This is a genomic window from Ruegeria sp. AA6, from assembly GCF_056542865.1.
Window position 1 is genome coordinate 568,477 of the sequence record NZ_JBQGAN010000001.1, and the last position, 54,879, is coordinate 623,355.

60 protein-coding genes and 1 other RNA gene (2 of these 61 cut by a window edge) are annotated in these 54,879 nt (G+C 55.6%); 39 read left to right on the forward strand and 22 right to left on the reverse strand.

Translation table 11 applies throughout. From position 1 onward, the window contains the following. A protein-coding gene (locus ACR0LN_RS02635; RefSeq protein ID WP_480427596.1) for an enoyl-CoA hydratase-related protein crosses the window boundary here: on the forward strand, nucleotides 1-109 show its 3' portion. 668 nt of this gene lie to the left of the window's left edge; only the last 109 of its 777 coding nucleotides appear in the window; its start codon lies off the left edge, out of view; its stop codon occupies nucleotides 107-109. A gap of 5 nt (nucleotides 110-114) precedes the next feature. Here the strand turns inward: ACR0LN_RS02635 and bmt are convergent, their stop codons facing one another. Further along, nucleotides 115-1,131 carry a betaine--homocysteine S-methyltransferase gene (gene bmt / locus ACR0LN_RS02640; RefSeq protein WP_480427597.1) on the reverse strand — a complete coding sequence of 339 codons (1,017 nt, stop codon included), beginning with the start codon at nucleotides 1,129-1,131 and terminating at the stop codon, nucleotides 115-117. 122 nt (nucleotides 1,132-1,253) lie between these two features. Next, nucleotides 1,254-1,571 carry a DUF1476 domain-containing protein gene (locus ACR0LN_RS02645; RefSeq protein ID WP_480427598.1) on the reverse strand — a complete coding sequence of 106 codons (318 nt, stop codon included), beginning with the start codon at nucleotides 1,569-1,571 and terminating at the stop codon, nucleotides 1,254-1,256. Nucleotides 1,572-1,676: 105 nt separating this feature from the next. Between ACR0LN_RS02645 and ACR0LN_RS02650 the strand changes: the two genes are divergently transcribed. The 8 genes from ACR0LN_RS02650 (at nucleotide 1,677) to ACR0LN_RS02685 (ending at nucleotide 11,849) form a co-directional block, all read left to right on the forward strand. Continuing rightward, the gene (locus tag ACR0LN_RS02650; RefSeq protein ID WP_480427599.1) at nucleotides 1,677-2,180 is read left to right on the forward strand and encodes a tellurite resistance TerB family protein; all 504 of its coding nucleotides are present in this window, start codon (nucleotides 1,677-1,679) and stop codon (nucleotides 2,178-2,180) included. Further along, a complete protein-coding gene (locus ACR0LN_RS02655; RefSeq protein ID WP_480427600.1) occupies nucleotides 2,181-3,158 on the forward strand; it encodes a hypothetical protein in 978 nt (325 codons plus the stop codon). Nucleotides 3,159-3,243: 85 nt separating this feature from the next. Further along, nucleotides 3,244-3,999 (forward strand): phosphoribosylaminoimidazolesuccinocarboxamide synthase, encoded by a 756-nt coding sequence (gene purC, locus ACR0LN_RS02660; protein ID WP_480427602.1) that lies wholly within the window; start codon nucleotides 3,244-3,246, stop codon nucleotides 3,997-3,999. 365 nt (nucleotides 4,000-4,364) lie between these two features. After that, nucleotides 4,365-4,595, forward strand: a complete 231-nt coding sequence (gene purS / locus ACR0LN_RS02665; RefSeq protein ID WP_109311572.1) for a phosphoribosylformylglycinamidine synthase subunit PurS — start codon at nucleotides 4,365-4,367, stop codon at nucleotides 4,593-4,595. 23 nt (nucleotides 4,596-4,618) lie between these two features. After that, nucleotides 4,619-5,287, forward strand: a complete 669-nt coding sequence (gene purQ / locus ACR0LN_RS02670; RefSeq protein WP_480427603.1) for a phosphoribosylformylglycinamidine synthase subunit PurQ — start codon at nucleotides 4,619-4,621, stop codon at nucleotides 5,285-5,287. 123 nt (nucleotides 5,288-5,410) lie between these two features. After that, a complete protein-coding gene (locus tag ACR0LN_RS02675; protein WP_480427690.1) occupies nucleotides 5,411-7,102 on the forward strand; it encodes a sensor histidine kinase in 1,692 nt (563 codons plus the stop codon). A gap of 12 nt (nucleotides 7,103-7,114) precedes the next feature. Then, a complete protein-coding gene (locus ACR0LN_RS02680; protein ID WP_480427691.1) occupies nucleotides 7,115-8,449 on the forward strand; it encodes a sigma-54-dependent transcriptional regulator in 1,335 nt (444 codons plus the stop codon). A 514-nt stretch (nucleotides 8,450-8,963) separates the two neighbouring features. Next, on the forward strand, nucleotides 8,964-11,849 hold the full coding sequence (locus ACR0LN_RS02685; RefSeq protein WP_480427692.1) for an Rne/Rng family ribonuclease: 2,886 nt from the start codon (nucleotides 8,964-8,966) through the stop codon (nucleotides 11,847-11,849). A 57-nt stretch (nucleotides 11,850-11,906) separates the two neighbouring features. On the opposite strand, the gene ACR0LN_RS02690 is transcribed toward ACR0LN_RS02685, so the two are convergent. Beyond that, nucleotides 11,907-12,140 carry a sulfurtransferase TusA family protein gene (locus ACR0LN_RS02690; protein WP_480427604.1) on the reverse strand — a complete coding sequence of 78 codons (234 nt, stop codon included), beginning with the start codon at nucleotides 12,138-12,140 and terminating at the stop codon, nucleotides 11,907-11,909. Between the two features lie 105 nt (nucleotides 12,141-12,245). Between ACR0LN_RS02690 and ACR0LN_RS02695 the strand changes: the two genes are divergently transcribed. From ACR0LN_RS02695 to ACR0LN_RS02710, 4 genes are all read left to right on the forward strand, one after another. Beyond that, nucleotides 12,246-12,998 carry a cytochrome c biogenesis CcdA family protein gene (locus ACR0LN_RS02695; RefSeq protein WP_480427605.1) on the forward strand — a complete coding sequence of 251 codons (753 nt, stop codon included), beginning with the start codon at nucleotides 12,246-12,248 and terminating at the stop codon, nucleotides 12,996-12,998. A gap of 63 nt (nucleotides 12,999-13,061) precedes the next feature. Next, a complete protein-coding gene (locus ACR0LN_RS02700; protein ID WP_480427606.1) occupies nucleotides 13,062-14,276 on the forward strand; it encodes a hypothetical protein in 1,215 nt (404 codons plus the stop codon). Next, nucleotides 14,273-15,622, forward strand: a complete 1,350-nt coding sequence (locus ACR0LN_RS02705) for a cytochrome P450 (RefSeq protein WP_480427608.1) — start codon at nucleotides 14,273-14,275, stop codon at nucleotides 15,620-15,622. The genes ACR0LN_RS02700 and ACR0LN_RS02705 overlap by 4 nt, the downstream gene beginning before the upstream one ends. Nucleotides 15,623-15,695: 73 nt before the next feature. After that, the gene (locus ACR0LN_RS02710; RefSeq protein ID WP_480427609.1) at nucleotides 15,696-16,577 is read left to right on the forward strand and encodes a fructose bisphosphate aldolase; all 882 of its coding nucleotides are present in this window, start codon (nucleotides 15,696-15,698) and stop codon (nucleotides 16,575-16,577) included. A gap of 6 nt (nucleotides 16,578-16,583) precedes the next feature. On the opposite strand, the gene ACR0LN_RS02715 is transcribed toward ACR0LN_RS02710, so the two are convergent. The 4 genes from ACR0LN_RS02715 to fumC form a co-directional block, all read right to left on the reverse strand. Beyond that, on the reverse strand, nucleotides 16,584-17,186 hold the full coding sequence (locus ACR0LN_RS02715; protein ID WP_480427611.1) for a DNA-3-methyladenine glycosylase I: 603 nt from the start codon (nucleotides 17,184-17,186) through the stop codon (nucleotides 16,584-16,586). Between the two features lie 64 nt (nucleotides 17,187-17,250). Then, nucleotides 17,251-17,466 carry a ribbon-helix-helix domain-containing protein gene (locus ACR0LN_RS02720; protein ID WP_480427612.1) on the reverse strand — a complete coding sequence of 72 codons (216 nt, stop codon included), beginning with the start codon at nucleotides 17,464-17,466 and terminating at the stop codon, nucleotides 17,251-17,253. Then, entirely contained in the window at nucleotides 17,463-17,639 is a 177-nt protein-coding gene (locus ACR0LN_RS02725; RefSeq protein WP_480427613.1) for a DUF4169 family protein, read from the reverse strand. The genes ACR0LN_RS02720 and ACR0LN_RS02725 overlap by 4 nt, the downstream gene beginning before the upstream one ends. Beyond that, nucleotides 17,639-19,033 carry a class II fumarate hydratase gene (fumC, locus tag ACR0LN_RS02730; RefSeq protein ID WP_480427614.1) on the reverse strand — a complete coding sequence of 465 codons (1,395 nt, stop codon included), beginning with the start codon at nucleotides 19,031-19,033 and terminating at the stop codon, nucleotides 17,639-17,641. The genes ACR0LN_RS02725 and fumC overlap by 1 nt, the downstream gene beginning before the upstream one ends. 204 nt (nucleotides 19,034-19,237) lie before the next feature. On the opposite strand from fumC, the gene ACR0LN_RS02735 reads away from it, so the two are divergent. Continuing rightward, the gene (locus ACR0LN_RS02735) at nucleotides 19,238-19,792 is read left to right on the forward strand and encodes a hypothetical protein (RefSeq protein WP_480427615.1); all 555 of its coding nucleotides are present in this window, start codon (nucleotides 19,238-19,240) and stop codon (nucleotides 19,790-19,792) included. A gap of 21 nt (nucleotides 19,793-19,813) precedes the next feature. On the opposite strand, the gene ACR0LN_RS02740 is transcribed toward ACR0LN_RS02735, so the two are convergent. The 7 genes from ACR0LN_RS02740 to ACR0LN_RS02770 all read right to left on the reverse strand — a co-directional run bounded on the left by ACR0LN_RS02740 (nucleotide 19,814) and on the right by ACR0LN_RS02770 (nucleotide 24,559). Then, complete coding sequence (locus ACR0LN_RS02740) at nucleotides 19,814-20,269, reverse strand: SspB family protein (RefSeq protein ID WP_480427617.1); 456 nt, start codon at nucleotides 20,267-20,269, stop codon at nucleotides 19,814-19,816. A 76-nt stretch (nucleotides 20,270-20,345) separates the two neighbouring features. Next, nucleotides 20,346-21,599, reverse strand: a complete 1,254-nt coding sequence (gene chrA, locus ACR0LN_RS02745; protein WP_480427619.1) for a chromate efflux transporter — start codon at nucleotides 21,597-21,599, stop codon at nucleotides 20,346-20,348. Continuing rightward, nucleotides 21,596-22,411 (reverse strand): chromate resistance protein ChrB domain-containing protein, encoded by an 816-nt coding sequence (locus ACR0LN_RS02750; RefSeq protein WP_480427620.1) that lies wholly within the window; start codon nucleotides 22,409-22,411, stop codon nucleotides 21,596-21,598. The genes chrA and ACR0LN_RS02750 overlap by 4 nt, the downstream gene beginning before the upstream one ends. A gap of 128 nt (nucleotides 22,412-22,539) precedes the next feature. Beyond that, on the reverse strand, nucleotides 22,540-22,971 hold the full coding sequence (locus tag ACR0LN_RS02755; protein ID WP_480427621.1) for an ester cyclase: 432 nt from the start codon (nucleotides 22,969-22,971) through the stop codon (nucleotides 22,540-22,542). Nucleotides 22,972-23,070: 99 nt separating this feature from the next. Next, nucleotides 23,071-23,418, reverse strand: a transfer-messenger RNA (tmRNA) gene (ssrA, locus tag ACR0LN_RS02760). Nucleotides 23,419-23,454: 36 nt separating this feature from the next. Next, entirely contained in the window at nucleotides 23,455-23,817 is a 363-nt protein-coding gene (locus tag ACR0LN_RS02765; RefSeq protein ID WP_480427622.1) for a DUF4345 family protein, read from the reverse strand. 10 nt (nucleotides 23,818-23,827) lie between these two features. Beyond that, entirely contained in the window at nucleotides 23,828-24,559 is a 732-nt protein-coding gene (locus tag ACR0LN_RS02770) for a FadR/GntR family transcriptional regulator (protein WP_480427623.1), read from the reverse strand. A gap of 84 nt (nucleotides 24,560-24,643) precedes the next feature. Between ACR0LN_RS02770 and ACR0LN_RS02775 the strand changes: the two genes are divergently transcribed. The 17 genes from ACR0LN_RS02775 to ACR0LN_RS02855 all read left to right on the forward strand — a co-directional run bounded on the left by ACR0LN_RS02775 (nucleotide 24,644) and on the right by ACR0LN_RS02855 (nucleotide 40,408). Further along, complete coding sequence (locus ACR0LN_RS02775; RefSeq protein WP_480427624.1) at nucleotides 24,644-25,435, forward strand: DUF2182 domain-containing protein; 792 nt, start codon at nucleotides 24,644-24,646, stop codon at nucleotides 25,433-25,435. 4 nt (nucleotides 25,436-25,439) lie between these two features. Further along, nucleotides 25,440-26,144: a DUF1326 domain-containing protein gene (locus ACR0LN_RS02780; RefSeq protein ID WP_480427626.1), complete on the forward strand. Its 705-nt coding sequence runs from the start codon at nucleotides 25,440-25,442 to the stop codon at nucleotides 26,142-26,144. Nucleotides 26,145-26,246: 102 nt separating this feature from the next. After that, nucleotides 26,247-27,350 (forward strand): dimethylsulfoniopropionate demethylase, encoded by a 1,104-nt coding sequence (locus tag ACR0LN_RS02785; RefSeq protein ID WP_480427627.1) that lies wholly within the window; start codon nucleotides 26,247-26,249, stop codon nucleotides 27,348-27,350. Nucleotides 27,351-27,451: 101 nt separating this feature from the next. Then, the gene (acuI, locus tag ACR0LN_RS02790; RefSeq protein WP_480427628.1) at nucleotides 27,452-28,447 is read left to right on the forward strand and encodes an acryloyl-CoA reductase; all 996 of its coding nucleotides are present in this window, start codon (nucleotides 27,452-27,454) and stop codon (nucleotides 28,445-28,447) included. A 185-nt stretch (nucleotides 28,448-28,632) separates the two neighbouring features. Next, complete coding sequence (gene frr / locus ACR0LN_RS02795) at nucleotides 28,633-29,196, forward strand: ribosome recycling factor (protein WP_480427630.1); 564 nt, start codon at nucleotides 28,633-28,635, stop codon at nucleotides 29,194-29,196. A 9-nt stretch (nucleotides 29,197-29,205) separates the two neighbouring features. Then, entirely contained in the window at nucleotides 29,206-29,937 is a 732-nt protein-coding gene (locus ACR0LN_RS02800) for an isoprenyl transferase (protein WP_480427631.1), read from the forward strand. Continuing rightward, nucleotides 29,934-30,716, forward strand: a complete 783-nt coding sequence (locus tag ACR0LN_RS02805; protein WP_480427632.1) for a phosphatidate cytidylyltransferase — start codon at nucleotides 29,934-29,936, stop codon at nucleotides 30,714-30,716. Before ACR0LN_RS02800 ends, ACR0LN_RS02805 begins: the two co-directional genes overlap by 4 nt. After that, nucleotides 30,716-31,888 carry a 1-deoxy-D-xylulose-5-phosphate reductoisomerase gene (gene dxr / locus ACR0LN_RS02810; RefSeq protein WP_480427634.1) on the forward strand — a complete coding sequence of 391 codons (1,173 nt, stop codon included), beginning with the start codon at nucleotides 30,716-30,718 and terminating at the stop codon, nucleotides 31,886-31,888. Before ACR0LN_RS02805 ends, dxr begins: the two co-directional genes overlap by 1 nt. 4 nt (nucleotides 31,889-31,892) lie before the next feature. Continuing rightward, nucleotides 31,893-33,245 (forward strand): RIP metalloprotease RseP, encoded by a 1,353-nt coding sequence (rseP, locus tag ACR0LN_RS02815; protein ID WP_480427635.1) that lies wholly within the window; start codon nucleotides 31,893-31,895, stop codon nucleotides 33,243-33,245. An 89-nt stretch (nucleotides 33,246-33,334) separates the two neighbouring features. Further along, the gene (locus ACR0LN_RS02820) at nucleotides 33,335-33,463 is read left to right on the forward strand and encodes a hypothetical protein (RefSeq protein WP_480427636.1); all 129 of its coding nucleotides are present in this window, start codon (nucleotides 33,335-33,337) and stop codon (nucleotides 33,461-33,463) included. A 129-nt stretch (nucleotides 33,464-33,592) separates the two neighbouring features. Further along, nucleotides 33,593-35,953 (forward strand): outer membrane protein assembly factor BamA, encoded by a 2,361-nt coding sequence (gene bamA, locus ACR0LN_RS02825; RefSeq protein ID WP_480427637.1) that lies wholly within the window; start codon nucleotides 33,593-33,595, stop codon nucleotides 35,951-35,953. Between the two features lie 12 nt (nucleotides 35,954-35,965). Then, nucleotides 35,966-36,544, forward strand: coding sequence for an OmpH/Skp family outer membrane protein (locus tag ACR0LN_RS02830; protein ID WP_480427638.1), 579 nt, complete (start codon nucleotides 35,966-35,968; stop codon nucleotides 36,542-36,544). A gap of 71 nt (nucleotides 36,545-36,615) precedes the next feature. Then, entirely contained in the window at nucleotides 36,616-37,089 is a 474-nt protein-coding gene (gene fabZ / locus ACR0LN_RS02835; protein WP_480427639.1) for a 3-hydroxyacyl-ACP dehydratase FabZ, read from the forward strand. After that, nucleotides 37,086-37,871 carry an acyl-ACP--UDP-N-acetylglucosamine O-acyltransferase gene (gene lpxA, locus ACR0LN_RS02840; RefSeq protein ID WP_480427640.1) on the forward strand — a complete coding sequence of 262 codons (786 nt, stop codon included), beginning with the start codon at nucleotides 37,086-37,088 and terminating at the stop codon, nucleotides 37,869-37,871. The genes fabZ and lpxA overlap by 4 nt, the downstream gene beginning before the upstream one ends. Before the next feature lie 4 nt (nucleotides 37,872-37,875). Then, complete coding sequence (locus ACR0LN_RS02845; protein ID WP_480427641.1) at nucleotides 37,876-38,670, forward strand: LpxI family protein; 795 nt, start codon at nucleotides 37,876-37,878, stop codon at nucleotides 38,668-38,670. Then, a complete protein-coding gene (lpxB, locus tag ACR0LN_RS02850; protein ID WP_480427642.1) occupies nucleotides 38,670-39,827 on the forward strand; it encodes a lipid-A-disaccharide synthase in 1,158 nt (385 codons plus the stop codon). The genes ACR0LN_RS02845 and lpxB overlap by 1 nt, the downstream gene beginning before the upstream one ends. Further along, nucleotides 39,827-40,408, forward strand: coding sequence for a cadmium resistance transporter (locus ACR0LN_RS02855; protein ID WP_480427643.1), 582 nt, complete (start codon nucleotides 39,827-39,829; stop codon nucleotides 40,406-40,408). The genes lpxB and ACR0LN_RS02855 overlap by 1 nt, the downstream gene beginning before the upstream one ends. On the opposite strand, the gene mnmA is transcribed toward ACR0LN_RS02855, so the two are convergent. After that, complete coding sequence (mnmA, locus tag ACR0LN_RS02860; RefSeq protein WP_480427645.1) at nucleotides 40,405-41,550, reverse strand: tRNA 2-thiouridine(34) synthase MnmA; 1,146 nt, start codon at nucleotides 41,548-41,550, stop codon at nucleotides 40,405-40,407. The two genes, ACR0LN_RS02855 and mnmA, sit on opposite strands and share 4 nt — an antisense overlap. Nucleotides 41,551-41,679: 129 nt before the next feature. On the opposite strand from mnmA, the gene sciP reads away from it, so the two are divergent. The 5 genes from sciP to ACR0LN_RS02885 all read left to right on the forward strand — a co-directional run bounded on the left by sciP (nucleotide 41,680) and on the right by ACR0LN_RS02885 (nucleotide 47,340). Continuing rightward, complete coding sequence (gene sciP / locus ACR0LN_RS02865; RefSeq protein ID WP_480427646.1) at nucleotides 41,680-41,988, forward strand: CtrA inhibitor SciP; 309 nt, start codon at nucleotides 41,680-41,682, stop codon at nucleotides 41,986-41,988. Nucleotides 41,989-42,056: 68 nt separating this feature from the next. Beyond that, entirely contained in the window at nucleotides 42,057-42,773 is a 717-nt protein-coding gene (gene ctrA, locus ACR0LN_RS02870; RefSeq protein ID WP_480427647.1) for a response regulator transcription factor CtrA, read from the forward strand. A 119-nt stretch (nucleotides 42,774-42,892) separates the two neighbouring features. Further along, entirely contained in the window at nucleotides 42,893-45,019 is a 2,127-nt protein-coding gene (gene ligA / locus ACR0LN_RS02875) for an NAD-dependent DNA ligase LigA (RefSeq protein ID WP_480427648.1), read from the forward strand. Beyond that, on the forward strand, nucleotides 45,016-47,106 hold the full coding sequence (gene recG / locus ACR0LN_RS02880) for an ATP-dependent DNA helicase RecG (protein WP_480427649.1): 2,091 nt from the start codon (nucleotides 45,016-45,018) through the stop codon (nucleotides 47,104-47,106). The genes ligA and recG overlap by 4 nt, the downstream gene beginning before the upstream one ends. A 111-nt stretch (nucleotides 47,107-47,217) precedes the next feature. Next, complete coding sequence (locus ACR0LN_RS02885; RefSeq protein WP_480427651.1) at nucleotides 47,218-47,340, forward strand: hypothetical protein; 123 nt, start codon at nucleotides 47,218-47,220, stop codon at nucleotides 47,338-47,340. A 183-nt stretch (nucleotides 47,341-47,523) separates the two neighbouring features. Here ACR0LN_RS02885 and ACR0LN_RS02890 read toward each other — a convergent pair whose 3' ends face one another. Further along, nucleotides 47,524-48,162, reverse strand: a complete 639-nt coding sequence (locus tag ACR0LN_RS02890; protein WP_480427652.1) for a MarC family protein — start codon at nucleotides 48,160-48,162, stop codon at nucleotides 47,524-47,526. Between the two features lie 57 nt (nucleotides 48,163-48,219). Then, nucleotides 48,220-48,672: an iron-sulfur cluster assembly scaffold protein gene (locus ACR0LN_RS02895; RefSeq protein ID WP_480427654.1), complete on the reverse strand. Its 453-nt coding sequence runs from the start codon at nucleotides 48,670-48,672 to the stop codon at nucleotides 48,220-48,222. A gap of 48 nt (nucleotides 48,673-48,720) precedes the next feature. Between ACR0LN_RS02895 and hisI the strand changes: the two genes are divergently transcribed. Further along, nucleotides 48,721-49,110 (forward strand): phosphoribosyl-AMP cyclohydrolase, encoded by a 390-nt coding sequence (hisI, locus tag ACR0LN_RS02900; protein WP_480427655.1) that lies wholly within the window; start codon nucleotides 48,721-48,723, stop codon nucleotides 49,108-49,110. Nucleotides 49,111-49,115: 5 nt separating this feature from the next. Here hisI and gluQRS read toward each other — a convergent pair whose 3' ends face one another. From gluQRS to ACR0LN_RS02920, 4 genes are all read right to left on the reverse strand, one after another. Next, on the reverse strand, nucleotides 49,116-50,000 hold the full coding sequence (gene gluQRS, locus ACR0LN_RS02905; protein ID WP_480427656.1) for a tRNA glutamyl-Q(34) synthetase GluQRS: 885 nt from the start codon (nucleotides 49,998-50,000) through the stop codon (nucleotides 49,116-49,118). Then, nucleotides 49,997-50,611, reverse strand: a complete 615-nt coding sequence (locus ACR0LN_RS02910) for a class I SAM-dependent DNA methyltransferase (RefSeq protein ID WP_480427657.1) — start codon at nucleotides 50,609-50,611, stop codon at nucleotides 49,997-49,999. Before ACR0LN_RS02910 ends, gluQRS begins: the two co-directional genes overlap by 4 nt. Nucleotides 50,612-50,648: 37 nt before the next feature. Further along, entirely contained in the window at nucleotides 50,649-51,989 is a 1,341-nt protein-coding gene (gene trmFO / locus ACR0LN_RS02915; RefSeq protein ID WP_480427658.1) for a methylenetetrahydrofolate--tRNA-(uracil(54)-C(5))-methyltransferase (FADH(2)-oxidizing) TrmFO, read from the reverse strand. Between the two features lie 252 nt (nucleotides 51,990-52,241). Beyond that, entirely contained in the window at nucleotides 52,242-53,027 is a 786-nt protein-coding gene (locus ACR0LN_RS02920; RefSeq protein WP_480427659.1) for an enoyl-CoA hydratase, read from the reverse strand. Nucleotides 53,028-53,085: 58 nt separating this feature from the next. Between ACR0LN_RS02920 and ACR0LN_RS02925 the strand changes: the two genes are divergently transcribed. Further along, nucleotides 53,086-53,529, forward strand: coding sequence for a PaaI family thioesterase (locus ACR0LN_RS02925; protein WP_480427661.1), 444 nt, complete (start codon nucleotides 53,086-53,088; stop codon nucleotides 53,527-53,529). Nucleotides 53,530-53,585: 56 nt separating this feature from the next. On the opposite strand, the gene ACR0LN_RS02930 is transcribed toward ACR0LN_RS02925, so the two are convergent. After that, nucleotides 53,586-53,813: a DUF1127 domain-containing protein gene (locus tag ACR0LN_RS02930; protein WP_480427663.1), complete on the reverse strand. Its 228-nt coding sequence runs from the start codon at nucleotides 53,811-53,813 to the stop codon at nucleotides 53,586-53,588. 99 nt (nucleotides 53,814-53,912) lie between these two features. On the opposite strand from ACR0LN_RS02930, the gene ACR0LN_RS02935 reads away from it, so the two are divergent. Further along, on the forward strand, nucleotides 53,913-54,879 hold the 5' portion of the coding sequence (locus ACR0LN_RS02935; RefSeq protein ID WP_480427664.1) for an aminotransferase-like domain-containing protein. It continues 437 nt past the right edge of the window; the window shows 967 of its 1,404 coding nt (coding positions 1-967); its start codon is at nucleotides 53,913-53,915; its stop codon lies off the right edge, out of view.

A 54,879-nucleotide genomic window follows, 5' to 3' on the forward strand; every position in this document is an offset into this window, starting at 1 on the left:
ATTGGCGCTGGAAGCGCACCTACAGGGCGAATGCGGGCGCAGTCGCGACTTTGCCGAAGGCGTCGTGGCCTTCATGGAAAAACGCCCCCCGAAATTCGAGGGGCGCTGATAAACTTAGGCGCGGCGACGGCGACGTGTTCGCCGTTCGGGTGCCGCAGCATCGTCTTCAGTGCCGTCCGAGGCCGATGAGAATGGCCCAAGCGCATCGGTGATCTGATCCAACGTCGGGCGCGAGCCCTGTGGCACAGTGTCCAACGCCTTGCGCATTTCCCGCAAGTGGGCTGGCATGGTGCCGCAGCAGCCGCCGATGATGGTCGCACCTGCATCGCGCGCCATAGCGGCGTATTGTCCCATCAGTTCAGGCGTCCCGTCATAGTGAATATGTCCATCTACGTATTTCGGAATACCGGCATTCCCTTTTGAGATAACGGGACGTTCGGTTCCTTGTGCGGCAAAGCCCAGTATAGTGCGCAGAATGTCGGACGCCCCGGTGCCGCAGTTCGCGCCGAAAGCAACTGGTGGGTTGGGCAGGGTTTCCACCAACTGGGCCAGATCGGCCGAGGTGACGCCCATCATGGTACGTCCAGCAGTGTCAAAGCTCATGGTGCCACACCAGGGCATGTCGGCCAAAGCAAACGCTTCGGCCGCAGCGCGGAATTCTTCCGGGGCGCTGATGGTTTCCAGCCACAAAACATCGGCACCGCCTGCCTTAAGCGCATCAGCCTGTTCGTGGAACATTTCAACCGCAGCTGCGTGAGACAACGCGCCGACCGGCTCCATGATCTCACCTGTCGGGCCGACTGACCCTGCCACGACAACTATGCGTCCGGCTTTGTCTGCGACTTCGCGCCCAAGTTCTGCACCGATACGGTTCAGTTCTGCAACACGGTTTTGGGCGTCATGCAGCTTTAGCCGTGCAGAGGTGCCGCCAAAGGTGTTCGTCAGGAACAGGTCGCTGCCTGCATCGACCGAGCCTTGATACAGCGCACGTATCTTGTCTGGCGCATCCACGTTCCAAAGCTCGGGCGCATCACCCGACTGTAGGCCCATATTGAAAAGGTTTGTGCCCGTTGCCCCGTCGGCCAAGATGGCGTCCGTGGTTTCAAGAAGCTGGCTCAGTGCGTTTGTCATTGGGGTATTCCGGAAAAAGGCCCAACGGGCCTGACAATATCAGAGACGCCCCGTGTCTCACGACCGGGGCGTCAAATCAAATTCATAAATCTCATGAAGATCATGAGGCGGGCGCCAAGCCCTTAGTCAGTCTCGCTGAGTACCTGTTCTTTGGCCACAGGCAGAAGCTCGGCCATTTTGGCGCGGATCTCGTCATCAGATGAGAGCGATCCCAGATCGCCCGAAACCTTGCGCACGACGTCCTCGTGTCCGGCCTCTTCAAAATCTGCGATGACGACGGTTTTGGCGTATTCTTCTGCGTCTGCGCCCGACTTGCCAAGCTTTTCTGCCGCCCAAAGGCCCAGCAGCTTGTTGCAGCGTGCCTGTGCCTTGAATTGCATTTCTTCATCATGCGCAAACTTGGCTTCAAAAGCGTTTTCGCGTTCGTCAAACGTGGTCATAGGTTGGGGACCTCATATCTGGATTCTTGTTCAACAGATAAAAAAACAACACCAGAATGTATAGCGAAAACAGTCGTTGCGCGACCAAATGTACTGTGCAACCAAATGTTGCACGCGCTGCTTTTTGTGCACCGTTTAAGTATAGTATTTATGGAGAATATGATGGCTCTTTTTTCACGTCTGCGCGGAAACTCCTCACAAGATACGACCGTTGCTCGGGCTGTATTGGCTCCTGCGGTTTTGACGATGGCCGCAGATGGACGAATTGACGAAGCGGAAATTTTGCAGCTGAACAATATGTTGGCTTTCAGTCCCATATTTCTTCCGCTGGGCGGCAAGGCGACAGCCGATCTAATAAAAGCGGTGCTTGAAGACCTCAAAAAGAATGGCGCTGACAAAGTGATCACCGAAAGCGCCCAAGCAATGTCTCCGGGATTGCGAGAAACCTCGTTCTGCTTTGCAATGCGTGTGGCAATGGCTGACGGCGTATTGGAAGAAGCGGAAAAGAATGTGCTGGTCGGAATGGCTGATCGTCTTGAGCTGGGGCGAGAGTCGTTCGACAAAATCGTGGAAGTCGTCACGATGATGCAACGTTCGGCAGCTGCGTAAATGAACGATCAAGAAGACGAAAGAGATAGCGGAAGCTTCAGCGCCTATATCCTGTTGTCCGAGGCTATCCAGTTTAACTCGACAGAGATTGAACAAGCGTTGCTTGAGGATTATCCGGCGCTGGACCTGCAGACCGAGACGGCCATCAGCTTGGCTCAGGACTGTGATACGGATCAGTTCATTACTACGCCCATCCTCTTTGGCGCCAAAGGCCGCGATAGCGCGATCGCAACGCTGATACGGCTGCCCGGCTATGGGACATGGGATCCAGACAAGCTCACGCCTTCGCAGCAGTTGCAATATCCTGAAATCAAACAGGCTCTGGCGCGGAATGCGTCCTATATCTGTGTGACAGCGGGCAAAAACGATGAAGAGGGGACCAGCGAATTTCGCGCGGCACGACTGTGCTCTTGCTTAGCTGCAGTGTTTGCGAAATTGCCGGTTGCGTTGGCCGTGTATTGGGAAACGGCAGACCATTTCCTTAGCCCTGCGGATGTGGTGGAGATGGCAGATAAGGCAATGTCGGACGAGTTTCCGATTGATAAATGGGTCGGGGTGAATCTGAATCGTCTGAAAGATGGCGACAAAGAGTACTCCTCGGGTGTCACGCGCGGTTTGAAACAGTTCAAAGGGTGTGAAATCAGCATTGCCGCCGCTCCGCTGGATTTGGCGACAACGGCGACTACGTTGAGTACTGCGGCCGCTATGCTCACTTCTTACGGTCACGATTTCCGCGATGGTGACACAGTGGGCCATGAAGGTCAGTCACCCGAACGGTCCATGCGTATTCGCTTTGCGCCCATTGGAACGAACGGATCAACTTGCGATGCCTGGGTTCTTGTTCATCCCGACAGCCCTTTTGACCACGAAGATGCTTTGGGTGAAGTTCAAAGCGTTCCGCCGCCGGGGCAGGGGGTTCAGGTCAGGTCGAGGATGGGCTTTTTCAAACGGTTGATCCGGGGTGGGCGCGATGCCTGACAACTTGCGGGTTGCGGCGCTGTGCACTATGAGAACGCCAACGTGAGGGGACTCATTCCCTCTGATCAGAGTGGAAAGGTCGCTTATGGCGCGTCGCAAGAAAATCTACGAAGGCAAGGCCAAGATTCTGTATGAAGGCCCCGAGCCGGGCACGATCGTGCAGTATTTCAAGGATGACGCCACTGCGTTCAACGCCGAGAAAAAGGACGTAATCGACGGCAAGGGTGTTCTGAACAACCGTCTGAGCGAGTTCTTCATGAACGGTCTGACGCAGATCGGCGTCCCGACCCACTTTATTCGTCGTCTGAACATGCGCGAACAACTGGTCCGCAGCTGTGAAATCGTACCGTTGGAAGTGATCGTGCGTAATTATGCCGCCGGTTCGATGTCGAAACGCCTTGGTATTGCCGAGGGTACGCAGCTGCCGCGCCCGATCGTTGAGTATTGTTATAAGGACGACGCGCTGGGTGATCCACTGGTGACCGAGGAGCACATTGCCGCTTTTGGGTGGGCCAGCCAGCAGGACATGGATGATATCCTCAGCCTGGCTCTGCGCGTAAATGATTTCATGAGCGGCGTGATGCTGGCCGTGGGCATCCGTCTTGTGGACTTCAAGATTGAAATTGGTCGCGTATATGACGGCGACTACCAACGTCTGATCATTGCCGACGAGATCAGCCCAGACAGCTGCCGCCTATGGGATATCGAAACTGGTCAGAAGTTGGACAAGGACGTATTCCGCCGCGATCTGGGTAGCCTGACGGATGCATATTCCGAGGTTGCCCGGCGCTTGGGTGTTCTGCCTAAGAGTAATGTCAGCAAGCCGACGTTGATCAACTGATCCACCGGACGGTTTCAAGGCTTCCGCAAAAGCGCCGCGTCGAAAGATGGGGCGCTTTTTTTTTAATCAGTGGCGTGCCGGGTAGATTTTTGAGGGCCGAGCTCTCAGGTATTGGGTTGCTTCAAACAACGTTGTTACCCAAACTATCTGTGTCACCTCGCATTCCTAATATGTTGAGAAGAAATTTAACGATGCATTCGTATTTGATGGGCGCTGTACCAGTTGCAACTGTGACAGTTGTGGCTGGGACTTGTGCTTTTAGAGAAAACTGAGGTTCGACAAGGGTTGTCCAAAGACAACAACCACGTTATCCCCCGCGCAACGGAACGGGCCGGGAACCGAGCCCCTCAGCTGGAGTTGCAGGAATGAAAGCACGGGTGCATGTGATGCTGAAGAACGGGGTCCTCGACCCGCAGGGTGAGGCCGTGCGGCACGCATTGGGCGCCATGGGCTTTGACCAGGTCGAAGGCGTGCGCCAAGGCAAGGTGATCGACCTTGAACTGGCCGAAGGCGCGACCGAGGCAGACATCACCGAGATGTGCGAAAAGCTGTTGGCCAATACGGTCATCGAACGCTACGAAATCGAACTGGTCTGACCCTTATTCCCGGAGGCCCCGCCATGCGCGCAGCTGTCATCGTATTCCCAGGGTCCAATTGTGACCGGGATCTTGCCGTCGCCTTCGAACAGGCCGGTTTCAAGGTCGACATGGTCTGGCACAAGGATGCCGCGCTGCCCGAGGGTATCGACATTGTAGGTGTGCCCGGTGGGTTCTCGTATGGTGATTACCTACGTTGCGGTGCGATTGCCGCTCAGTCTCCGATCTGCAAAGCGGTTGTCGACCATACCAATCGCGGCGGTTACGCCGTTGGCATTTGTAATGGTTTCCAGATTCTGACCGAAACGAGCATCCTACCGGGCGCTCTGCTGCGCAACGCCGGTTTGAAATATATCTGCAAGACCGTCGGGCTGAAGGTGGAAACCAGCGACAGCGCATTTACTGAGGGCTATAACGCTGGTGATGTGATCGGTATTCCGATTGCGCACCACGACGGGAACTATTTTGCTGATGACAAAACGTTGTCCGCGCTTCACGATCAAGACCGGATCGCATTCACCTACACTGAAAATCCGAACGGCTCGGTTGGCGACATCGCCGGTATCCTGTCAGAAAACCGTAGGGTCCTTGGAATGATGCCGCACCCCGAGCGGGCGGCAGATGAAGGTCACGGTGGAACTGACGGAACGGCATTGTTCCGCGCATTGTCCGGTGTTCTCGCACCAGCGTGACTTGAGGTTGAACCAATCCCCGCGTAATTTCCGGGGATGAGTTCCGATGTTAATTCTGGCTGGTCCGTACTGACAAAACCATTCCGTGGCGCCCCCCTTGGGTGGCGCTTGCGTCTGGCCGTAATGGCTTTGCTGTTGGCCGCCGTAGCTACGGTCTGGGTCACGAACAGGCTACTGACGGACCGCTTTACTGAATCCACAAGAAACCGGGCCGAGTTGCGCCTGGCTTTATATTCCGGAAACCTGCTGAGCGAATTGCGCAGAAATGCAATTGTGCCGCAGCTTCTGTCGCGTGATCCCACGCTAATATCGGCGCTTCAGTCCAGCGATTATTCGCTGTCGACGCAGCGACTTATTTCCTTCGTCGAAGAGATTGGCGCTGCCTCCCTAATGCTATTGGACGGGGACGGACGAACGGTTGCATCCACTGACCGCAACCGATTGGGTGAAGCGCATCGAAGCTCACCATACTTCATTGATGCAGTTCGTTCGAACGCCACTATTTTTACGGTGATACCGAAGGAATCCGGTGGCTATAGCTTTGTCTACTCGCGTCGCATGGAGGCCAATGCAGAGATCCTTGGCGTGATTTTGGTTGAAGTCGACCTGCACAAGTTCGAATTGGCCTGGTCGGGTATTTCGGATGCTGTGATGGTGTCCGACAGTACCGGTACCATCATTTTGTCCACAGAACCGCAGTGGCGAGGGCTTGAGGAAAACGAGGCGATGCTGCGTCAGCCGCCCGAGGGTGCTATCCAGCGCGCGATCCGGGCCACGACCGATTGGACCGCTCTACCACCCGACGCCTACCTGCAGGGTGAGGCTGTGATGCGGTTGGATACACGTATTCCGTTCCGTGGCTGGAAGATGACGTCATTCACCACCTATGCCTCGATCCGAGAAAAGGTGAACAGCGTTCTCGCGCTTGAGATCATGGGGTTTGCGATTCTGTTGGCGCTGGCGTTTTACGCACTCAGCCGTCGCGCCACGCTGCGGATGACGTTGTTTCAACGTGAATCGGCAGAGCTTCGCGCATTGAACACAAGGCTCCAGCGGGAAATTGCTGAGCGAGAACGGGTTGAAAAGACACTGGAAGTTGCCGAGCAGACGCTGGCGCAAAGTTCGAAACTGGCGGCGCTGGGAGAGATGTCAGCCGCCGTCAGCCACGAATTGAATCAGCCGTTGGCTGCTATGAAAACGTATCTGGCGGGCGCACGTTTGCTACTGCGCAGAAACCGTCCCGAAGAGGCGCTGGCCAGCTTTGGCCGCATTGACGGTCTGATCGAACGGATGGGCGCGATCACCCGGCAGCTCAAATCCTATGCGCGCAAGGGCGCAGATGCGTTTTCCCCAGTAAATCTTGGGGAAGCACTGGCATCGTCCCTGTCTATGATGGAGCCACAACTGCGTCAGCGGCATGTTAAGATTACCCAGATTTTGCCCGAAGAACCTGTTATAGTGATGGGAGACCGAATGCGGATCGAACAGGTGATGGTGAACCTATTGCGGAATGCACTGGACGCCACCAAATCTGTAGCTGAGCCGGATGTCGAAATCATTCTGGCGGCAGGCGACACAGCGGTACTGACCGTGCGCGACAATGGTCACGGTATCGAGGATATCGAGAACTTGTTTGAGCCCTTCTATACCACCAAGCAACCCGGAGACGGGGTCGGTTTGGGGCTTGCTATCTCTTCGGGTATCGTAAACGACCATGGGGGACGGCTTACCGCGCGCAACAGCCAACAAGGTGGCGCGGTGTTCGAGATGCAATTGCCCATTTTGGGAAGCGACGGCCTCGAGGCCGCGGAATAACGAGGAATGACTATGGCACAGGCCATGAAAATTGCCATCGTGGATGACGAACAGGACATGCGCCAATCGATCAGCCAATGGCTGGCGCTGTCAGGATATGACACCGAAACTTTCGCGAGTGCTGAGGACGCGCTGAAAGTGTTGGGGCCGGATTATCCGGGCATTGTGATCTCGGATATCAAGATGCCGGGCATGGACGGCATTCAACTGCTGAAAAAGTTGATGGGGGCCGACAGCACTCTGCCGGTGATCATGATCACAGGTCACGGCGATGTTCCTATGGCGGTTGAGGCGATGCGCGTCGGGGCTTTTGATTTCCTAGAGAAGCCTTTTAATCCTGACCGTATGTCAGAGTTGGCAAAACGGGCCAGCAATGCTCGGCGTTTGACATTGGACAACCGGGCGCTGCGGCGTGAGTTGTCCGGTGGCGCTCAGATCATGAACAAACTGATTGGGGCCAGCCCGGTAATGGAACGTCTACGCGAGGACATTCTGGACCTGGGGCAGGCGGACGGTCATGTGTTGATCGACGGCGAGACCGGCACGGGCAAGACACTGGTGGCGCATGCTCTGCACGCCGTTGGAAGCCGGGCGGGCAAGAAATTTGTTTTGGTATCCTGCGCGGCTTTGGAAGAGGAGGCGCTTTCGAAACGATTGTTCGGCCCTATGCTGCCCGAAGATGCGCAACTGCCCGCCATTGAGGAGGCGCGAGGCGGGACGCTGGTGCTGGAAGATGTCGAGGCGCTTAGCGATACATTGCAAGCGCGGTTGCTGAGCGTCATGAACGATCAGGGTACTCCGGCCGAAACGCGGATCGTTGCAATTTCGAATTTGCAGGAAGCCGGTAAGACCAGCGAAGACGTGCTGCGCCCGGACCTTTTTTACCGTCTTGCGGCCCTGCGCATAACTATGCCGCCGTTGCGCCAGCGCGGAGAAGATATTCTGACGTTGTTCACCCGTCTCAGTGAACAGTTTGCAGAGGAGTATGGCTGTGACGCCCCGCAGGTTAGTGCTCAGGAAGCCGCGCAGTTGTTGCAGGCGCCGTGGCCGGGCAATGTGCGTCAACTGATCAACATCGCTGAGCGTGCGGTGCTTCAGTCGCGTCGTGGGTCCGGGACGATTGCGTCGCTTCTGATGTCAGATCATGAGGAAATGCAGCCCGTCATGACAACCGAGGGCAAACCGCTCAAGGAATATGTCGAAGCGTTTGAACGGATGCTGATCGACAACACGATGCGGCGTCACAAGGGCTCAATTGCGTCAGTTATGGAAGAATTGTGCCTGCCGCGACGCACGCTGAACGAAAAAATGGCCAAATATAGCTTGCAGCGTTCGGACTATTTGTAAGTAAGGGAGAGGGGGCCAGCCCCCTCTCTTGGCCTTTTGGGCCAATTCACTCCCCCGAGGTATTTTTAGCCAGATGAAGAGATCCCTGTGGCCGTGACGGGGCTACGATGCAGTTTGCCCATTGTCTTTTCCACAGGACTGCCTTTATGGTGACCACACGGGCCGGGCCATTTTGCGTCCATAAGCCCCGAACCTTTGAGTTTCGCTGCTCTGCTGCGGATGGTGATGATCCCCACGTGGTACGGCAGACCGATTATGCCCCTTTCGGGGCAGTTGAACGCCTGAGCCCGCCAAGGTGGGCGAAAGGAATAAATGGGCAGGTAGTGGCACTACGCACCTGTCGGAGAAGAACCGCGATGACGCGCGCGCAACGACTGAGTATACGGGCAGGGGGCCAATGCGCCAGACCCTGCCGCGCGCCGTCCGATATCGCCCTGACAAGACACCACCCCAAAAGCGCCTGTCCCCCCGGACGGGTAAGGACAACGCGTTTGGCGCGGTGCACCAAGGACACATGGCTAAGAAAATGCTTATCGATGCCACCCACGCGGAGGAAACCCGTGTCGTGGTGGTCGACGGAAACAAGGTCGAGGAGTTCGATTTTGAGTCCGAAAACAAACGTCAGCTTGCTGGCAACATCTATCTTGCAAAAGTAACACGGGTTGAGCCGTCTCTTCAGGCGGCTTTCGTTGATTATGGCGGGAACCGGCATGGGTTCTTGGCATTTTCGGAAATCCACCCGGACTACTACCAGATTCCGGTCGCCGACCGCGAAGCGCTGATGGAAGAAGAACGCGCTTATGCCGAGGCGATGAAAGCCCGGGATGAGGCGGAAGAGGCTAAGCCGAAAAAGCGACGCTCGCGGTCTCGGACCAAGGCAGCGGATGTGAAATCAGACGATGTGGTTGAATCCATTGAGGTCTCGACTGAGCCGACCGGAATGGAAACGATTGATCTGGATGAGGGTGAAGAAGGGGCCGATCTTTCGGTTCCAGAAGGCACCTCTCCGATGGATCATGTCGCAGAAACACCAGTTGAAGAGCCAACCGACGACGGTGAAACTTCGGAGGATGCTGAAGCGCCTACCGATAGCGTCGAAGAAACAGCGATAGTTGAAGAGAACGTCGTAGAATCTGCAGATGTGGAAGAAGCCGAGAAGCAGGCTTCTGCGGATGTTGAAGAGGCGGAAGGTGACGCGGTCGAGGGTGAGGCCGCCGCTGAAGACGCTGCTGATGATGCGGAGGACGCGTCGGCGGAAGAGGCAACTGCGGACGATGAGTCTGACAATGGTTCTGACGACAATGACGATGTGGAAGAAGGCGCCCGCTCGGACGCCACAGCCAAGGATGACAGCATCGAGTCGGTTGCAGATGAGGATGACAGCGAGGACATCCGCCCTCTGCGTAAGCCGCGTCCACGTCGTTACAAAATTCAGGAAGTCATCAAGGTGCGCCAGGTTTTGCTGGTGCAGGTGGTAAAGGAAGAACGTGGCAACAAGGGTGCTGCCCTGACCACGTATCTGTCGCTGGCAGGCCGCTATTGCGTGTTAATGCCCAACACCGCGCGCGGCGGCGGGATCAGCCGCAAGATTACCAATGCGCCTGACCGTAAGAAACTTAAGGAAATCGCGGCTGAGATTGATGTGCCGACAGGTGCGGGTTTGATCATCCGGACCGCTGGTGCAAAGCGCACAAAGTCAGAGATCAAGCGTGACTATGAATATCTTCAGCGCATGTGGGAACAAATCCGCGAGCTGACGCTTAAATCCATTGCGCCCGCGAAAATCTATGAAGAAGGCGACCTCATCAAACGCTCGATCCGCGATCTGTATAACCGCGATATCGACGAAGTTCTGGTTGAGGGCGAAGGCGGGTACCGTATCGCCAAGGACTTCATGAAAATGATCATGCCGTCCCATGCGAAGAACGTAAGACGGTATGAGGACGCGTTGCCTCTGTTTGCGCGTTATCAGGTCGAAAGCTACCTGACGGGCATGTTTAACCCGACGGTGCAGCTGAAATCCGGCGGGTATATCGTTATCGGAGTAACCGAAGCGCTGGTGGCGATCGACGTGAACTCGGGTCGGGCGACCAAGGAAGGCTCGATCGAGGAGACTGCGCTCAAGACCAACCTTGAGGCAGCTGAAGAGGTGGCGCGCCAGTTGCGACTGCGCGACCTTGCGGGCCTGATCGTCATCGACTTTATCGACATGGACGAGCGCAAGAATAACTCGGCCGTCGAAAAGCGTCTGAAAGACAAGCTGAAGACAGATCGTGCACGCATTCAGGTCGGCCGGATTTCCGGTTTTGGTCTGATGGAGATGAGCCGCCAGCGTCTGCGCCCCGGTATGCTGGAAGCAACCACGCAGCCATGCCCGTCCTGTCACGGAACAGGTCTGATCCGCTCGGATGACAACATGGCGCTGACCATTCTGCGTCAGATTGAAGAGGAAGGCACCCGCCGCCGCTCGCGCGAGGTTTTGGTGCGCTGTCCGGTCAGCATTGCCAACTTCTTGATGAACCAGAAGCGCGAACATATCGCGCAAATCGAAGCGCGCTATGGCCTGTCGGTTCGGATCGAAGGCGACGTGCATTTGGTTAGCCCGGATTTCTCGATGGAGAAGTTCAAGACTGCCAGCCGCATAGTTCCCGAGGCGACTGCTCCGGTGGTGTCTGTCGATGCAACGCTGATGGATCTGGTGGACGCGGACGAAGAAGAAACGGTCGAAGAAGAAGAGACAGTACAGGCCGAAGAAGAGACCAAGCCCAAGCGCAAACGCCGTCGTCGTCGTCGGAAAAAGAACAACGGTGGTGGGGACACGCCTGAGGCCGGATCCGAAGAAGGTGAGGCCGCTGCTGAGGAAACGGCCGAAACAACGTCTGCACCTGACGGAGATGGTGCTGTCGAGGAAGAAAAAGCAGAAAAACCTAAACGTCGCCGCGCGCCCCGTCGTAAGAAGAAGGACGCAGAACCTGTTGAAACCGCAGAGGAAACCGCTTCTGAGGTCGATCCTGCTGAGCAGGTTGAAGAACCTGTAGCGGCTGAAGAGGTGACAACCGAGGCAGCACCGGAACCGGTTGAGGACCCAGCTGAGCCAGTCGCAACGGCTGAGCCGGTTGCTGAAGAAGCCACTACGGCTGATGTTGAAGAGGTGACTGCGCCTGCAGTTGAAGAAGTTGCAGCGTCTTCTGAGACAGCCCTGGAAGAGGTTGCGGTAGCGACCGAGACAATTGTCGAAGAGGTTGTTGAGGCGATCGCCCCGGCAGATTCCGATGAGGCGCAGGAAGAACAGGTCGCCGAAACGCCGGAACCCGTGCTGGAGGTTGTCGCGGAAGAGCCTGAGAAACCCAGCGAACCCCCAAAGCCCAAACGACGCGGGTGGTGGTCCTTGGGGCAGTAATCAAAAAAGGGCGGGTTTTAGACCCGCCTTTTTTCTCGAGAATCTAGTTACTCGGCCTCACCCTGCTTTTTGAATGAGATAAACTTGGTGGCCGTCTGAGTCTTCTTGGGACAACAACTGGTGCCCGCTTTCAGAACAAAAATGTGGGACGTCGATAACAGCTGCGGGGTCATCCGCCAATACACGCAGAATGGCGCCTGCCGGCATGGATTTAAGACGTTTTCTAGCTTTTAGGACAGGCAACGGGCACAACAAGCCCAATGCGTCGAGCGTTTCGGTGGGATTTGACATAAAGCCCAAATATTTCCACTTTCAGCCTCTGTCCAGCATCCAAGCACGGGGATGTGACCGATTGGCCCCGTGACGTTGTCGATGTGATACCATATGTGCTGATCTATGTTCGGAATCGATATCATCGACGCGGGCCTGCTGCCTGCCATGCTCATCGCAATGTTAGGCGGGCTGATAAGCTTCCTGTCGCCCTGCGTTTTACCCATCGTTCCGCCTTATCTGGCGTATATGAGCGGTGTGACTATCAATGAGATGCAGGACGAGGCGCACGCACGGCGCAAGGCAACTCTGTCAGCGCTGTTCTTTGTGTTGGGCTTATCGACGGTATTCCTTTTACTGGGGTTCACGGCGTCAGCCTTTGGTGTGTTCGTGCTCCAAAATCAGGTGCTTTTCGCCAAACTCTCAGGTGCGGTGGTGATTGTCTTTGGTTTGCATTTCCTAAACGTCATCCGCATTCCTTTCCTGGACCGCGAGGCGCGGATTGAGACCGGCGATTCAGGTGGTTCAGTCTTTGGCGCCTATATTCTGGGGCTGGCATTTGCCTTCGGATGGACACCTTGCATCGGCCCACAGCTGGGCGCGATTCTGTCTCTGGCTGCATCCGAGGCATCGGTTGCAAGGGGTACTTTGTTGTTGGGTGTATACGCGGCAGGATTGGGGATTCCATTCCTTCTGGCAGCGATGTTCCTGAACCGCTCAATGTCAATGATGAACCGGATTAAGCCCTACATGGGAACGATCGAAAAAATCATGGGTGGTTTACTGCTTTTTGTCGGCATCATGTTGATTACTGGTCTGTTCACCGAGTTCAGCTGGTGGCTACTGGAGACATTTCCGGCGCTGGCCAATTTTGGGTAATTGGTTGATCTGACTTACCTTAGCAATAAGGCCGCGCTAACCTGCGCCGAAGAAGGTAAGGCCATGAGCAGTCACACAAAACAGCCGCTAGTGCGCAGACGCCGCGTGTTCTACATACCCGGATACGATCCAATTCATCCACGCCGCTATCGTGAGCTCTATCGCAAGGAGAGCCGGTCGCAGGCGGACATCTCTGGTTATGAGATCGTGGTATCCCCCAAATCCGGAGAAGGGCTGTACGGCTGGCATGTCCGTTCGTATCAGGACGGAGCAGAAGTTGCGGTTGATTGCGACGTTTTAGTTTGGTCGGATATCGTACGGGACAGCATGTCGAACTCGATCCCTGCTACTTATCTGCAACTATTGCGAACGGCTTGGGTTTACATCGGGTCTGGAGCACTTTGGCGACTAATGAGGTTGCGCAAGGGACCGGTTATCGCGGCTTTGTATCCTGTTGCAATGCTGATTGGACAATTGGCGATAGCGCTCGTTGTCGTCTGGGGTTTAACGACGCTACTTTGGAACTTTGTCGGTTGGCTGGCAGTGGTTCTTGCGAGTTTCGCCGCATATGCATTGATGCAGTGGTTCCGCAAGATCGACAACCGGCTTTTTGCTTACTACTTGATGCATGACTATGCCTATTCGGCAACGCAGAAGGGAGCAACGCCCGCACAATTGGAAAAGCGCCTGTCTGAATTCACAGCGCATATCCGGCAGGCTCTGGAAAGCGATGTGGACGAAGTTCTGGTCGTTGGTCATTCCTCTGGCGCCCATCTTGGAGTGATTTCGTTGGCAAACTTGCTCCGTACCCACGGGGCAACCGAAGAAGGCCCAAAACTGTCCTTTCTGACTTTGGGGCAAGTGGTTCCAATGGTGTCCTTTCTGCCCGATGCCCTAGATTTGCGTTCCGATCTCCAGTTTTTGTCGGCTCAAGAGAACTTCACCTGGGTCGATGTATCTGCGCCTGGCGATGGCTGTGCTTTTGCCCTGTGTGACCCTGTTGCTGTTACAGGAGTTGTGACGGATCAAACGCGGTGGCCGCTGATTTTGTCGGCTGCTTTTTCTCAGACCCTGTCTGCTGAGCGCTGGAAAGAGCTGCGCTGGCGTTTTTTCCAGCTCCATTTTCAGTATCTCTGTGCATTCGATCGCCCGGGCGATTACGACTATTTCCGCATAACCGCTGGGCCAATGACCTTAGGACAGAGGTTTGCCGGGCGGAAACCATCAAAATCTCGCATTGACGACCCGGTGTCGAAATTCAGGTCGGTGCGCCCATGAAGCCGCCCAAACCAACATCTCGCCCGGATCAGGTCTCGCTGTGGCGTTACCTGAAACTGTTCCGACAGGATGTGTTGTCAGCGCAGCCGCAACGCCTTTATCGCGCTTGGATGGCCGAATTTCGCACCCCATTCTTCCGATCCTATATGATCAACCAGCCCGAGCTGGTAGACACGGTTCTAAAGCGACGCCCCGATGATTTCCCGAAATCAGGCCGCATCAGCGAAGGGTTGCGCCCACTTTTGGGTGACTCGGTCTTTTTGACCAACGGAGAGGATTGGAAGCGTCAGCGCCGCATCATTGACCCGGCATTCGAAGGCGGGCGGCTCAAAGATACGTTTCCGGCCATGCTGGAAGCGGCCCAAGCCTGCGTAGCGCGACTGAAAGGGCAGGTGGGTCAGGTCATCGAGTGCGAAGAATTCACAAGCCATGCCGCGGCGGATGTTATCTTTCGAACGCTTTTCTCGGTTCCGATCGAGCATGAAGTGGCCGCCCAGGTATTTGATAAGTTCCGGGCTTATCAGCGGCAACAACCCTTATTGAACCTGGCTGCATTCATACCCTTGCCTCGCTGGATACCGCGTCTACATGCGCGCAATACACGACGGAACGCGCGGGATATAAGGTCCTTGATCAGGCGTTTGACAGCGGAACGGGCTGAATTAATCGCCGCAGGCAAGGCACCAGATGATCTTGCCACCAAAATCATGACGATGCCGGACCCGCAAACCGGGCGCTGCTTAGAAACGCAAGAGATGGTGGATCAGGTCGCCATTTTTTTCCTCGCCGGGCATGAGACCAGTGCATCCGCACTGGCTTGGACGCTGTATTTGATGGCGCTCTATCCTGAATGGCAGGAAAAGCTGAGTGTCGAGGCAAAGGCCTTGGACGATCCAAGCTTTGGTGCGATGTCCAAACTAATACTCAGCCGAGATGTGTTCCGTGAAGCCCTGCGCCTTTACCCTCCGGTACCGATGATGGTGCGGGAAGCGACCTGTCCTGAACGCTTCCGGGATAGAGACGTCCGCAAAGGGTCGCAAATTGTCATCAGTCCTTGGCATCTGCACCGGCACGAACGGCTGTGGGAGCGCCCCGATGAATTTGATCCCGCCAGATGGGAAACCGAGAACGGAAAAACCTGTCAGCGAAATGCTTACATCCCGTTTTCCACCGGTCCGCGTGTGTGCACAGGGGCAGCGTTCGCCATGGTCGAAGGGCCTTTGTTGCTGTCTACGATTGTGCGGCACTTCCGGTTCGAGTTGGTCGAGGGGCGCACACCCGTTCCAGTCGCGCATCTGACGGTGCGATCGAAAGATGGAATTTGGTTGCGCGTGGTTGAGCGCTAACAAACTACCATCGTCCGCCGCCTTGTTGTATGCGAATTAAAAACGCGGAATCATTGTTAAACGGGAAAGTCTTATGTCCAAAGCAGAACAGCGCGAACAGATGTCCAACGGCGCGGGTTTCATTGCAGCCCTGGATCAAAGTGGCGGGTCGACCCCCAAGGCGCTGGCTCTCTATGGAGTTGACGCCTCAGACTACAACTCGGACGAAGAAATGTTCGGGGAAATCCAAAAGATGCGCGCGCGGATCATTCTGGCTGACGACTTCACCAAAGACAAAGTGATCGGGGCCATCCTGTTCGAACGCACTTTGGGCGAAGAAATCGAAGGTCGTAAGGTTGCAGACTTCCTGTGGTCGCAAAAAGGAATCGTGCCGTTCCTAAAGATAGACAAAGGTCTGGAAGATCAGGCCAATGGCGTTCAAATGATGAAACCGATCCCCGGTCTGGCAGAAACTCTGGCCAAGGCCGACGGCGTTTTCGGCACCAAAGAGCGCTCGGTGATTCATGAAGCTAATGCCGAAGGCATAGCGGCCGTGGTGGCACAGCAGTTCGACGTGGCCCGCGAAGTTGTTGCAGCCGGTATGGTTCCGATTGTCGAGCCGGAAGTAAACATCAACTCTGCCACCAAGGCCGAGGCCGAGGATATCCTGAAAGCCGAAATCCTGAAGAACCTTGACCAGCTGGACGAGGGGCAGGACATCATGCTGAAGTTAACACTCCCCAACAAGGCCAACCTGTTTGACGAAGTCGCGGATCATCCGCGCGTTCTGCGTGTTGTTGCGCTATCGGGCGGTTATTCCACCGAGCAGGCCTGCGATCTTCTGAACCAGAACGGCAAGATGATTGCGTCCTTCTCGCGTGCGCTGACCGAGGGACTGTCCAAGCAACAGTCTGACGCTGAGTTCAATGCTGCGCTTGGTGGCAATATCGATCAAATCTTCCGCGCTTCGGTCTAAAATGCGCTACTTTGGCTTGATGAAATCGCGGCGCAACTGCGCCGCTTTTTCACGTTTGCTACAGCCAATGGCATGATCGTTTACCAAACCCATGGCCTGCATAAACGCAAATACCGTGGTTGGCCCGACGAACTTCCAGCCGCGTTTCTTAAGATTCTTCGACATGGCGATGGACTCGTTCGAGGTTGAAGCGGTTTGCGGTTCGGGCGGGCTGTCTGCCTCGTATCGCCAGACATAGGCAGCCAGAGAGCCTTCGGCGACCACAAGCTCTTGCGCGCGGCGGGCGTTATTGATGACGGCTTCGATCTTTCCGCGATGACGTATGATACCCGCGTCTTGTAGCAGACGTTCAACATCTGCGTCATCAAACTCAGCTACAGCGTTGAAATCGAATTGTTTAAACGCTTTTCGAAAATTATCGCGTTTAGCCAAAATGGTTCGCCAGCTTAGGCCGGATTGAAAACTTTCCAAACACAGCTTTTCGAATAAGCGTTGATCATCCGCCACTGGGTAGCCCCATTCATGGTCGTGATAGTCAAAGAACTCGGGCGCGGATTGGCACCACGCACAACGGGGTTGGCCGTCGGGGCCGGTAACGGTTCGGCTCATGGTGTACTCTTTTTGTTCTCAACCAACCTTGGCGCATTGATGCCGAGAACGCAAGAGACTCGTGTCAGCTGCGGTACCAGTTCAAAATGTAAACACGAATGGCAGATGCTAGACCAATTTCGGGGTCGCGCGACACGTCAATTTCGGCGGCGAGAGCATTGATTGGAAGCTCTTTTTCCTTGGCAATCTCTCGAAAAGCTTGCCAAAATTCGTCTTCCAAAGAAACCGAAGTTCGGTGCCCTTTAAGGGTCAGTGAGCGTTTTATCGGGCGACCGCTCATTCGTCCAACTCACGATCGTCAAGATCGCGACGCTGTTTGTCCTGTTCGAACTTGGTTTCGATTTTTTCGACCTTGGTGCGTCCAAACTTAACAGCGTTCTGGTCAGCGCGGGCCTTTTTCTCAGCCCGCGCTTTTTGCTTTCTGTACCGGTTCAGATTGACCGGCTTTCCCATCAGCCTTTAGGGCCGATCATATGTTCGGGACGAACGACCGCGTCAAAGGTTTCTTCATCCACAAAACCCAGCGCGATGGCTTCTTCCTTCAGGGTGGTACCGTTCTTGTGCGCCGTCTTAGCGACTGTTGTGGCGTTGTCATAACCGATGGTTGGGGCCAGAGCTGTCACCAGCATCAGCGATTCCTTCATCAGCTTGTCGATGCGCGGCTCGTTAGCTTTGATGCCCAGCAGCATCCGCTCGGTAAAGCTGTCGGTGGCGTCACCCAGCAGTTGGATGGACTGCAGCAGGTTGTAGGACATCATCGGGTTGTAGACGTTCAGCTGGAAATGGCCCTGCGAGCCGGCAAACTTCATTGCAGCATCGTTGCCCATCACATGCGCGGCCACCTGCGTCAGTGCTTCAGCCTGCGTCGGGTTCACTTTGCCCGGCATGATCGACGAGCCGGGCTCATTCTCGGGCAGGATCAACTCACCCAATCCTGAACGCGGTCCCGAGCCCAGCAGGCGAATATCGTTGGCAATCTTGTAGCAGGAACCCGCGATAGTCGCCAACGCGCCCGACAGGAACACCATCGCATCATGGGCGGCCAGCGCCTCGAACTTGTTGGGTGCGGTTACGAAGGGCAGGCCGGTGATGTCGGCCATGTTCTTGGCAACAGCTTCATCCCAGCCGTTATGGGTGTTCAGACCGGTGCCAACAGCGGTACCGCCCTGCGCCAGCTCGTAGATGCCGGGCATGCAGGCTTCGACCCGTGCGATACCCTGACGGATCTGGTGTGCATAACCGCCGAATTCCTGCTCCAGCGTTAGCGGAGTGGCATCCTGCGTATGCGTGCGGCCGATCTTGATGATACCCGCAAACTCTCTCGCCTTTGCTTCCAGCGCCGAGGCGAATTTCTCGAGACTAGGCATCAGGACGTCCCTTACGCTCATCGCCGTGGCGATATGCATGGCCGTTGGGAACGTGTCGTTCGAAGACTGACCCATATTGCAGTGATCGTTCGGGTGAACCGGATTTTTCGAACCGATCACACCGCCCAGAATCTCAATCGCGCGGTTGGCTATAACCTCGTTCGAGTTCATGTTCGATTGTGTCCCGGATCCGGTCTGCCAAACGACCAGAGGGAAGTTATCGTCAAATTTGCCTTCGATCACTTCGCCCGCAGCCTGAATGACTGCGTCCGCGATTTTCGCATCAAGCTTTCCGATCGCTTTATTTTCAATGGCGCAGGCTTTTTTGATCACACCCAGCGCACGCACGATGGCCACCGGCTGCTTTTCCCAACCGATTGGAAAGTTCATGATCGAACGCTGCGTTTGTGCCCCCCAATACTTATCGGCGGGTACTTCCAGCGGGCCAAAGCTGTCGTATTCGGTGCGGGTCTGAGACATCTGTCACTCCGTCGTGTATACAGTTGCATGCCGTTTACCCGCAACAAAGTTTGGGTGCAATCGGCCAGTTGCGCGCAACATAAACTTAACGCTGCCAGAGGTATAGGTAGAAGGGTTAACGAAATTTATTGTAAAACACATTGTACGTGCCTACCGCTGAGCTAAAATAGACTGATCATTACGTCGGAGGCTCAGGTGGGCAAAATGTTTCGGACTTATCACCTGAAAACTATAGTTTTTTCTATTGGGGTGCTGTTTTGGGCCGTAGCGGCCTGCCTGCCGGTCAGTGCTGCAAACATAGAGCCCTTCGTTGGTAACTATGTCGGATCGGCAAATGTTGTTGACGATGACGGAACGGAAACGCCACGAGACATGAGTGTCTCCATTGAAAAGCTCAAGGATGGTTTCAACGTCAGCTGGACGACAACAACCTACAAAGCTGATGGCCGTGTCAAAGCCCAAAAGTTTTCAATAGATTTCAAAGAATCCAACAGGTCTGACGTCTTTTCCGCCGCCATGAGACGGAATGTTTTCGGGCATGAAGTCCCGCTTGACCCGATGCAGGGAGAACCCTTTGTCTGGGGCCGGATAGAAGGTGAAACATTGACCGTATTTTCGTTGTTTATTGGCGAGACTGGGGATTACGAATTGCAACAGTATGACCGAACCCTCGCTGAAGGCGGTCTGGATCTGTCATTTTCACGGTTTCGGAACGGCGTAAAATCCCGCTCGGTCGAGACATTCCTTCAGAAAGAATGACACCCGCAGTTTCGAAAGACGTTACTTTCGGAAACTGTCCAGCGAGACGACATCAGCATCATGCTGATCTTCTTCTTCGACCTCGATTGATTCTTCCGAGATGGGCTCGAACTCGTCCTCATCATCCGGGCTCTCAAAGCGAAGACCGAACTCGACCGATGGGTCGACGAAGGTTTTGATCGCAGAGTAGGGTATGTACAGCGGTTCAGGCGCATCACCAAAGTTCAATGTAATCGCAAAACCGTCGTCGCCAACCTCAAGGTTTTCGAACCAGTGCTGCATGACAATCGTCATCTCTTCGGGATAACGATCACGCAACCAATCGGCCAGCTCGACCCCATCCTGCCGGGTATCGAAGGTGATAAAGAAATGATGTGCGCCAGGTAGGCCGTTATTGGAAACGCTGGTCAGAACGGTCTTGATAAGACCGCGCATTGCGGTGTGCATCAGGTTCCCATAATCGATGTCTTGCGACATATGTCATCCTCAAAAGTGGTTCCTCACAGCATAAGGGATTTCGACGGAAACGAAAGACCGGGTGTGTGAGGATTGTTTAAAGAAAATGTAATCCGGTTCCAACTGCAGCCACCATGACCAGCGTAGTGGCCATCCCTAATTTAAACTTAAAAATCAATAGCCCTGCCAGAAGTGTCAGTCCCAGTGAGGCTGGATTCAGGCTGGTTGGAACGGGCCAGGGTATAGTCACCGGTCCCCAAGATTTTTCGGGGATTTCTTGAAAAAGAACGTTCAGACTGAACCAAACGGAAAGGTTGAGAATCACACCAACCACGGCGGCGGTTATCCCGTGTAGTGCCGCTGACAATTTTGGGCGGGCAGCCAGCTGATCCAGATAGGGGGCGGCAAGGAAAATCCACAGAAAACAGGGGACAAATGTAGCCCACAAGGCAACCACCCCCGCCGCGATGGCCAACGAAGCGCCGCCGCTGATCTGGCCTGTCAGCATAGCGACAAACTGGGTCACCAGTATTAGTGGTCCCGGTGTTGTTTCCGCCAGTCCCAGCGCGTCGATCATCTGGTCCGTGCTGACCCAATGATACCTGTCGACGACAGTCTGCGTCATGTAGGCCAGCACTGCATAGGCTCCACCAAAAGTAACCACGGCTAAACGGGCAAAGAACCAACCTAGATCGCTTAGCAGTTTTTGGCCCGCCAAGGTCAGCAGCAGTAGCGGCCCCAGCCACAAAGTAAGCCACAAAACGGCGGTACGTAGTGTTCCAGTGACTTTGGAGGTGGTCTGGATCCCCGCAGGCGCGGCCTCTCCTTGAAAGCTTACATAACCCCAAATGGCGGCAGCCAGAATGATCAAAGGAAATGGAAGGTTAAACGCGAAGATCGCCACGAAACCCAGCCCGGCAATGGCCCGGTGGTTAACGTCTGTAAGTGCCTTGCGTGCCAGGTTTCGAAGGGCTTGCAGGACAATGACAATCACTGTGGCTTTTACGCCCAGAAACCCGGCTTGCACAATCGGAAGATTGCCATATGCCGCGTAGAGGCCCACCAATACCGCGATGACACAGGCTCCGGGCAATACAAACAGAGCGCCAGCGATCAAGCCACCTTTAACACCTTGCAACCGCCAACCAGCGTAAGTCGCCAATTGCATCGCTTCAGGGCCGGGCAGAAGCATACACAGTGACAGGGCTCTTAGGTAGGTTTGTTCATCCAGCCACGGGCGCCTCTCGACAAGCTCTTGATGCATCAGCGATATCTGAGCGGCTGGCCCTCCAAATGACAGAAGGCCGATGCGGCCGAACACGCGAACAAGCTCCGAAGTCGTAGGTGTCATGTCTTTCGATCCGCTGGCCAGTCATGCTGTTCGTCAAAGCCATCGCGGGCCCACCGATACAGCGCATCATACAAGTGCAATCCCGCTTCAAGGTTCTGGTGGTCGTCGCGATACTGTCGCGACAGGCCAACTGAGACTGCCAGCAACCCAGCGGCTTCGGGGGCAAGATCATGGCGGTTGGTGTCAGCAGCCCGAACAACCAAGGCAAGGCGGTCGAGTGCAGGCGTGTGCAGCTGAAATTCGTCCAGCATCGTGTCAAAGGTACAGCGGTCATGCCGATGAGACCAAAACGTATCCTCTATGTCGAAAGGAACACCATCAAAGGCATCGGCAGTGGCCTTAACCTCGGACGGGGCAACGAATAAGAACTGCGCGTCCGGGTCCACGAACCGCTTGATCAACCAAGGGCATGCAATCCGATCAATCTTGGGGCGCTGGCGAGTGACCCAAACGGATGGACCACCTTTGCGCTTTGGTATGGCAGAGTCAGGAACCCGGGGTGCGCCGGACGTGTCCCGCCATCCGAACATGCCGCCCTCCAGAAATTCTGCTGCACACCCTTTGCTGCGCAGCCACGAGACAACACCCTGGCTGAGTTTCTTACCTTTTTGGCAGATGATGATCGCTGCGCTGTCACCGATCCGATTGGCGATGCCATCGATATCTTGTGCGGAGTGGCGGACGGAACCCGGTATCAAGAAGGGGTCGGCGTCAAAATCCTCATCCAGACAAATGTCAATCAAAACCGGAGCTTGCGGTGTTCCGATCAGACGCATCAGTTGTTTCGGATTGATTGAATTGGGCGCAGGCATAGCATGTCTCCTGATCTGAGCGGATACATGCGAAACTTGGGCTGACGCCTCACGGGGCGTTCGCAATCTTACCCCATGATCTTTGCTTACGTCCAAGCGCGCAAAGGGTCAAGATTGCGTTGATCGTGTCACGCCCAATCCAACCGCTGACCAGTCATGCAAACGGGCAAGGTATCTTGCGGAAACTGACCGAGCTGCTCGAACAATGAAACGAAATCGAACTGGTTATACGCCTCGACCATGCGGCCATCCTTTACTCGCGCAAACACGCTGCCAGTGGCCTGTAGAGGTGCCCCATTGTCCGCCCGCGTGGTGCTGACATGCAAGATTGCGGATACCCAATCCCCGTCCTCGATGATCTTGGGAAGTTCAACCTTTATATCCCCAAGGACGTGACGGAAAGCCATGACGAGGTCTCGGAAATCATCTGCACCGACTTGCATTTCGGGGATCAAACCCTCAGCCATTGTTTCCGGTGAAAAATACTGATCAATCGCGTCTAGGTTTCCGTTTTCCCAAACTTCGGAATACCATTCCTTGACGACGTCTGCATGTGACATCCCGACTCTCCTTTTTCTGCCAGGGTCAGCATGAGACGAAAGGGTGAAAAAACTCTGAACGTGAACAAGGTCACGGTTAAACCACAGACATGAAGGGGAAATGCAGGTTTCTGTTGCCAGGTACCTGCGAACCCCGCCTTACGCGGCTAGGCGCAAGGGCTTAGATTTCGGTCTTGTTACTGCTTACGCAGCAACTGCAACCGGAGCACGATTGTCGTTTGCAATTGTACTAGTTTCGCCGATAACGGTGGCAGACAGCCGAGACAAAGCTAACCCCTTTAGACGTTCGTCGATCCTGTTTCGGCCCCAAAATCCCCAAACGAAGGATGGTTGGTGGAGCCGCCGGGTACCGCCCCCGGGTCCGATCCGCTTATTACGAGCGCGTTTATGTCCATAGTCCCGAAGGACATTACCTATATAGGTGAGCCAAGGCTGGGATGCAAACCGGGAATTTAAGCTTGTGGCATAATAGAAAACAACAAGTTACGCAGTCTTGTTGATGTTCGCCAAGATTAACCAAAGCGCCAAAGCCAACTCGATTCCTCCGAATGTCACCGCTTTGACGATCGGAGGGTTGTCCAGAATGACCGAAACGAACCGACCGAGGGCTGCACCGGCGTAGACCACTCCTAACATGGCATAGGCCATAGGATTGTTCAGCCAAAGTACCACGGCTCCGGTTACCACGAACAGACCGCCAACCGAGGCGCGCATTTCGCTTAACCCCATGTTGCTTTCGGTCGGCGCGAGGTCCAATGAAGCAGCGGTAAAAGCCGGAGCCAGAAACCCGAACAGGCCAAACCCTATGGTCAGTACGGCTGCTATTACGTTCAGCGCAGTGGTCATTTTTCCCTCGTCACGCGGGTTTACGGTGCTGTTGCGCCACGTCTTGCGCCAGCTTACGCGTGTAGTCCTCAAGCTCAACCAGAGTTTTGTCTACCTTCTCCGCGTCCCGCGCCTCTAACGCGTCGGCGATCTGGTTGTGAAGGGCTATGATCTCTTCGCGGGACCGCGCGGTGAACGTGATCATGTTCATCAGTGGCTGCATCGCCTCGACTGCGCCGGCTAGTTGATACGACAAAACCGGATTTCCCGCGCCGTCGACCAGAGCCCGGTGAAAGGCAACATCCGACGCGCAGAAAGCCTCATCAGTAAGACCGGGTTGCGCCTGACGAAAGATTTCAGCGCGCATCGTTGCAAGTTGATCGGCTGTCCGACGCTGCGCTGATAGTGGCGCACAGGCGCGTTCCAGTGCAAATCGGGCCTCGCACGCGGTATCAAAACTGACCGCATTCATTGACAACAGCAGCGTCGAGGTCGTGACCTGTTGCGCATAAGCGTCCTCAAAACTGATGCGGTTGACGAAGGCGCCGCCACTGGCGCCACGCTGCGTGCGGATAAGCGATTGTGCGGCAAGACGCTTCAAAGCCTCACGCACAGTGGGACGGGAGACCTGAAACTGGTCGGACAGTTCGGCCTCGGACGGCAAACGCTCGTCCACAATCAATTCGCCTGAGATAATGGCGTTGCGAATGGCCTGCGCGATCTGTGCGGACAAGTCGGTAGGTTTCTTGGGGTCGATTTTCATATTTCGGAGTCGCCTGAAAAAATCATTTGTCTGACATTTAAAAGTCTGACATTTGAAAAGCAAGGACTGAGTCGGGAGGGACACGTGAGTCGCGCAGTTCTACGAAGCGGATTGTGGTTAGGGTTTTATATCCTGATCCTGTGGGCGTGGTGGATGATGTTCACCATGAGCCGCGAAATGGATCTGGACTGGATCGGTCGTCCGGGGCCGATGGGTCAGGCGATGGCGGCCATGGACCCCCGCATGGACATGTATATGCCGATGGCCGAGTTCGCGCCGCTGTTCTGGATGTGGGCGATCATGATGGCGGCCATGATGTTGCCGACGCTGGTGCCGACCCTGCGCAGTTATGAGGATCTGATCCGCAGCGCCAATGGCACCCGATCGGGATGGGTTGGCGTTCTGACCGGCTACTTCATCGTATGGGTTGGTTTTGCCGCACTGATTACGGGCGTTCAGTTGGTCCTGCTGTTCGGCGGCGTCGTCGACATGTTGGGCATCGCCAAGTCCGGCTGGTTCGCAGGCGGTCTGATGATCGCAGTCGGCGCGTTTCAGTTCACCCGCGCGAAAGAGGTTTGCCACGGTGTTTGCCACGCACCAATGACCTATTTCCTAGGCCATTGGAAAACGGGCTTCATTGGCGGTCTGCGTATGGGCCTCGGGCTTGGAGCGTTCTGCGTCGGTTGCTGCTGGGGCTTCATGGCACTGGGGTTTGTTGGTGGAGTCATGAGCCTGCTTTGGATGGGCCTCGCGACGCTTTTTATGGTTCTCGAAAAGCTGCCTCAGATCGGTCATGCGGTGACACGACCGATGGGGTTTGCACTTATCGCAGGGGGAATCTTCCTGCTCATCTATCCCTTTACTTTCGGAGGATAAGTATATGGCTAAAAATAGAAAACCCGAGGCTGACAAGCTGCCGATCAGCCAACGCATCGACAGCCGTATGCCCAACCCAAAACGGCGAGAGATGAGCCCGACAGATTGGGCGATAAAGGGCGAGTTGATCCTGAACTGTTCATGCGACGTGTTTTGCCCCTGCGTGGTCTCGCTGGGCGCGCATCCTCCGACCGAGGGGCATTGCCACGCCTGGATGGGAGTCATCATTGACGAAGGCCACTATGAGGGCGAGGACCTTTCAGGTCTGAACGTCGGCCTTTTGGTGGATATTCCGGGTCGCATGGGCGAAGGCCAGTGGAAGGTTGCGGCTTATATGGACGAACGCGCCAGCGGCAAAGCGTATAACGGATTGCTGCAAATCTTCAGTGGTCAGGCAGGCGGAACCACCGGTCTTTTTACCATGCTGGTTAGCGAAATCATCGGAGCCGAACGTGCTCCGGTCCAGATTGAGCGTGACGGGAATAAGCGCCGTATTGTGATTGGCCGAAAGATACAGGGTGAGGTTGAGATGCTGGCGGGAAAAGACCCCGAGCATCCTGTCATGGTATCAAACTCGAAATACTGGATGGGGCCGGACATTATCGTAGCGCGAGGGACCAAGTCCAAAGTGCGAGATTACGGTCGTGTTTGGGACTTTGGTGGCAAATCGGCCGAGATTTGTCCGATCGACTGGCATGGGCCTAAGTGATTGTACAGAAGCTGCCGGTGCGGGAACCAATTTCGGATGGTGGCCCAAACCGAAGCAACTGGACCTGCCAGCGATCCAGTCTTGATTCTTAAGGAGGCTTGAATGCCGCAAATTTCACTGTCTCGTAGATTGCGCCGCACCCCATTCTCGGAAGGGGTCGAAGCTGCGGGAGTCAAAGGATATACGGTTTATAACCGTATGTTGTTGCCAACCGTTTTCGAAAGCGTCGAGGCGGACTACCGGCATCTCAAGACCCACGTGCAAGTTTGGGACGTGTCATGTGAGAGGCAAGTTGAATTGCGCGGGCCTGACGCCGCCAAACTGATGCAGATGCTGACACCGCGCGATCTGCGCGGGATGCTGGCCGGGCAATGTTTTTATGTGCCCATCGTCGACGAAACCGGGGGGATGTTGAACGACCCAGTAGCCGTAAAACTATCCGATGATCGGTGGTGGATTTCCATTGCCGACAGTGACTTGTTGCTTTGGGTTAAGGGCATTGCCAGCGGATACAGGTTGGATGTTCTGGTGGATGAGCCGGATGTTTCGCCTTTGGCTGTACAAGGCCCCAAGGCGGATGACCTAATGGCGCGTGTGTTCGGTGACCGGGTGCGGGACATCCGGTTCTTCAAGTTCGATATGTTCGAGTTTGAAGGCCGTGACCTTGCGGTGGCGCGGTCAGGGTATTCCAAGCAGGGCGGTTTCGAGATTTATGTTGAAGGCTCTGAAATCGGTATGCCACTTTGGAGCGCTCTATTTGCTGCGGGTGAGGATCTGCAGGTGCGTGCTGGGTGCCCCAATCTGATCGAACGCATCGAAGGTGGATTGTTGTCGTACGGCAATGACATGACTGACGACAACACGCCGCATGAATGTGGCTTGGGCAAGTTTTGTAACACGCATACCGCCATCGGGTGTATTGGCAGAGACGCGTTGCTGCGCGTGGCCAAAGAAGGGCCGGTCCAGCAAATGCGCCCGATCGCAATCGATGGCAACCCTGTTCCGCCGTGCGACCGGCCATGGCCAGTGATCGCTGATGGTAAGCGGGTAGGGCAGGTGACATCTGCCGCGTGGTCCCCGGATTTCAAAACGAATGTGTCTATCGGCATGATACGATTAAGCCATTGGGATGCCGGGACCGTTCTGGAGGTTGAAACGCCAGATGGAATGCGGCGCGCGACAGTACAGGAAAGGTTCTGGATTTAAGGGTGGATGGGGGCTGTGCCCCCGTCGCTGTGCGACTCCCCCAAGATATTTTTGGCCAGGTGAAGATCGGGGCCTGGAGATAGAAAACGAAAGGAAATCAGATGTTCAACGCCTTGGTCATGGAAAAGGATGATGAAAGCGGGCTGGCGGCCCCTTCGTTCAAGCAACTGACGGTGGATGATCTACCGAATGGCGAAGTGACCGTGGCGGTCGAGTATTCCACGGTGAACTATAAGGACGGCCTATGCCTGTCTGCTAAAGGTGGTGGATTGGTGCGCAATTACCCGCATGTGCCGGGAATTGACTATGCAGGAACAGTCGAGGCGTCGTCTGATGATCGCTATAAGCCCGGAGACAATGTGGTTCTGACCGGTTGGCGTGTTGGCGAAGCGCACTGGGGTGGATATTCGCAGAAGGCGAACGCGTTGGCCGATTGGCTGGTGCCTTTGCCGAACGGCCTGGATGCGCGTCAGGCTATGGCAGTGGGAACGGCTGGATTTACGGCCATGCTGGCGGTCATGGCGCTGGAAGATCACGGAATGACGACCGACCACGGGCCGGTGCTTGTGACGGGTGCTGCGGGTGGTGTGGGTTCAGTGGCTACCGCAATTCTCGCCAATCTGGGCTATGAAGTTGCGGCCGTGACTGGGCGCCCTGAGGCTGGTGAGTATCTGAAGTCGCTGGGAGCCACCACGATCGTTCCGCGGGAGGAGTTGAACGAAACGACCAAGCGCCCACTAGAAAGCGAAACCTGGGCGGGATGTGTCGACGCCGTCGGAGGAGAGATGTTGGCGCGTGTTTTGGGGCAGATGAAGTATGGCGCGTCGGTCGCCGCTGTCGGTCTTGCGGGCGGCGCGGGTTTGCCTGCGACAGTCATTCCATTCCTGCTGCGCGGGGTGAACCTGCTGGGCATCGACAGTGTCATGCAGCCTTATGCCAACCGGGTGCGGGCCTGGCAGCGCATTGCCACTGATTTGCCGATGGATAAGTTGGAAGCAATGATCCAGCCGGCGACCCTGGCTGATCTGCCACAATTGGGCGCGGATATCCTGAGTGGGAAAGTCAAAGGACGCGTTGTCGTCGATGTAAACGCTTGATCACAAAGAGATAGAACAGACCAGCTGGTTCTGACGGTGGCCGGTCTGTTCTTTTCGCAATCTTCGCGAAAATGCCGCAAACACCTCTGGCCATTGGCGCATTTCCACATCATCATTGCTATACATCCCATTTGCGATGGCTTATGAGCCTTGCAAACAGCACCTGAAGACGGGGAGTGAGCAGCATGTCTGACGATTTTGTACTGGATACCGATGATCTGAAACGGCGCATGGAAGGCGCCATGTCCAACCTCAGAACCGAATTCGCCTCGCTTCGGACCGGGCGGGCCTCGGCCTCTATGCTAGAGCCGGTGATGGTTGATGCCTATGGCTCGATGACGCCGATCAATCAGGTGGGTACGGTCAACGTGCCCGAACCACGCATGGTCACGGTAAATGTCTGGGACAAAGGTTTGGTCGGCAAGGTCGAAAAGGCCATCCGCGAAAGTGGGCTGGGGATTAACCCGCAACTGAACGGCACCATCATCATGCTGCCAATCCCCGAACTGAACGAAGAGCGTCGCCGAGAGCTGGGCAAAGTTGCAGGGCAGTACGCGGAACACGCCCGTGTTTCGATCCGGAATGTGCGTCGTGACGGGATGGATCAGATCAAGAAGGCCAAGGCGGATGGTATGTCCGAGGACGATCAGAAGTTCTGGGAAACCGAAGTTCAGGACCTGACCGACGAGATGATCAAATCCGTAGACGCTGCGCTTGAGACCAAGCAGGCCGAGATCATGCAGGTCTGAGACCGGATCATGCTAAACGACCCGCATAATGCGCCCGTGCGAGGGCCGCGCCATGTCGCAATAATTATGGACGGAAACGGTCGCTGGGCGCAGGCGCGCGGCCGGCCGAGATTGTTCGGACATCATGCCGGTGCGCGGCGGGTACGCGAAGTGGTTGAGGCCTGCCCGGAGCTTGGGGTCAAATACCTCACGGTATTTGCCTTCTCGACCGAGAACTGGAAGCGCACCCAAGTCGAGGTGGCGGGGCTTATGAGCCTGTTCCGCCGCTACATCACCAAAGAAACCAGAAACCTGAAAGAAAGCGGAGTGCGGGTGCGCTTTATCGGTGATCGGGTGCGCCTGGATTCTAAGCTGACAGCTCTTATGGATTCCCTGGAAGAGGAAACCAAGGACAATGATCGGGTTCACCTGACGATTGCATTGAACTATGGCGGCCGGGACGAGGTAGCCCGGGCGACCAAACGTCTTGCACGAGATGTGGCCGAGGGGCGTTTGCGCGCCGAAGACGTGGATGAAGAAACCCTACCTAAGTATCTGGATACGCACGTTTTACCCGATCCGGATTTGGTTATCCGCACCAGTGGTGAGGCGCGAATCTCGAATTTTCTTCTTTGGCAGTCTGCCTATGCTGAATACGAATTTATCGACACGCTATGGCCGGACTTTACAGCAGCCGAACTAGAAAGACTGTGTCGCAGCTATGGGTCTCGCGATCGTCGTTTCGGAGCTGTTCCGGCATGAGCGACGGCAGGTGGTCTGACCTGACGGCTCGGGTTCTGTCGGCGGCAGTACTGGTCATAATCGGCTCGGTTGAGGTCTGGTTGGGCGGACTATGGTTCGAAAGCTTCATTGCAATTGCCTGTGGTTTGATGACCTGGGAATTGGTGCGGATGATTGCGCCAGAGAGGGCTGGTGTGGCGGTGCAACTGGGTATTTTGACTGCCGTTGCGGTGGTTCTCAGTTATCATCTACCTGCACTTTTTAAGCTGCCGGTCCTGCTGGCTCCGGCTTTGGTTGGGGCAGGGCAGGTTGGTAGATCCAGAACAACTTATGCGCTATTTGCTATCTGGATTGCCGCTGCCGGATTGGGATTCATCTCAATCCGCGAGAATATGGGATTCGGCTGGATGGTGTGGCTGATCTCGGTCGTGGTTGCCACGGATGTGGCCGGGTATTTTGTTGGAAAAACCTTTGGCGGCCCTAAGTTCTGGCCCAAGGTGAGCCCCAAGAAAACATGGTCCGGAACTGCAGGTGGTTGGGCTGCGGCCGCAATCGTAGGGGTTGTTTTCGCCGTTCATGCAGGCTTTGGCGTGATGTTCGTCGTGATCTCGGTCATGGCGTCGATGGCCAGTCAGGCCGGAGACATCGTCGAAAGCGCGACCAAGCGAAAGTTCGGGGTCAAGGATAGCTCGAACCTCATCCCGGGACACGGTGGGTTTCTGGACCGGTTTGATGGAATGATGGGGGCGGCCCTGTTCGTTCTGATCGCGGGGCTGATCTATGCCCCCGGAGGCATGTAATGCGCAAAGTGTCAGTGTTTGGTGCAACCGGTTCCATCGGGCAGAACACTATTGATCTGATTGATCGAAACCAAACGGCATACGACGTCGTGGTACTCACCGGTGGTGCGAACATCAAAAAATTGGCCGAAGATGCACGCCGGCTGAATGCTGATATTGCTGTAACTGCGCATGAGGATCGCCTCGATGATCTGCGCGCCGCGCTGGCTGGCAGTGGCGTTGAGGCTGCCGCCGGTCAAACTGCGCTGACTGAAGCCGCTGCACGACCTGCAGACTGGGTTATGTCCGCCATTGTCGGTGCTGCCGGATTACTGCCCGGACTAGAGGCATTGAAGCAAGGCGCGACACTGGCGTTGGCCAATAAAGAAACGCTCGTGTGTGCTGGCCAATTGGTGCGGGAAACGGCGAAGGCCAACAATGCCCGTCTTCTGCCGGTGGACAGCGAGCATTCCGCCGTGTTTCAGGCGCTGGTAGGTGAGGATATGGATGCCGTTGAGCGGATCATCATCACCGCTAGCGGTGGTGCATTCCGCGACTGGCCGTTGCGCGATTTAGCCAATGCCACGGTCGAACAGGCCTCCAGCCATCCGAACTGGAATATGGGACAGCGGATCACTATCGACAGCGCATCTATGTTCAACAAGGCGCTGGAGCTTATTGAAACCAAAGAATACTTTGGTGTCTCGCCGGATCAGATCGAAGTCATCGTGCACCCAGAATCCGTTGTGCATTCTATGGTGGGGTTCAAGGATGGTGCGGTCATGGCCCATATGGGTGCACCCGACATGCGGCACGCTATCGGGTACGCTTTGCACTGGCCGGACCGGCGGGAATTGCCAATTGAACGCCTGAACCTCGCGAACTTGGGTCAACTGCGCTTTTACGAGCCAGACGAAGCTCGCTATCCGGCGTTGCGGCTGGCGCGAAATGTGATGGAGAGGGGCGGTCTGTCTGGTGCCGTGTTCAATGCCGCCAAAGAGCGTGCACTTGATCTGTTTATCGCGCGTCGAGTTGGTTTTCTCGAGATGGCTAAAATCGTCGAAAACGTTTTGGACAGATTCGAGGCTTCAGACGGCCTTCTTGATGCCTCGTTTAACCTTGATAACGTGCTGCAAACGGACCATCTGGCACGTAAGTGGGCCGAAGAGGCCATGATGAAGACAGCAGGATAAACCCTTGGACGTACTCTCTCTGATCCCTCAATTCGGTAATCTGTTGTACACGATCGTTGCTTTTGTGGTCGCGCTGTCTGTCATCGTGGCGGTGCATGAGTACGGCCACTACATCGTCGGTCGCTGGTCTGGTATCCACGCCGAAGTGTTTTCTATTGGATTTGGTCCGGTACTCTGGAGCCGAATGGATAATCGGGGCACAAAGTGGCAGGTTGCTGCTTTACCCTTCGGCGGATATGTCAAGTTTCTTGGCGATGCCAATGCCGCATCTGGCAAAGACGAAGATGCGATGCACGAAATCACCGAACAAAGCCCGGAAGACTTGCGCCGCACCATGCACGGGGCGCCGCTATGGGCGAGGTCCGCCACGGTTGCTGCCGGTCCGATTTTCAATTTTGTGATGTCTATTCTGGTTTTTGGCCTGATTTTTATGTCTCAGGGCGTCACGCGAGAGCCTTTGACAGTAGGCGAGATTTATGGCCTTCCCGGAACGGTTCAAGGGCTGAGAGATGGCGACGAGATTGTTGCAATTGCCGGCCTGGAAGTTCCCGATTTTGATCAACAGGGCGCATGGACAGGCTTCACCGACGCTCTTCCGGTTGAACCGGAACTAGATTACACGGTCATCCGGGATGGGCAACAGATGGACGTGACCGGCCCGTGGCTATTTCCAGCGCTGATCCAGCAGGTCGTACCACGCAGCGCAGCCATGGATATCGATCTTCAGGCCGGTGACGTGATTACAGCGGTCAACGGAGAACCAATATTTGCCTTTGAGCAGCTCAAAGAGCATGTAGAAAGTTCAGACGGCAAAGTTCTTTTGCTGGACGTATGGCGTGACGGGGCCGAGTTGGAATTTGCCTTGGCTCCTCGCCGCACGGATGAGCCCCAGCCGGAAGGTGGGTTCGTAACTCACTGGCGCATAGGGATAGTTGGCGGAATGGCTCTTGAACCGGCAACCGAGCCAGCGGGTGTAATGGCGTCTTTGTCAGGGGGCGTTCAACAGACACTCCGAATTATTGACGGTTCGCTTTCGGGAATCTGGCATATGGTTACCGGTGCGATCAGCACCTGCAATATATCCGGGCCAATTGGTATTGCCGAAACCTCTGGTGCCATGGCCAGCCAAGGAGCACAGAGCTTCATCTTCTTTATCGCGGTGTTGTCGACTGCGGTTGGTCTATTGAACCTGTTTCCAATTCCGGCGCTGGACGGTGGGCATCTGGTTTTCTACGCCTATGAAGCGGTTGCTGGCAAACCTCCGAGTGATGGGGTTCTGCGGGTTCTGATGGGCATAGGCGTATCCTTGATTCTTGGCCTCATGATCTTCTCAGTCACTAACGATCTGTTCTGCTGATTGTGACTTTTGAGGCATGAAATCGCCCCATTTGCGCCGCAATTCACGCGTACAATATGTTTTGAATTTAGTCCGCATCAGAGGCTGAGATGACAAAAGTTCTGCGTCGTTCTGTAAAGGGTTTTAGTTGCCTGTTCATTCTGAACTGGGACACGCTACTGTTCTTCGGCGCTACGGGTGTGGCTATGGCCGGATGGTTCTATCTGATCACTATGTGATTCTTCATCAGACTTAGCCAAGTGGTAAAGCAGCGGCCCTTGTGGCCGCTTTACGTTTTGGTCTTTTGACAAGCCCAGATATTCTCGCTACTCAGCTTTAAAGTCCAAAAATATTGGGTAGTGAAAATAATGAATCAGAGGCGAGGCGCGGGTACATCCTGCGGGGGGCAAGGGCCAGCAGACAAGATTTTGTGGCGGTCACTAACGTTCATTTTCTTTTTGACGCTGGTTGGTTTTGGCCCTGTGCCGCAAGCAGCATGGGCTCAGAATTTCGTCGTCAATTCCTTCGATGTGGAGGGGAATCGCCGCGTCGAAACCTCCACCATCATCGCCCGCACGGGTATTGAACCGGGGCAGTCCGTCAGTGGTGGAGAGTTGAACGATGCCTACCAGCGTTTGCTTGACAGTGGTGTTTTTGAAACAGTCGAACTGACGCCTCGTGGCAGCACATTGATCATCAAGGTCGAAGAATATCCGACCATTAACCGGATCAGCATCGAGGGAAATCGCCGCGTAAAAGATGACGTTTTGCTTGAAGCTATTTCGTCCGAACCACGGCGCGTGTTTACACCGCAAGTTGCTGAGGCCGATGCTGACTTGATTGCCGAGATTTACTCGGCTCAGGGCCGCGTTGCTTCGACAGTCATCCCACGAATTATACGGCGCAGCGACAATCGGGTGGATTTGGTATTCGAAGTCGCCGAGGGTACCACGATCGAGGTTGAGCGTGTCAGTTTCGTAGGAAACCGCGCCTTTTCTGATCGCCGCCTGCGCCGGGTTCTCGAAACCAAACAGGCTAATTTCTTACGAACATTTCTTAGTGGCGACACGTTCATCGCTGACCGGATCGAGTTCGACAAGCAGGTTATTCGGGATTTTTATCTGTCCAGGGGATATGTGGATTTTCGCGTTAACAGTGCGAACGTGGAGTTCACTCGTGAACGCGATGCCTTTTTCCTTGTGATGAATATCACTGAAGGGCAAAAATTCTCGTTCGGACAAATCAGCACTGTCAGTGAAATTCCGGGCGTCGATCCTGCTCCTTATCAGGATGCGCTGAAAATTAGGCCGGGCGTGACTTATTCACCGACGCTGATCGAAAACTCGATTGCCCGGTTGGAACGCCTTGGGATCAAACAGGGCGTCGATTTCCTGCGGGTCGAACCCCGGGTCACTAGAAACCCGCGCGATTTGACGCTGGACATCCAGTTTGTACTTACAAAAGGTCCACGGATTTTCGTCGAGCGGATCGACATCGAAGGCAACACAACGACGCTGGACCGCGTTATCCGTCGTCAATTTGACACTGTAGAGGGCGACCCATTCAACCCGCGTGAAATTCGTCAAGCGGCGGAACGTATTCGCGCTTTGGGCTTCTTTGCCGTCGCTGACGTTGAGCCGCGTGAAGGTTCTACGCCCAGCCAGGTGATTGTTGACGTTGATGTCGAAGAGCAACCAACTGGCTCCCTCAGCCTGGGCGGTAGTTACTCGGTCTCCGATGGTTTTGGTATCGCGATTGGTTTGAGAGAAACGAACTTCTTGGGGCGTGGGCAGACAGTTGGGCTCAACCTGTCGACTGCACAGGATGCCGAACAATACTCGTTGAGTTTTTCGGAACCATATTTGCTGGGCCGTCGACTGCGTTTTGACGTTGGGCTTGGCCTGTCGACAACCAACTCAAGCTTTGCCAGCTACGACACCGAGACGTTGTTCTTTCGCCCTCAGCTGAGCTACGCAATTGGTGAATTGTCATCACTACGCTTGCGCTACATCTGGGAAGACAGCGAGATGACGCAACAGGGTGATGAGGTCAACGGAGCTGTCATTACTTCGGACATCGATCAGGGCTCTCGCACAACCAGCGCGCTTGGTGTGTCGTATGTCTATGACAGCCGCCTCGGTGGCCTGAATCCAAATGCAGGGGTGCTTTTTGAGGTTGGTGTCGACGCTGCCGGATTGGGCGGTGACAACGAGTATTTCAAAACGACGGCTCGCACTATCGCGCAGACCCGTGTCTGGAACGAAGAAGTCGTTCTTCGCGCCACCGTGGAAGTGGGCGCGCTTCATTGGACGGGCAATGATTTCAGTCGTACCATTGACCGATTTGTTTTGGGGCCGAACATTTTCCGCGGTTTCGAACCAGCCGGTATCGGTCCACGCGACCTGTCCAACGGTCAGGACGACGCGATCGGCGGCAACTACTATTGGGTTACGCGCCTCGAATCGGACTTCCCATTAGGATTGCCGGAAGAATTCGGTCTGCGTGGCGGCGTGTTCTATGATTTCGGAAACTTGTACAATCTGAATGACGTGAACACGGCTGGGGGTGACATCGTCGGCGAAGACGGATCGATCCGCCATGTGATTGGGGTTTCAGTTTTGTGGACGACGCCTTTTGGCCCGTTGCGTTTCAACTTCTCTCAAGCGTTGAAGAAAGAAGACTTTGACAAAGAGCAGAACTTTGACCTGACTATTCAGGCCCAGTTCTGAACTTGAATGAACATGAACGTTTATAAGAAGCTGCAGGGCCTTCTTGGGGCCCTGTGTCTTTTTCTTTCCCTTTCCGTTGCGGACCCTGGCATTGGTCAACAATTGGGTGTCCCACAGAGTAGCGTTTTGACGTTGTCCAGTGATCGCTTGTTCGCTGAATCTGCATTTGGAAAACGCGTTCTGCGCGAGATTGAAGCGGAAAGCGTTTTGCTTGGCGACGAAAACGAACGGATCGTTAGCAGCCTCAGCCAGGAAGAAAAGGAACTTACTGAAAAACGCGGGACCATGACGGTAGAAGAGTTCCGCCCACTGGCCGAAGCATTCGATTCTAAGGTTCAATCACATCGGGAAGGGCAACGCGCCAAATTGGATGCACTTGCCCGCCGGAGCGAGGAGGCTCGGCAAAAATTCTTTGAGCTGGTGCAGCCGGTTTTGATCGACCTGTTACGCGAAACCGGTGCTTCTATTGTCATTGAGCGGTCGAATGTCTTTCTAAGTGCCGATCGTACCGATATCACCGACGCAGCAATTGCGCGGATTGATGCCGCGATCGGTGACGGCAGCGCCGTAGAAAATGGATCCAGCGAATAGGTTTGCTTGCCCTTGGGGCGTGGTATTGCTAACCACGCGCAAACAGAAATCCAGAACGGGACAACGACATCATGAGCACGGAAACCAAGAGCGCAGATATCCAGCTGATCCAACGGATTTTGCCGCATCGCTATCCGTTTCTGTTGGTTGACAAAGTGGTTGACATCTCAGGTTACCAGTCGGCCGTTGGGGTCAAAAACGTCACCATGAACGAACCGCATTTTCAGGGCCATTTTCCCGGCACTCCGATCATGCCAGGGGTGACCATCGTCGAAGCGATGGCGCAAACTGCGGGTGTGATGTTGGGCGTCGGCATGGATGTGATCGACAGCGAGCTGCTGATTTATTTCATGAACATCGACAAGTGCAAATTCCGCCGCAAGGTGGTTCCGGGCGACGTTCTGGAGATGCATGTCGAGACTGTGCGTGGGAAAAAAGGCGGCAAAATCTTTAAGTTCAGTGGCCGTGCGACGGTCGACGGAGAAGTTGCGGCTGAGGCTGAATTCTCAGCCTATGTCGACTGGGACATGGAAAAAACAACATGAGCGGCATCCACCCAAGCGCAATTATCGAAGACGGTGCGCAAATCGGTGAGGGCTGCATTATTGGGCCGTTCTGTTATGTCGGCGCACAAGTCAAGCTTGGTGAGCGGGTCGAATTGAAGTCGCACGTAGTCGTTACTGGTGACACCTCGATCGGTGATGAAACTGTAGTCTTCAATTTCTCAGTTATCGGTGAAATTCCACAGGATCTGAAATTTGGGGGCGAAAATACACGGCTTCAGATTGGCAAACGCAACCGCATCCGTGAACATGTGACCGTGAATACCGGCACTGAGGGCGGCGGCGGCGTTACTCGGATAGGTGACGACTGCCTGTTGATGGCTGGCGTGCATGTGGCGCATGACGTTCAGATCGGGAACCGGGTGATCATGGTGAACCACGCCGGCGCGGCGGGCCATTGCGTTATCGAAGACGATGTCATCGTTGGCGGAATTTCAGGTCTGCATCAATGGGTCCGTGTCGGTCGCGGAGCAATCATCGGCGCGCTGACCATGGTGCCCAATGACGTAATTCCCTATGGTCTGGTTCAAGCGCCTCGCGGAGAGTTGGACGGCCTGAACCTGGTCGGCTTGAAGCGCAAAGGTGTATCCCGCGAGGATATCTCGGCCCTACGCGTCGCGTTCCGTGAGCTGTCCGAAGGTGAGGGCACATTCATGGAGCGGGCCCACCGCGTTGGCGCCGACAATCAGAGCGAATACGTGCAGCGGATCGTCGATTTCGTGACCGGTCAAACAGATCGCTCGTTCCTGACGCCGAGGAAATAAGCGGATGCTTGCGCTGATTGCCGGAACGGGCGCTTTGCCGGGTGAAGTGGTTGACCGTTTGAGCGACCGCCCACTGGTCTGTGCGATGGAGGGGTTCACCCCCGATACGTTAACCGCTGATATCGTTTTCCCTCTGGAGCAACTGGGCAGTTTCATCGCTGAACTTAAGGCAAAGGGCGTGGCCGAGATTTGTATGGCAGGCGCGGTTCGACGTCCGGCCATTGATCCGTCGCGGATCGACGCCGCGACTATGCCTCTGGTTCCCATTTTGCAGCAGGCACTCATGTCAGGTGATGACGGCGCTTTGAGGGCGGTGATCGCGATATTCGAGGATGCCGGGTTGACTGTTCGCGCTGCTCACGAAATTGCGCCGGATCTTCTGCCGCCGCTGGGTTGTTTGACCGAAGCACAGCCCTCCGATGCTGATTTGGCCGATATGGACCGGGCCGCAGGAGTTCTTCGGGCTATGGGTGCGGCGGATATCGGGCAGGCTTGTGCGGTCTCCAAAGGTCAGGTGTTGGCCGTGGAAAGTATCTTTGGCACGGACTGGATGCTGCAATCGCTTACCCAACGCCCCGACGCGGGAGGAGGCGTTCTTTTCAAAGCCCCTAAACCCGATCAGGACCGCCGGGCTGATCTGCCAACCATTGGGCCGGGCACTGTCTCCAGTGCGGTAGCCGCCGGTCTGGCGGGCGTCGCCATCGAAAAGGGTGGGGTTATCGTATTGCAGCAGGACCGGGTTATCGACGAATGCAACCGCCTGGGTCTGTTCCTTTTCGTGCGAGAGCGGGCCAGCTAATGCGCGTTTTCGTGGTCGCCGGTGAACCTTCGGGCGACCGTTTAGGCGGAGCCCTGATGGAAGGGCTCCGCAGTCTCGTGCCAGATGTTCAATTCGATGGCGTCGGCGGACCGTTGATGCAGGCGCAGGGCCTGAAAAGCCGCTTTCCAATGGCTGAGCTTTCTGTGATGGGGCTGGTCGAGGTTCTTCCCAAGTTCTTTCATCTCAAAAGACGGATTGCTGAGACTGCTCAGGCTGTTCTGGATTCGCAGCCGGACGTGCTGATCACCATCGACAGCCCTGACTTTTCGCTTCGTGTTGCAAAGCTTGTCAAAGCCAAAAGCGACATCAGAACCGTGCACTACGTGGCCCCCAGCGTGTGGGCGTGGCGACCGGGGCGGGCCGATAAGATGGCCAAGGTAATCGACCATGCTTTGGCTCTACTTCCGTTCGAGCCCCCCTACATGGAACGGGCTGGAATGGAATGCGATTTTGTCGGGCACCCTGTCGCCACTGAGCCGGTGGCCTCGGACGAAGATATCCAACAGTTTCGCGAAAGTTACGATCTTGGGAATGCGCCGATCATTCTGGCTCTGCCGGGGTCACGAGGCGGAGAGATTGAGCGTTTGGCCCCGGTCTTTGGCGACGCATTGCGTATTTACCTGAAAGATCAGCCAGACGCCCGAGTAGTTGTGCCAGCAGTAGCGCATATGGTCGAAACAGTGACTGGGCATGTACAAAACTGGCCGGGAAAGCCGGTGGTTGTTGATCCGCGGGAAATGGCATCGGAGCAAGCTGTTCGACAAAAAAGGGCTGCGTTTGCCGCGGCTGATTTGGCGCTGGCGGCGTCGGGGACAGTGTCACTGGAGTTGGCCGCGCAATCTACGCCGATGGTGATTGCGTACAACCTCAATTGGCTGACGACGCAAATAGCCAAGCGAATGGTGAAACTGGATACAGTGACGCTTGTCAATCTGGTGTCCGAAACCCGGATTGTGCCCGAGTGCCTTCTGGACGACTGTCAGCCCGATAAAATTGCTGCTGCTCTCAATCAGGTTGCGGCATCCCCGGATGCGCAGCGCGACGCTATGGCAACAACCATGGAGCGCTTGGGACGTGGCGGAGAGGCACCAGGTTTGCGGGCGGCCAAAGCTGTCCTGACAAGGATGAATGCGTAATGCTGGATTTCGTGCTTTTTGGCCTGTCGGCTTTTATGGCGCAGGTTTTGACCAATCTCGACAATCTGGCGGCATTGCTGGCGTTGACGCTCGTATCCGGCGCAAAAAGGGCGATCTTTGGTTTTTTATTGGCGCAGGTCATTGTGATTAGCGCCGCTTTATTACTTGCTTTGGGCGTTGAAGATGTCGTTCCGCACTGGGCTGGTTATCTGGGCCTGATTCCGCTGAGCCTTGGTATTTTGGCTTTGATACGGCGCAAGCGTGGAACCGACACCGAAGCAAACCCAAACTTGGAAACCGGGGCTTCGGTTATCATGGTCACTTTGCTGTTCATCAGCCTGTCCATGGATACGTTCGCGGTGCTTGCGCCACTGCTGGCGGACTCGGCCCCGAGTTTCCGAACCGCGGGCGTGATTGGCGCAACTCTTGCGGCGCTCGGTCTGGCGACAGTAGCGATGTTCGGGTCAAAAGCCCCTTTCATGAGCGGCGCTTTGGCCCAGCGGCTGGAACGCCTTGTGCCTTATGTGATGATCTGCGCCGGGCTGTATATCCTCAGCAACTCTTGGACTGACGCGATTTAGTAACCGCGCCAGATCCAGCCACCGCCAAAGATACGGCTGCCTTCCGAGGCATAGAATACGCAGGCTTGACCCGGTGATACGCCTTCTTCGGGCGTTAGCAACTCGACTTCTGCCGTGGTGTCTGACAGCGGCCGAATAATCGCTTCACGCGGTGGGCGGGTCGAGCGGACCTTAACCGAAACATGCCATTCCTTTTGCGAAGTAAACGGCTCATCGCCCAGCCAGTTGATCTCACGCACTGGAATAGTGCGGGTCGCCAGCATTTCCTTTGGTCCAACGACGACCTGTTTCTTGTCGACGTCCAGTTTGACGACGTAAAGAGGCTCACTAAGGCCACCAATGCCCAGACCACGGCGCTGCCCGATCGTGTAGTGGATGACGCCTTCGTGTTGCGCCAACACACGGCCATCCGCATGCACGATCTCACCAGGCTCCGCCGCACCGGGGCGCAGCTTTTCAATGACGCTGGCATAGTTGCCGTTTGGAACAAAGCAGATGTCTTGACTATCGGGCTTGTCAGCCACGGCCAGACCGTACTGCGCCGCCATCTCACGGGTCGCGTCTTTCGACGGCAGGTGGCCTAGCGGAAAACGCAGAAAGTCCAGTTGTTCGGGTGTGGTCGAGAACAGAAAGTAGGATTGATCCCGGTTCGCGTCCTCGGCACTGTGCAGCTCTGGTCCGTTTGCGCCCATCTTGCGCTGGATGTAGTGGCCGGTGGCCATACAGTCAGCCTCGAGATCCTTGGCGGTTTCCAGCAAGTCCTTGAACTTCACCCGCTCGTTGCAGCGGATACAAGGGACCGGCGTCGCGCCTGCAAGATAGCTGTCGGCGAACTCGTCGATGACGGCATCCTTGAAGATGTTTTCATAGTCCAGAACGTAATGTGGGAACCCGCGCTCCTCGGCTACGCGCCGCGCGTCGTGAATGTCGATGCCTGCACAGCACGCACCTTTCTTGGCGAGTGCAGCACCATGGTCATATAGCTGCAGCGTAACCCCAACAACGTCATACCCTTCATCGGCCAAATGGGCAGCCACGACAGAGCTGTCCACGCCACCGGACATGGCAACAACCACCCGTGTTTCCGACGGGGGTTTGGCAAAGCCAAGCGAGTTCAGCGGTGTCTCGGTGTCGAGTGCCATGACGATTCCAGTGCGGGTTAAGAAAGACCGGCAGAATATAGGAAAATTCTACACACTCTCAAGGGGCGGTTTCACTCTGCATTAAGTAGGCTGGTGCAAGCTTTGTCGCAGCACGAAGAGGGTACAGATATGTTTTTGCACAAAGTTGAGGGGCCAAGGTCCGTAACCCTGCCAGATGGAACGGTTTTATCGCGCGCTGATCTGCCACCACAGGACACGACGCGCTGGGTCGCCTCGCGGAAAATACTTGTGGTTCGGGGCGTGCTGTATGGGCTGCTAACCCTTTCGGAAGCAAAGAAACGCTATGGGTTGAGTGATGAGGAGTTCAACTCGTGGGTTTCGGCGGTTGCCGAACACGGGACGGAAGCTCTTAAAGCCACCGCGTTAAAAAAATATCGACAACCTAAAGATGAAAGTGAAAAAATGATTCAACGGTAACGTCAGATTAACCATTTTTGATCAGGCTCAATTTGAAATTGGTAAATTGACCCGAATTGGAGCAGTAAATGCGTATACTTCTTGTCGAGGATGATCCGACCACGTCCAAAAGCATCGAACTGATGCTGACGCACGCCAATCTGAACGTCTATGCGACGGATCTCGGCGAGGAAGGCATCGATCTTGCGAAACTCTATGATTACGACCTGATCCTGCTGGATCTGAACCTGCCGGACATGAATGGGCACGAAGTTCTGCGCCAGTTGCGCATTGCACGGGTCGAAACACCGATCCTGATTCTGTCGGGCGCGGATGACACTGAAAGCAAGATCAAAGGTTTCGGTTTTGGTGCCGACGACTACATGACCAAACCATTCCACCGTGAGGAATTGGTGGCACGAATTCACGCGATTATCCGCCGATCAAAAGGGCATTCTCAGTCTATCATCCAGACAGGACAGGTGGCCGTAAACCTGGACGCCAAAACGGTTGAGGTGGAAGGTCAGACGGTTCACCTGACTGGCAAGGAATATCAGATGCTAGAGCTTCTGAGCTTACGTAAAGGTACGACGCTGACCAAAGAGATGTTCTTAAACCACCTCTATGGCGGCATGGATGAGCCGGAACTGAAAATCATTGACGTCTTCATTTGCAAGCTCCGTAAAAAGCTTAGCAACGCAACGGGCGGAGACAACTATATCGAAACCGTCTGGGGCAGGGGGTATGTGCTGCGTGATCCGCAAAGCAACACTGTCAACGAAACTCGGATGGCCGTCGGCGCTTGATCTGAATGCGGTCGCCTGCGGTCCGGGGCGACCATTCCAACTCGGGAAACAGCACATCTGGACCTAGCCATGGCCTCGCCCTATCACTGAGGTCCAAGAATACGTGACAGGGCGAGGCCATGAGCAAATTGATTCCGGTATTTGAATTGACCGAAGACGCCGCGCGTGCGGAACTTGCGCGCCTTGCCGAACTGCTTGGCCGTGCAAACACCCTCTATCATGCACAAGACGCCCCGGAAATTTCGGACGCTGAATACGATACTCTAAAGCAGCGGAACACTGAAATTGAGGCACGTTTTCCAAGTTTAAAGCGAGACGACAGCCCCTCGAACCAAATTGGTGCACGCCCGGCTGAGGGGTTTTCGAAAGTCACGCACGCGGTTCGCATGATGTCGCTAGGCAATGCGTTTGACGACGAAGACGTTGATGATTTTGATCGGTCAATCAGGAAGTATCTTGGACTGGATGCGTCCCAGCCGCTGCACTATACGGCCGAGCCCAAGATCGACGGTCTGTCTCTTTCCTTGCGATATGAAAAAGGAAGGCTGGTTCAGGCCGCCACGCGAGGTGATGGCGAAGTTGGTGAAAACGTCACCGCCAATGCCCGTACTATTTCCGATATTCCTCAAACCTTAAAAGATGCCCCTGACGTTCTGGAAGTGCGTGGCGAAGTCTACATGTCGCATGCGGACTTTGATCAGTTGAATGAGCGTCAAGAAAAAGCAGGCGAAAAAGCATTCGCAAATCCCCGGAATGCCGCCGCTGGGTCGCTGCGCCAATTGGACTCGACCGTAACGCGTGCGCGGCCGCTTCGGTTCTTTGCTTATGCTTGGGGTGAGTTGTCTGAACCTCTGGCCGAAACTCAGAAGGGTGCAATTGATCGGTTGCATAAACTTGGGTTTGCGACCAATCCATTGACGAAGCGTTGCGAGACCACAAATCAGATGTTGGATCACTATCGCGATATTGAGGCGCAGCGGTCCACCCTCGGCTACGACATTGACGGGGTGGTTTACAAAGTGGACGATCTGTCGCTGCAAGCGCGATTGGGGTTTCGGTCCACGACTCCTCGCTGGGCGATCGCACATAAATTCCCGGCAGAGCTTGCTTGGACTAGATTGGAAGCAATCGACATTCAGGTCGGTCGCACGGGCGCGCTTAGTCCTGTTGCCCGGCTGCATCCTGTGACTGTTGGGGGAGTAGTCGTCTCAAACGCCACCCTTCACAACGAAGACTATATCGCTGGCCGTGATGCCAAAGGCGGCACGATCCGTGATGGAAAAGACATTCGGGTAGGCGATTGGGTGCAAGTATATCGCGCGGGAGATGTGATCCCCAAGATTGCGGATGTCGATATTTCGAAACGTCCCGAAGGGGCTTCACCGTTTGAGTTCCCTAAAACTTGCCCCGAATGCAACAGCGATGCGGTACGCGAAGAGGGGGACGCCGTGCGGCGCTGCACCGGTGGGGTTATCTGCCCGGCCCAAGCGGTAGAAAAGCTGAAGCATTTCGTCTCACGCAAGGCGTTCGACATCGAAGGGTTGGGCGCAAAGCAGATCGAAATGTTCTACGATGATCCTGACCTGCCAGTCAGAACGCCAGTTGATATTTTCACGTTGCAAGAACGTGACAGGGCGAACCTGAATAAACTTGCCAATCGCAAAGGTTGGGGCGCGCAGAGTGCAGGTAATCTGTGGGTCGCGATTGACGAAAAGCGAACTATCCAATTTGGTCGACTGCTGTTTGCACTGGGTATCCGGCATATGGGCGAGGCGGCCTCGAACCTGATTGCCAATCACTACGGGACTTGGATTGATTTCGAACGCGCTGTCACGTCCGCGTCGGAGTTCCAAGGGCCAGAATGGGAAGATTTGTTAAGCGTTGATGGTGTCGGCGAGGTCATGGCGCGCGCGCTCGTCTCGGCCTTCGCGCAGGAGGCTGAACGCGCCAGTATTGATGCTTTGGTTGCACAGCTAGAGGTGCAAGAAGCAAAACGGCCGGACACTGCGGGCAGCCCAGTCGCAGGGAAAACGGTCGTTTTCACAGGCACGCTTGAGAAAATGACACGCGCCGAGGCAAAGGCCAGGGCCGAAGCATTGGGGGCGAAGGTCTCGGGTTCGGTCAGTAAGAAAACAGATTTGCTGGTCGCGGGACCGGGCGCAGGCTCAAAGGCCAAGAAGGCGGCTGAATTGGGCATCGAAACGCTGGATGAGGATGGCTGGCTGCAGCTGATCAGAACCGTATGAGCGGACGTCCCGAAAGCCTGTTCCCGCTGTTTTCGCGTTTGGAAACGTTGGACGGCGTTGGGCCAAAAACAGCGCAAGCGTTGACGAATGCGGGCACCGAGTCGCCGCGCGATGTGTTGTTTAGCCTGCCTTATGCCGTCATTGACCGCCGCCGCCGCGACACCATTATGGGCGTTGACCTGCCGACTACTCTGACGGTCGAGGTAACTGTCGGCACCCACCGGCCCGCGCGAAACAAGGGCGGTGCTTATCGGGTGCATGTCGAGGATAGCCAGGCGGATTTCCAACTGGTCTTTTTTCACGCCCGCGGAGATTATCTGAAACGGGTTTTGCCAGAGGGCGCGCGCCGTGTGATCTCGGGCAAGTTGGAGCTGTTCGACGGCATGGCGCAGATGGTCCATCCAGATCACATGCTGCCGGTGAAAGAGGCAGGCGAAATTCCCGATTTTGAGCCGGTCTATCATCTGACCCAAGGGATTACCCAAAAAACGGCCTATAAGGCAGCGCGAAGTGCATTGGCGCGCGCACCAGCGCTTGCAGAGTGGATTGATCCGGCTTTGGCTGCAAAACATGCTTGGCCGGATTGGGCAACGGCCATTTCTGCCGCTCATAACCCGCAGGGGGCAGATGACGTTGCCGCGCATGCGCCCGCGCGCGAGCGTTTAGCCTACGATGAACTCCTCGCACACCAGATGACCTTGGCTTTGGCACGACAGCGAGAGCGTAAAGCCAGGGGGGTGATCAGTGTCGGTACCGGGGCATTGCAAGCAAAGGTTCTTGCAAATCTGCCGTATCAGCCCACGGGTGCGCAGATGCGGGCCATTGACGATATCGCAAAGGATATGGCCTCGGACGCGCGCATGAACCGGTTGTTGCAAGGTGATGTGGGGGCTGGAAAAACACTCGTAGCCTTCATGGGCTTGCTGGTTGCAGTTGAGGCCGGTGGGCAGGGTGTCATGATGGCGCCAACCGAAATTCTAGCTCGGCAGCACCTTGAGGGGCTGCGCCCCTTGGCCGAAGACGCTGGGGTCGTTCTGGAAATTCTAACTGGGCGTGACAAGGGCGCAGAACGACGCGCAAAATTAGCGGCGTTAAAGAACGGCGACATTCACATTTTGGTTGGTACTCACGCCGTGTTTCAAAGCGATGTGGAGTTCAAAGCCTTGCGGCTGGCAATTGTCGATGAGCAGCATCGCTTTGGTGTACGCCAACGGATGGAACTGTCCGAAAAAGGGCAGGGCGCGGATGTTCTTGTGATGACGGCCACGCCGATCCCGCGCAGTCTGGCTCTTGCGCAATACGGTGACATGGACGTGTCTGTGCTGGACGAAAAACCACCGGGGCGGAAACCGATCAAGACCGCTGTCATCAGCACAGAACGGATGGATGAGGTCGTCTCGCATCTACGCCGGGCCATTGATGAAGGGCGTCAGTGTTATTGGGTCTGCCCTTTGGTCGATGAATCCGAGGTTTCAGATCTGACGGCCGCCGAGGAACGGTTCAAACGGTTGCGCGCCATTTTGGGCGAGGGGACGGTTGGGCTGGTTCATGGGCAGATGCCCTCTGCTGACAAAGACGCCGCAATGAAAGCGTTCCAGGACGGTAAAACAAAGGTGCTGGTGGCTACGACCGTCATTGAAGTTGGCGTTAACGTGCCCAACGCCTCGATCATGGTCATCGAGAGGGCCGAGATTTTCGGCTTGGCGCAACTGCACCAATTGCGGGGGCGCGTTGGGCGGGGTGAGGCGGATTCGACCTGTTTGCTGATGTATCAACCTCCGCTTAGCGAGGGCGGACGCAAACGTTTGGAAGTTCTGCGTGAGACTGAGGACGGGTTTCGCATTTCGGAAACCGACCTGCAAATGCGCGGTGCGGGCGATCTGATTGGAACAGCACAGTCTGGCCTTCCGAAGTTCAGGATCGCAGACCTTGAGCGGCAGGCGGGATTGATGGCGACCGCGCAGACAGACGCGCGCGCGTTGCTGTCAGCCGACCCGAAACTGCAGTCTGACCGGGGTCAGGCCGCGCGTGTTCTGCTATGGCTTATGAAGCAGGATCAGGCGATCCGTTTGATTTCAGTGGGTTAGACGTTTAGTCCCCATAAGTTCACAATTGTTCCCAAAAAGTTCTTTACCGACTCGGTAAAATATGAGAACAAAAGGTCAACAAAGGATTAAATCTCGACCGGAGGTGAGACCATGCTGACCCAGATCAAGACTGCCCTAAGCCGCTCGCACGCAACGATTTTGCAGGATGCTGCGGGGGCCGTATCTTTGGTGGTCATGCTGATGGTGGCCCTTCACCTGCCGGGTGCATTCTAAGCCTTTCTGCCTGCGATCTTGTGCCGACCATACCGCGCTGTCATCCCCATTTCAGTCAAGGGTGACCTGCCTGTCCCAATTCCCTTGAGAGGCCCGCCTCGGCCTCATGCGGCTAACCGGACCCCACACGAGACACGCACAGCCTGCCGCCGCCCTTTCCGCCCGGAAGGTGCGGCGGTTTTTTTACAGCTCGCCAGTTTTGATGATTTCCAACATCGCCGACAGCACGGAATTTACCGCAACTGACGCGAGGATCATGCCCATCACACGGCTGATGATGGCGGCACCCGAATAACGGATCAGCCGGATAATCGGATCTGCAAGCAGCATCAGGACAAATGAAATTAGGATAACGGACAGCATAACCAAGGCTGTAATGCCTTGATCTGCAGCGCTGTACCGGTTGTTGTCAGTCAGAATGACGATGGCCAACATGGCCCCGGGCGAGGCCAAAGACGGAACAGCCAATGGGAAAATCGCTGGGTTAGGGCGGTTGGCAGGTCTTTCCAGCTCTTCTTCTGCTTCGTGCTGTTCGACGACTTGTTTACTTTCGCCAAAGATCATGGTCAGGGCAAAAAGAAACAGGATGATACCGCCCGCAACCTGAAACGAGTTCAACCCGATATCCAGTGCCTCGATCAAAAGCTGCCCGAAAACGAGGAAGAACAACAAAACTCCGGCGCTGACCAGGGCAGCGAGGAGGGCGGTTTTTCGACGAGCTGCTGCCGAGAGGGTCGCCGTTACGGCGATAAAAACAGGGATAGTGCCAATTGGGTCGATGACGACCCAAAGAGTGACAAAGTGTTCCAGCAATTTTTCCAACCTAATCCCCCGACATCCTGCAGCGTGATTAAACTGGATTGCCCGAAAAATACAATCTTAGGCGCAGTTGGCCTGTTCTGCTTGTTCCATGGCTTCAGCCGCAGCCTCCAACGCCAGCAGGATCGAAGCGTGGCGGTTTTTGTAGTCCCGTGCAGGGATCAGCACTTCAAGCCCGTCGAACGGCGCATCAGGCGCAGGACCGTCTTTCTTAAGCATCGCCGACAACTGATCCCGCGCGGTTTCGACTTGCGCGCGCGTCGCACCGATGATGGCGCTGCCAACGACCGAAGCCGAGGCCTGACCCAAAGCGCACGCTTTCACGTCCTGACCATAGCCCGAAACCTTGCCGTCCTGCATCTGAACATCCACGGTCACAGTCGAACCGCACAAGGGCGAGCGCTTTTTCACTGTGGCATCGGGATTCTCAAGCGGGTCCAGATGCGGAATATCTGCCGCAAGCGCCAGAATGCGGCCGGAATAGAGCTTTATCAGGTCGTTCTCGCCGGACATGGCTTTCCCTCGTTGTCTGTTCCCCATACATAGTGAGCATCCACCGGGATGCAAAAGGTTTTTCTCATGTCCGCAACCGTCGCGTTTGATCCATCATCATTGAAGTTTAACGAGGCGGGGCTGATCCCCGCCATCGCCCAGGAAGAAAGTTCGGGCGAAGTATTGATGATGGCCTGGATGAACATCCAAGCCATTGAGAAGACGCTGGAAACCCGGCGCGTGACCTATTGGTCGCGGTCCCGCCAGTCGTTCTGGATCAAGGGCGAGACCTCGGGCCACGTGCAGGAGTTGGTGGATTTCAGGTTCGACTGTGATCGCGATTGTTTGCTTGTTCTCGTGCGTCAGACCGGTGCTGCCTGTCACACGAACCGCCGAACATGTTTCTATACTGCCGTGCGGGATGGAGACGAAGTCGAACTGATGTCACCCATCGAATGACAGGATCACAGCCCGACCATCGCCCGAATGTCGTCGGGTGACGCGCCATCGGCCCGGTATTTTGAGATCGCCCGCGCGTCGTCTCGTTTGGCCAGACGTTTGCCTGCGTCGTCGCGGATCAATGGGTGGTGGTAGTATTGTGGCGTCGGCAATCCCAGCAGTGATTGCAGAACTACGTGAATACGGGTCGCGTCGAACAGGTCTTGACCACGCACGACATGGGTGATGCCTTGCGCCGCGTCATCCAGAACCACGGACAGATGATAGGACGTGCCCATGTCGCGCCGCGATAAGACGACATCCCCGATGGTTTGGGTTAATTCGCCCAAGGTGAATGTAACAAGGCCCGTTTCACCGCCGGGTCCAGCGCAAAGCTCCTTAAAAGAGCCAACTTGCGCCTCGGGCCGGTCTGTGCCTGACAACTCTCTGCCAGCAGTCGCCATGTCCAACCTCAGCGGAATGTCAGTGGGGCGGTCGGCGGGATGTCGATATTTTCCTCGGCAGGTGCCGGGGTAAATTATCCCATCCGGTCCAAGCAACGACGCCCCTTCTTGCGGTGCATTTGCGGCAGCAGCGATGTCCTTGCGGTTGCACGTGCAGGGGTAAAGCAGACCACGCGTCCATAGCTCATCCAGAACTTTGTCGTAGGTTTCCAGCCGCTCGGATTGTCGCATCACTGGTTCGGGCCAGCTCAACCCGAGCCAACTCAGATCGTCATAGATTTGTTCTTCCCAGTGGGATCTTGACCGCGACCGGTCGATGTCCTCGATCCTCAGCAGGAACTGACCTCTTTGCGCAACAGCAAGGTCATGGGCAAGGATCGCAGAATACGCATGCCCCAGATGCAGCGGCCCCGTGGGTGATGGCGCGAATCGAGTGGTGAATGTCACGCTTTTTCAACTATATAGACGTCAGACTTCAGGTCCATGCCAGGTAGGTGAGGACCGTATTCCCGGAATAGCAACCGCGCAGCCCCCATGTCCAGCCAATCATTCAGACGGGAGGTATAGGAAACGTCCTTAAGCGTATGATCATTGAATGAAAAACCCAATAACCCACCTTTCGGCAAAGCGTGCATCAGCATATCGAACACTTGCGGAGGAGCCGCGCCGGTCCCGATAACGCCGATGGCAGTGATCGCTTTGTATGCACCTTTTTTCAACGGGTCAGGGTCGGTGATCTCGAAAGTCGACAGACTGCGGTAAACCCCTTTGGCCTTGGCGCCTTCCAGCATCCTGGCGGTCGGGTCGACTCCGTCAATAACCTCAAACCCTGCCGCGCGCAGAGCCACGCCGGACAGGCCGGTGCCGCAACCGTAATCGAGGATCGGGGTCTGAGGCTCGGGCAGTTTTGACCACAATGCTTCGGCAATGCGACCGGGGGTTGCATATCCATGCGCGCCAACTTCAGCATCATAGGATGAAGCCCATTTTTGATAATGCGCGTGGGTGGCTTGCGGCGTGTCCAAATCGTAGGCGTCTTTGAGGAATTTGTCGCTCATAAACTGATGTTACGCTGCATCCCCCCGATGCGTCCAGTCAGCACTGTGCCAACCAGTTGGTCCATTCGGCTTTGGCCCGGTCTGTGTAGGCTTTGTAGCGGTCCTTGCGACCCCGGCGCCCGCCTTTCAAACCATCAACGGGGCGGAATAGCCCAAAATTGACGTTCATGGGTTGGAAGGTCTTGGCCTCGGCTCCTCCGGTGATGTGGTGAATCAGGGCACCCATCGCACTGTCCTGCGGCACCTCGGGCAGAGTACGACCCAGAATCTCTGCTGCTGCCAGACGGCCAGCCAGCAGCCCCATTGCCGCGCTTTCGACATACCCCTCGACCCCGGTGATCTGACCGGCAAAGCGGATGTTCGGCTTGGATTTCAGGCGCATCTGCGCGTCCAACAAAGTCGGCGAATTGATGAAGGTGTTGCGGTGAATGCCCCCCAGACGCGCGAAACTGGCATTCTCCAACCCGGGGATCATGTGAAACACCTCGGTCTGCGCGCCGTATTTCATCTTGGTCTGGAAACCCACAATATTGAACAGCGTGCCAAGGGCGTTGTCGCGGCGCAATTGCACCACCGCGTGAGGTTTAACGTCAGGCTGGTGCGGATTGGTCAGGCCAACCGGCTTCATCGGGCCGTGGCGCAGGGTTTCGCGTCCACGCTCCGACATCACCTCGATCGGTAGGCACCCATCGAAATAGCCTGCGGTTTCGCCCTCATGAAATTCAGTCTTGTCGGCGGCCAGAAGGGCGTCGATGAATGCCTCATACTGATCGCGGTCCATCGGGCAGTTCAGATAGGCGGTACGCTCTTCTTCGGTCTCGCCTTTGTCATAACGCGATTGCATCCACGCTTTGCTCATGTCGATGCTGTCCGCATAGACGATTGGAGCGATGGCATCGAAGAACGCCAGAGATTCAGCGCCGGTTTGTGCGCTGATAGCATCGCCAAGCGTGGCCGATGTCAGTGGCCCCGTAGCAAAGATCCAATTGCCGTCATCGGGAAGGGTGGTAATTTCTTCGCCTGTAACCTCGACGCGCGGATGTGCGCGCAGCTTGGCGGTAACGGCTTCCGCAAAAGGATCGCGGTCGACGGCCAGCGCTCCACCAGCAGGAAGGCGGTGCGCGTCAGCGGTGGTCATGATCAGACCGTTCGCTGCACGCATTTCCCAATGCAGCAGGCCAACCGCATTCTGCTCGTCATCATCCGAACGGAATGAGTTCGAACAAACCATCTCGGCCAAGTTGCCGGTCTGATGCGCAAAGGTGCCCACATTGGGCCGCATTTCGTGGATTACCACATCCACACCCATTTCCGCCGCCTGCCAGGCAGCCTCGGACCCGGCCATGCCGCCGCCCACGATATGCAGTTTTTGTGTCATGCGCTGCCACATAGGGCACGGCATCGCACAACGCAACACAGGGGCGATTGTTTGTAGAATTAAGGGGATTTTGGGGTCGCCGGTGCGGGAATGTCGACGCCGGTGAGAGAAACCAGCTTGGAGGGACCTTCCGCCCTCGGCGACCCAAAAGTGTCTCCAGAGCCTAAGCTCTGTCTCAGCTTTGCCACAGTGTTGCCGTTTTGAAAAGTGCTAAATTGAGAACAATCATTAAAACTGTTGACAATAATCGCATTATTGGTGCCAGTTCGGCGGTCGCTTTTCGATAAATGCCGAAATTCCTTCCTCGGTATCACGATGCAGCATATTCTGTGCCATTACCTCACCGGTGTAGTCGTAGGCCTGCTCAATCGGCATTTCCAATTGCTTGTAAAACGCCTGTTTGCCGATTTTGACCGCCGATCCAAGCTTGGCCGCCAGCTGCTCTGCGAGTGCCGCTGTTTCATGCTCCAACAGCATTTCCGGAACCACCCGATTGACTAATCCAAGCTCAACAGCGGTTTCGGCTGAGATGAATTCACCGGTTGTCAACATTTCAAACGCGCGTTTACGGGGGATGTTCCGGCTGAGCGCAACCATAGGGGTCGAGCAAAACAGGCCGATATTGACGCCGTTTACGCCAAATCGGGTTCCTTCAGCGGCGATCGCCAGATCGCATGTGGCAACCAGCTGGCAGCCTGCCGCCGTGGCAATGCCATGAACCTGCGCAATCACCGGCTGGGGCAGAGACTGGATCGACAACATCATTTGCGCGCATCTGGAAAACAGGTCTTGGAAATACGATTTCCCTCCATCCTCTGACTTACGCCCCGCCGTCATCTGCTTGAGGTCATGACCCGCGCAAAAAGCCTTGCCTTCACCGCGCAAAACCACTGCCCGAATTGAACTATCATTGCGCAAGGCGTCGAACTCGGCCTGAAGGGCTGCAAGCATCTCATCGCTCAGGGCATTCAGGCGATCAGGCGAGTTCATCTTCAAGGTCGCTACCGCGCCTGTGTCGTTACGTTCCAGAATTGCCATCTTGCCCTCCGATCCGATGTCGGGCCAACTCTAGGTCGGCAAATCGAAGAGGGGAAGCATGTCATTAGCCATGAGCAAAGAAGATTTGGCAGATTACATGAAGCAGATATTTCCGCAGGTACATAGGGACTTTGTTGTTGAGGAACTGACCGAGAACTCGATCGTCATGCGGTTGGTAGTCGAAGATCGGCATTTGCGCCCAGGTGGAACTGTTTCAGGGCCGTCCATGTTTGGGTTGGCTGATGTGTGTGTTTACGCGCTGGTATTGGCGCGAAAGGGTCGCCAATCGCTTGCTGTTACGACCAATAGTTCTCTGGACTTCCTAAGAAAACCGGAAGGCGGTAGAGACATGATCGCGCATTGCCGTTTGCTGAAACTTGGCCGCACACTTGCTGTTGGGGATGTGTTGATGTTTTCCGAAGGGTCCGACAAACCCGCCGCCCGCGCCACAATGACATATTCAATTCCACCCGAAGGGTCAGCAGCGGCTGCATTTGGGTAAAAAAGGCCGGGCGTTGCCCGGCCAGGAAGAGGTCCCGTCAAGGGACTGGGGAAATTTTAGTCCTGCCAGAAGTAGCGGGTGTATTCATGGCGGGCCTGAAGTCTGGTTAAACCGACGTCTTTCAAAAGCCTGTCATCCAGATTGGACAAGTTCACTCGGCTGCGACGTTGACGTTCCCACTTTGTCACGATCGCCGCAAACCGCACGGCCAGCGCGGCGATCAACGGCAGCCGGGGGCTGTCGTTCAGCAGCAAGAGGGCGGGGTTGTGCATTGCGCGTGTCATCGTGGTATCCTTTCAAAATTGTATTGACACAAAGCTAATATGTTCAGTACAGACATTTGATACATTCTAGATTGTGTCAAAAGCAAAGGAAGAATTGTAATGGATACAATTTGGCCGGAGGCGCTGCCAAAATCCAAGGGACCCAAGTACACTCTGGTTGCTGAAACGATCCGAAAAGCCATTGATAACAAAATGCTGGAGGTCGGCACAAAGCTGCCTCCGGTTCGGGAACTGGCGTATCGATTACAAATCACACCGGGAACGGTCGCGCGCGCCTATACGATTCTAACAGATGAAGGGTTGCTACAAGCCGAGGTCGGGCGTGGTACATTCGTAGCGCCGCCAAAATCGCCGATATTGGACGATGTCTGGGCACGCCAACTTCATCTGCGTGACGATAAGTACAACGCCAATGTCAGTTTGTTCAGCCCTCGACTGGCAGATGTGGGGCAGGTGGCCCTGATCCGAGAGTGTCTGAAAAAGGTGTCTCAGTCCGATCCGGGGTTGTTTCTAAACTACCCAACCCGCGATGCGTATCAACCGATGCGTCAGGCCGTAGTGGATTGGCTTTCAGACTTGCCGCTGGGGGCGCTTACTCACGATGATATCGTACTGACACATGGGGGCCAGAATGGGTTGTGTCTTGTGTTTCAAACAATCCTGCGCGGTGCCAAACCCGTGGTTCTGGTCGAAGACCTGTCTTATGCCGGCTTTCGGAGGGCGGGCGAATTGATGCGCGCCGACGTTGTTGGTGTGAAAATGGACAAATGGGGCGTCGATCCGATCGCAATGGAGCAAGTATTGCGACAGACATCCGCGCAAGCGGTCTGCGTTTCGCCCGAAGTCCAGAACCCGACCGGGGCACATACACCGCTTGAGCGGCGCAAAGAGATCGTGGAAGTGGCCCGTCGTTTTGATTTGCAGATAGTCGAAGATGACTGTTACCGCATGGGCGACGCGCGTGAGCCAAGCTATCGCGCCCTCGCGCCCGAGCGGGGTTGGCATGTTTCTTCCATCTCCAAAACTTTGACACCCGCTTTGCGCGTCGGTTTCGCCATCGCGCCAA

Bases quoted from the DNA above. Each gene is read 5' to 3' on its own strand.
- bmt (WP_480427597.1), bottom strand. From the start codon at position 1,131: ATGACAAACGCACTGAGCCAGCTTCTTGAAACCACGGACGCCATCTTG.
- ACR0LN_RS02645 (WP_480427598.1), bottom strand. From the start codon at position 1,571: ATGACCACGTTTGACGAACGCGAAAACGCTTTTGAAGCCAAGTTTGCG.
- ACR0LN_RS02650 (WP_480427599.1), top strand. From the start codon at position 1,677: ATGTTGCACGCGCTGCTTTTTGTGCACCGTTTAAGTATAGTATTTATG.
- ACR0LN_RS02655 (WP_480427600.1), top strand. From the start codon at position 2,181: ATGAACGATCAAGAAGACGAAAGAGATAGCGGAAGCTTCAGCGCCTAT.
- purC (WP_480427602.1), top strand. From the start codon at position 3,244: ATGGCGCGTCGCAAGAAAATCTACGAAGGCAAGGCCAAGATTCTGTAT.
- purS (WP_109311572.1), top strand. From the start codon at position 4,365: ATGAAAGCACGGGTGCATGTGATGCTGAAGAACGGGGTCCTCGACCCG.
- purQ (WP_480427603.1), top strand. From the start codon at position 4,619: ATGCGCGCAGCTGTCATCGTATTCCCAGGGTCCAATTGTGACCGGGAT.
- ACR0LN_RS02675 (WP_480427690.1), top strand. From the start codon at position 5,411: ATGGCTTTGCTGTTGGCCGCCGTAGCTACGGTCTGGGTCACGAACAGG.
- ACR0LN_RS02680 (WP_480427691.1), top strand. From the start codon at position 7,115: ATGGCACAGGCCATGAAAATTGCCATCGTGGATGACGAACAGGACATG.
- ACR0LN_RS02685 (WP_480427692.1), top strand. From the start codon at position 8,964: ATGGCTAAGAAAATGCTTATCGATGCCACCCACGCGGAGGAAACCCGT.
- ACR0LN_RS02690 (WP_480427604.1), bottom strand. From the start codon at position 12,140: ATGTCAAATCCCACCGAAACGCTCGACGCATTGGGCTTGTTGTGCCCG.
- ACR0LN_RS02695 (WP_480427605.1), top strand. From the start codon at position 12,246: ATGTTCGGAATCGATATCATCGACGCGGGCCTGCTGCCTGCCATGCTC.
- ACR0LN_RS02700 (WP_480427606.1), top strand. From the start codon at position 13,062: ATGAGCAGTCACACAAAACAGCCGCTAGTGCGCAGACGCCGCGTGTTC.
- ACR0LN_RS02705 (WP_480427608.1), top strand. From the start codon at position 14,273: ATGAAGCCGCCCAAACCAACATCTCGCCCGGATCAGGTCTCGCTGTGG.
- ACR0LN_RS02710 (WP_480427609.1), top strand. From the start codon at position 15,696: ATGTCCAAAGCAGAACAGCGCGAACAGATGTCCAACGGCGCGGGTTTC.
- ACR0LN_RS02715 (WP_480427611.1), bottom strand. From the start codon at position 17,186: ATGAGCCGAACCGTTACCGGCCCCGACGGCCAACCCCGTTGTGCGTGG.
- ACR0LN_RS02720 (WP_480427612.1), bottom strand. From the start codon at position 17,466: ATGAGCGGTCGCCCGATAAAACGCTCACTGACCCTTAAAGGGCACCGA.
- ACR0LN_RS02725 (WP_480427613.1), bottom strand. From the start codon at position 17,639: ATGGGAAAGCCGGTCAATCTGAACCGGTACAGAAAGCAAAAAGCGCGG.
- fumC (WP_480427614.1), bottom strand. From the start codon at position 19,033: ATGTCTCAGACCCGCACCGAATACGACAGCTTTGGCCCGCTGGAAGTA.
- ACR0LN_RS02735 (WP_480427615.1), top strand. From the start codon at position 19,238: ATGTTTCGGACTTATCACCTGAAAACTATAGTTTTTTCTATTGGGGTG.
- ACR0LN_RS02740 (WP_480427617.1), bottom strand. From the start codon at position 20,269: ATGTCGCAAGACATCGATTATGGGAACCTGATGCACACCGCAATGCGC.
- chrA (WP_480427619.1), bottom strand. From the start codon at position 21,599: ATGACACCTACGACTTCGGAGCTTGTTCGCGTGTTCGGCCGCATCGGC.
- ACR0LN_RS02750 (WP_480427620.1), bottom strand. From the start codon at position 22,411: ATGCCTGCGCCCAATTCAATCAATCCGAAACAACTGATGCGTCTGATC.
- ACR0LN_RS02755 (WP_480427621.1), bottom strand. From the start codon at position 22,971: ATGTCACATGCAGACGTCGTCAAGGAATGGTATTCCGAAGTTTGGGAA.
- ACR0LN_RS02765 (WP_480427622.1), bottom strand. From the start codon at position 23,817: ATGACCACTGCGCTGAACGTAATAGCAGCCGTACTGACCATAGGGTTT.
- ACR0LN_RS02770 (WP_480427623.1), bottom strand. From the start codon at position 24,559: ATGAAAATCGACCCCAAGAAACCTACCGACTTGTCCGCACAGATCGCG.
- ACR0LN_RS02780 (WP_480427626.1), top strand. From the start codon at position 25,440: ATGGCTAAAAATAGAAAACCCGAGGCTGACAAGCTGCCGATCAGCCAA.
- ACR0LN_RS02785 (WP_480427627.1), top strand. From the start codon at position 26,247: ATGCCGCAAATTTCACTGTCTCGTAGATTGCGCCGCACCCCATTCTCG.
- acuI (WP_480427628.1), top strand. From the start codon at position 27,452: ATGTTCAACGCCTTGGTCATGGAAAAGGATGATGAAAGCGGGCTGGCG.
- frr (WP_480427630.1), top strand. From the start codon at position 28,633: ATGTCTGACGATTTTGTACTGGATACCGATGATCTGAAACGGCGCATG.
- ACR0LN_RS02800 (WP_480427631.1), top strand. From the start codon at position 29,206: ATGCTAAACGACCCGCATAATGCGCCCGTGCGAGGGCCGCGCCATGTC.
- ACR0LN_RS02805 (WP_480427632.1), top strand. From the start codon at position 29,934: ATGAGCGACGGCAGGTGGTCTGACCTGACGGCTCGGGTTCTGTCGGCG.
- dxr (WP_480427634.1), top strand. From the start codon at position 30,716: ATGCGCAAAGTGTCAGTGTTTGGTGCAACCGGTTCCATCGGGCAGAAC.
- ACR0LN_RS02820 (WP_480427636.1), top strand. From the start codon at position 33,335: ATGACAAAAGTTCTGCGTCGTTCTGTAAAGGGTTTTAGTTGCCTGTTC.
- bamA (WP_480427637.1), top strand. From the start codon at position 33,593: ATGAATCAGAGGCGAGGCGCGGGTACATCCTGCGGGGGGCAAGGGCCA.
- ACR0LN_RS02830 (WP_480427638.1), top strand. From the start codon at position 35,966: ATGAACGTTTATAAGAAGCTGCAGGGCCTTCTTGGGGCCCTGTGTCTT.
- fabZ (WP_480427639.1), top strand. From the start codon at position 36,616: ATGAGCACGGAAACCAAGAGCGCAGATATCCAGCTGATCCAACGGATT.
- lpxA (WP_480427640.1), top strand. From the start codon at position 37,086: ATGAGCGGCATCCACCCAAGCGCAATTATCGAAGACGGTGCGCAAATC.
- ACR0LN_RS02845 (WP_480427641.1), top strand. From the start codon at position 37,876: ATGCTTGCGCTGATTGCCGGAACGGGCGCTTTGCCGGGTGAAGTGGTT.
- lpxB (WP_480427642.1), top strand. From the start codon at position 38,670: ATGCGCGTTTTCGTGGTCGCCGGTGAACCTTCGGGCGACCGTTTAGGC.
- ACR0LN_RS02855 (WP_480427643.1), top strand. From the start codon at position 39,827: ATGCTGGATTTCGTGCTTTTTGGCCTGTCGGCTTTTATGGCGCAGGTT.
- mnmA (WP_480427645.1), bottom strand. From the start codon at position 41,550: ATGGCACTCGACACCGAGACACCGCTGAACTCGCTTGGCTTTGCCAAA.
- sciP (WP_480427646.1), top strand. From the start codon at position 41,680: ATGTTTTTGCACAAAGTTGAGGGGCCAAGGTCCGTAACCCTGCCAGAT.
- ctrA (WP_480427647.1), top strand. From the start codon at position 42,057: ATGCGTATACTTCTTGTCGAGGATGATCCGACCACGTCCAAAAGCATC.
- ligA (WP_480427648.1), top strand. From the start codon at position 42,893: ATGAGCAAATTGATTCCGGTATTTGAATTGACCGAAGACGCCGCGCGT.
- recG (WP_480427649.1), top strand. From the start codon at position 45,016: ATGAGCGGACGTCCCGAAAGCCTGTTCCCGCTGTTTTCGCGTTTGGAA.
- ACR0LN_RS02885 (WP_480427651.1), top strand. From the start codon at position 47,218: ATGCTGACCCAGATCAAGACTGCCCTAAGCCGCTCGCACGCAACGATT.
- ACR0LN_RS02895 (WP_480427654.1), bottom strand. From the start codon at position 48,672: ATGTCCGGCGAGAACGACCTGATAAAGCTCTATTCCGGCCGCATTCTG.
- hisI (WP_480427655.1), top strand. From the start codon at position 48,721: ATGCAAAAGGTTTTTCTCATGTCCGCAACCGTCGCGTTTGATCCATCA.
- ACR0LN_RS02910 (WP_480427657.1), bottom strand. From the start codon at position 50,611: ATGAGCGACAAATTCCTCAAAGACGCCTACGATTTGGACACGCCGCAA.
- trmFO (WP_480427658.1), bottom strand. From the start codon at position 51,989: ATGACACAAAAACTGCATATCGTGGGCGGCGGCATGGCCGGGTCCGAG.
- ACR0LN_RS02920 (WP_480427659.1), bottom strand. From the start codon at position 53,027: ATGGCAATTCTGGAACGTAACGACACAGGCGCGGTAGCGACCTTGAAG.
- ACR0LN_RS02925 (WP_480427661.1), top strand. From the start codon at position 53,086: ATGTCATTAGCCATGAGCAAAGAAGATTTGGCAGATTACATGAAGCAG.
- ACR0LN_RS02930 (WP_480427663.1), bottom strand. From the start codon at position 53,813: ATGACACGCGCAATGCACAACCCCGCCCTCTTGCTGCTGAACGACAGC.